At 54.7% G+C, this 57,671-nt stretch carries 49 protein-coding genes and 1 pseudogene (1 of these 50 running past the window's edge); 23 read left to right on the top strand and 27 right to left on the bottom strand.

Annotation, left to right across the window (positions count from 1 at the left end; genetic code table 11):
- Positions 1-133: 133 nt before the first annotated feature.
- Positions 134-1,636, bottom strand: coding sequence for a cryptochrome/photolyase family protein (locus FYC48_RS24015; protein ID WP_149499328.1), 1,503 nt, complete (start codon positions 1,634-1,636; stop codon positions 134-136).
- Between the two features lie 452 nt (positions 1,637-2,088).
- Here FYC48_RS24015 and FYC48_RS28875 point away from each other — a divergent pair.
- From FYC48_RS28875 to FYC48_RS24000, 4 genes and pseudogenes are all read left to right on the top strand, one after another.
- Positions 2,089-2,499 (top strand): annotated as a pseudogene (locus FYC48_RS28875) (PAS domain S-box protein); the annotation flags it as partial.
- Positions 2,497-3,039 (top strand): methyl-accepting chemotaxis protein, encoded by a 543-nt coding sequence (locus FYC48_RS28870; protein WP_390622167.1) that lies wholly within the window; start codon positions 2,497-2,499, stop codon positions 3,037-3,039. The pseudogene FYC48_RS28875 and the gene FYC48_RS28870, both read left to right, overlap by 3 nt.
- A 133-nt stretch (positions 3,040-3,172) precedes the next feature.
- Entirely contained in the window at positions 3,173-3,433 is a 261-nt protein-coding gene (locus tag FYC48_RS24005; RefSeq protein ID WP_149499326.1) for a hypothetical protein, read from the top strand.
- A 339-nt stretch (positions 3,434-3,772) separates the two neighbouring features.
- Positions 3,773-5,482: a Kelch repeat-containing protein gene (locus FYC48_RS24000; protein ID WP_149499325.1), complete on the top strand. Its 1,710-nt coding sequence runs from the start codon at positions 3,773-3,775 to the stop codon at positions 5,480-5,482.
- A 95-nt stretch (positions 5,483-5,577) separates the two neighbouring features.
- Here the strand turns inward: FYC48_RS24000 and FYC48_RS23995 are convergent, their stop codons facing one another.
- Positions 5,578-6,006 (bottom strand): RrF2 family transcriptional regulator, encoded by a 429-nt coding sequence (locus FYC48_RS23995; RefSeq protein ID WP_149499324.1) that lies wholly within the window; start codon positions 6,004-6,006, stop codon positions 5,578-5,580.
- A 184-nt stretch (positions 6,007-6,190) separates the two neighbouring features.
- Here FYC48_RS23995 and hmpA point away from each other — a divergent pair, with 184 nt between their 5' ends.
- Positions 6,191-7,420: an NO-inducible flavohemoprotein gene (gene hmpA, locus FYC48_RS23990; protein ID WP_149499323.1), complete on the top strand. Its 1,230-nt coding sequence runs from the start codon at positions 6,191-6,193 to the stop codon at positions 7,418-7,420.
- 84 nt (positions 7,421-7,504) lie between these two features.
- Here hmpA and FYC48_RS23985 read toward each other — a convergent pair whose 3' ends face one another.
- The 3 genes from FYC48_RS23985 to FYC48_RS23975 all read right to left on the bottom strand — a co-directional run bounded on the left by FYC48_RS23985 (position 7,505) and on the right by FYC48_RS23975 (position 11,574).
- The gene (locus FYC48_RS23985; RefSeq protein ID WP_235034398.1) at positions 7,505-8,260 is read right to left on the bottom strand and encodes a hypothetical protein; all 756 of its coding nucleotides are present in this window, start codon (positions 8,258-8,260) and stop codon (positions 7,505-7,507) included.
- Between the two features lie 12 nt (positions 8,261-8,272).
- Positions 8,273-9,202 carry a GTP cyclohydrolase FolE2 gene (folE2, locus tag FYC48_RS23980; RefSeq protein ID WP_200836691.1) on the bottom strand — a complete coding sequence of 310 codons (930 nt, stop codon included), beginning with the start codon at positions 9,200-9,202 and terminating at the stop codon, positions 8,273-8,275.
- Positions 9,203-9,738: 536 nt separating this feature from the next.
- Positions 9,739-11,574 (bottom strand): tetratricopeptide repeat protein, encoded by a 1,836-nt coding sequence (locus tag FYC48_RS23975; protein WP_149499321.1) that lies wholly within the window; start codon positions 11,572-11,574, stop codon positions 9,739-9,741.
- A 42-nt stretch (positions 11,575-11,616) separates the two neighbouring features.
- On the opposite strand from FYC48_RS23975, the gene FYC48_RS23970 reads away from it, so the two are divergent.
- Positions 11,617-12,336, top strand: a complete 720-nt coding sequence (locus FYC48_RS23970; RefSeq protein ID WP_149499320.1) for a DUF2293 domain-containing protein — start codon at positions 11,617-11,619, stop codon at positions 12,334-12,336.
- Positions 12,337-12,530: 194 nt separating this feature from the next.
- Positions 12,531-14,843, top strand: coding sequence for a S9 family peptidase (locus tag FYC48_RS23965; protein ID WP_160149740.1), 2,313 nt, complete (start codon positions 12,531-12,533; stop codon positions 14,841-14,843).
- A gap of 67 nt (positions 14,844-14,910) precedes the next feature.
- On the opposite strand, the gene mog is transcribed toward FYC48_RS23965, so the two are convergent.
- The 4 genes from mog to FYC48_RS23945 form a co-directional block, all read right to left on the bottom strand.
- Positions 14,911-15,462 carry a molybdopterin adenylyltransferase gene (gene mog / locus FYC48_RS23960; RefSeq protein ID WP_149499318.1) on the bottom strand — a complete coding sequence of 184 codons (552 nt, stop codon included), beginning with the start codon at positions 15,460-15,462 and terminating at the stop codon, positions 14,911-14,913.
- The gene (locus FYC48_RS23955) at positions 15,459-16,790 is read right to left on the bottom strand and encodes a M24 family metallopeptidase (RefSeq protein WP_235034397.1); all 1,332 of its coding nucleotides are present in this window, start codon (positions 16,788-16,790) and stop codon (positions 15,459-15,461) included. The genes mog and FYC48_RS23955 overlap by 4 nt, the downstream gene beginning before the upstream one ends.
- A 96-nt stretch (positions 16,791-16,886) precedes the next feature.
- Complete coding sequence (rsmA, locus tag FYC48_RS23950; RefSeq protein ID WP_235034396.1) at positions 16,887-17,792, bottom strand: 16S rRNA (adenine(1518)-N(6)/adenine(1519)-N(6))-dimethyltransferase RsmA; 906 nt, start codon at positions 17,790-17,792, stop codon at positions 16,887-16,889.
- A gap of 5 nt (positions 17,793-17,797) precedes the next feature.
- Positions 17,798-18,427 carry a riboflavin synthase gene (locus FYC48_RS23945; RefSeq protein ID WP_149499317.1) on the bottom strand — a complete coding sequence of 210 codons (630 nt, stop codon included), beginning with the start codon at positions 18,425-18,427 and terminating at the stop codon, positions 17,798-17,800.
- A 157-nt stretch (positions 18,428-18,584) separates the two neighbouring features.
- Between FYC48_RS23945 and eno the strand changes: the two genes are divergently transcribed.
- On the top strand, positions 18,585-19,868 hold the full coding sequence (gene eno, locus FYC48_RS23940) for a phosphopyruvate hydratase (RefSeq protein ID WP_149499316.1): 1,284 nt from the start codon (positions 18,585-18,587) through the stop codon (positions 19,866-19,868).
- A gap of 355 nt (positions 19,869-20,223) precedes the next feature.
- Here eno and FYC48_RS23935 read toward each other — a convergent pair whose 3' ends face one another.
- Entirely contained in the window at positions 20,224-21,525 is a 1,302-nt protein-coding gene (locus tag FYC48_RS23935; protein WP_149499315.1) for a BaiN/RdsA family NAD(P)/FAD-dependent oxidoreductase, read from the bottom strand.
- A 122-nt stretch (positions 21,526-21,647) separates the two neighbouring features.
- On the opposite strand from FYC48_RS23935, the gene FYC48_RS23930 reads away from it, so the two are divergent.
- From FYC48_RS23930 to FYC48_RS23920, 3 genes are all read left to right on the top strand, one after another.
- A complete protein-coding gene (locus tag FYC48_RS23930; protein ID WP_149499314.1) occupies positions 21,648-22,868 on the top strand; it encodes a fatty acid desaturase family protein in 1,221 nt (406 codons plus the stop codon).
- A 238-nt stretch (positions 22,869-23,106) separates the two neighbouring features.
- Entirely contained in the window at positions 23,107-24,693 is a 1,587-nt protein-coding gene (locus FYC48_RS23925; RefSeq protein WP_149499313.1) for a sulfatase, read from the top strand.
- A 159-nt stretch (positions 24,694-24,852) separates the two neighbouring features.
- Positions 24,853-25,431 (top strand): hypothetical protein, encoded by a 579-nt coding sequence (locus FYC48_RS23920; protein ID WP_230774404.1) that lies wholly within the window; start codon positions 24,853-24,855, stop codon positions 25,429-25,431.
- A 76-nt stretch (positions 25,432-25,507) separates the two neighbouring features.
- Here FYC48_RS23920 and trhA read toward each other — a convergent pair whose 3' ends face one another.
- From trhA to FYC48_RS23865, 11 genes are all read right to left on the bottom strand, one after another.
- Positions 25,508-26,191 (bottom strand): PAQR family membrane homeostasis protein TrhA, encoded by a 684-nt coding sequence (gene trhA, locus FYC48_RS23915; RefSeq protein ID WP_149499312.1) that lies wholly within the window; start codon positions 26,189-26,191, stop codon positions 25,508-25,510.
- A gap of 142 nt (positions 26,192-26,333) precedes the next feature.
- Positions 26,334-26,996: a hypothetical protein gene (locus FYC48_RS23910; RefSeq protein WP_149499311.1), complete on the bottom strand. Its 663-nt coding sequence runs from the start codon at positions 26,994-26,996 to the stop codon at positions 26,334-26,336.
- A 17-nt stretch (positions 26,997-27,013) separates the two neighbouring features.
- Positions 27,014-28,192: a hypothetical protein gene (locus FYC48_RS23905; RefSeq protein ID WP_149499310.1), complete on the bottom strand. Its 1,179-nt coding sequence runs from the start codon at positions 28,190-28,192 to the stop codon at positions 27,014-27,016.
- 220 nt (positions 28,193-28,412) lie between these two features.
- Positions 28,413-29,123, bottom strand: coding sequence for a sigma-70 family RNA polymerase sigma factor (locus FYC48_RS23900; protein WP_149499309.1), 711 nt, complete (start codon positions 29,121-29,123; stop codon positions 28,413-28,415).
- Between the two features lie 2 nt (positions 29,124-29,125).
- Entirely contained in the window at positions 29,126-29,353 is a 228-nt protein-coding gene (locus FYC48_RS23895; RefSeq protein WP_149499308.1) for a hypothetical protein, read from the bottom strand.
- Positions 29,354-29,367: 14 nt separating this feature from the next.
- The gene (gene flhA / locus FYC48_RS23890; protein ID WP_149499307.1) at positions 29,368-31,497 is read right to left on the bottom strand and encodes a flagellar biosynthesis protein FlhA; all 2,130 of its coding nucleotides are present in this window, start codon (positions 31,495-31,497) and stop codon (positions 29,368-29,370) included.
- A gap of 22 nt (positions 31,498-31,519) precedes the next feature.
- A complete protein-coding gene (gene fliP / locus FYC48_RS23885) occupies positions 31,520-32,242 on the bottom strand; it encodes a flagellar type III secretion system pore protein FliP (protein ID WP_200836690.1) in 723 nt (240 codons plus the stop codon).
- A gap of 17 nt (positions 32,243-32,259) precedes the next feature.
- Positions 32,260-33,393 (bottom strand): hypothetical protein, encoded by a 1,134-nt coding sequence (locus tag FYC48_RS23880; RefSeq protein WP_149499306.1) that lies wholly within the window; start codon positions 33,391-33,393, stop codon positions 32,260-32,262.
- 35 nt (positions 33,394-33,428) lie between these two features.
- Positions 33,429-33,815: a FliM/FliN family flagellar motor switch protein gene (locus FYC48_RS23875; protein WP_149499305.1), complete on the bottom strand. Its 387-nt coding sequence runs from the start codon at positions 33,813-33,815 to the stop codon at positions 33,429-33,431.
- Between the two features lie 18 nt (positions 33,816-33,833).
- A complete protein-coding gene (locus FYC48_RS23870; protein WP_149499304.1) occupies positions 33,834-34,706 on the bottom strand; it encodes a FliM/FliN family flagellar motor switch protein in 873 nt (290 codons plus the stop codon).
- Positions 34,703-35,224 (bottom strand): flagellar basal body-associated FliL family protein, encoded by a 522-nt coding sequence (locus FYC48_RS23865; protein ID WP_149499303.1) that lies wholly within the window; start codon positions 35,222-35,224, stop codon positions 34,703-34,705. The genes FYC48_RS23870 and FYC48_RS23865 overlap by 4 nt, the downstream gene beginning before the upstream one ends.
- Before the next feature lie 497 nt (positions 35,225-35,721).
- Between FYC48_RS23865 and FYC48_RS23860 the strand changes: the two genes are divergently transcribed.
- The 11 genes from FYC48_RS23860 (at position 35,722) to FYC48_RS23810 (ending at position 47,073) form a co-directional block, all read left to right on the top strand.
- The gene (locus tag FYC48_RS23860) at positions 35,722-36,438 is read left to right on the top strand and encodes a flagellar hook-basal body protein (protein WP_149499302.1); all 717 of its coding nucleotides are present in this window, start codon (positions 35,722-35,724) and stop codon (positions 36,436-36,438) included.
- Between the two features lie 104 nt (positions 36,439-36,542).
- Complete coding sequence (gene flgG / locus FYC48_RS23855; protein ID WP_149499301.1) at positions 36,543-37,322, top strand: flagellar basal-body rod protein FlgG; 780 nt, start codon at positions 36,543-36,545, stop codon at positions 37,320-37,322.
- A 12-nt stretch (positions 37,323-37,334) separates the two neighbouring features.
- Positions 37,335-38,414, top strand: coding sequence for a flagellar basal body P-ring formation chaperone FlgA (gene flgA, locus FYC48_RS23850; protein WP_149499300.1), 1,080 nt, complete (start codon positions 37,335-37,337; stop codon positions 38,412-38,414).
- Entirely contained in the window at positions 38,411-39,049 is a 639-nt protein-coding gene (locus FYC48_RS23845) for a flagellar basal body L-ring protein FlgH (RefSeq protein ID WP_149499299.1), read from the top strand. Before flgA ends, FYC48_RS23845 begins: the two co-directional genes overlap by 4 nt.
- Positions 39,050-39,102: 53 nt before the next feature.
- Positions 39,103-40,407: a flagellar basal body P-ring protein FlgI gene (locus tag FYC48_RS23840; RefSeq protein ID WP_149499298.1), complete on the top strand. Its 1,305-nt coding sequence runs from the start codon at positions 39,103-39,105 to the stop codon at positions 40,405-40,407.
- 17 nt (positions 40,408-40,424) lie between these two features.
- On the top strand, positions 40,425-40,763 hold the full coding sequence (locus FYC48_RS23835; RefSeq protein ID WP_149499297.1) for a rod-binding protein: 339 nt from the start codon (positions 40,425-40,427) through the stop codon (positions 40,761-40,763).
- Between the two features lie 69 nt (positions 40,764-40,832).
- Entirely contained in the window at positions 40,833-41,360 is a 528-nt protein-coding gene (gene flgN, locus FYC48_RS23830) for a flagellar export chaperone FlgN (protein WP_149499296.1), read from the top strand.
- A 2-nt stretch (positions 41,361-41,362) separates the two neighbouring features.
- Positions 41,363-43,327 (top strand): flagellar hook-associated protein FlgK, encoded by a 1,965-nt coding sequence (flgK, locus tag FYC48_RS23825; RefSeq protein WP_149499295.1) that lies wholly within the window; start codon positions 41,363-41,365, stop codon positions 43,325-43,327.
- Positions 43,328-43,332: 5 nt separating this feature from the next.
- On the top strand, positions 43,333-44,790 hold the full coding sequence (locus FYC48_RS23820) for a flagellin N-terminal helical domain-containing protein (protein ID WP_149499294.1): 1,458 nt from the start codon (positions 43,333-43,335) through the stop codon (positions 44,788-44,790).
- A 343-nt stretch (positions 44,791-45,133) separates the two neighbouring features.
- Positions 45,134-45,850 (top strand): ZIP family metal transporter, encoded by a 717-nt coding sequence (locus FYC48_RS23815; RefSeq protein ID WP_149499293.1) that lies wholly within the window; start codon positions 45,134-45,136, stop codon positions 45,848-45,850.
- A gap of 647 nt (positions 45,851-46,497) precedes the next feature.
- Entirely contained in the window at positions 46,498-47,073 is a 576-nt protein-coding gene (locus tag FYC48_RS23810; RefSeq protein WP_149499292.1) for a hypothetical protein, read from the top strand.
- Positions 47,074-47,162: 89 nt separating this feature from the next.
- Here the strand turns inward: FYC48_RS23810 and FYC48_RS23805 are convergent, their stop codons facing one another.
- The 4 genes from FYC48_RS23805 to FYC48_RS23790 form a co-directional block, all read right to left on the bottom strand.
- The gene (locus FYC48_RS23805; RefSeq protein ID WP_149499291.1) at positions 47,163-48,125 is read right to left on the bottom strand and encodes a nitrilase family protein; all 963 of its coding nucleotides are present in this window, start codon (positions 48,123-48,125) and stop codon (positions 47,163-47,165) included.
- Between the two features lie 225 nt (positions 48,126-48,350).
- A complete protein-coding gene (locus FYC48_RS23800) occupies positions 48,351-49,904 on the bottom strand; it encodes a protein kinase domain-containing protein (protein ID WP_149499290.1) in 1,554 nt (517 codons plus the stop codon).
- Between the two features lie 40 nt (positions 49,905-49,944).
- On the bottom strand, positions 49,945-50,880 hold the full coding sequence (gene larE / locus FYC48_RS23795) for an ATP-dependent sacrificial sulfur transferase LarE (protein WP_149499289.1): 936 nt from the start codon (positions 50,878-50,880) through the stop codon (positions 49,945-49,947).
- Between the two features lie 55 nt (positions 50,881-50,935).
- On the bottom strand, positions 50,936-51,868 hold the full coding sequence (locus FYC48_RS23790) for a class I SAM-dependent methyltransferase (protein WP_149499288.1): 933 nt from the start codon (positions 51,866-51,868) through the stop codon (positions 50,936-50,938).
- Positions 51,869-52,111: 243 nt separating this feature from the next.
- Between FYC48_RS23790 and FYC48_RS23785 the strand changes: the two genes are divergently transcribed.
- A complete protein-coding gene (locus FYC48_RS23785) occupies positions 52,112-53,062 on the top strand; it encodes a ThuA domain-containing protein (protein WP_160149739.1) in 951 nt (316 codons plus the stop codon).
- A 176-nt stretch (positions 53,063-53,238) separates the two neighbouring features.
- Here the strand turns inward: FYC48_RS23785 and FYC48_RS23780 are convergent, their stop codons facing one another.
- Both FYC48_RS23780 and FYC48_RS23775 read right to left on the bottom strand, forming a co-directional pair.
- Positions 53,239-54,720 carry a DUF1501 domain-containing protein gene (locus tag FYC48_RS23780; protein ID WP_149499286.1) on the bottom strand — a complete coding sequence of 494 codons (1,482 nt, stop codon included), beginning with the start codon at positions 54,718-54,720 and terminating at the stop codon, positions 53,239-53,241.
- Positions 54,717-57,671: the 3' portion of a PSD1 and planctomycete cytochrome C domain-containing protein gene (locus FYC48_RS23775; RefSeq protein WP_235034395.1), read on the bottom strand. Its footprint extends 3 nt past the window's final position; 2,955 of the gene's 2,958 nt are visible here — the last part of the coding sequence; its start codon lies beyond the right edge, outside the window — the gene reads right to left on this strand; the stop codon is at positions 54,717-54,719. Before FYC48_RS23775 ends, FYC48_RS23780 begins: the two co-directional genes overlap by 4 nt.

Below are 57,671 nucleotides of genomic sequence, written 5' to 3'. Positions count from 1 at the left end.
ATCGGCCAGTCGCGATTTCAAGTGATGACGAACCACTGGGATCGCATGCGTTAACCACGGCTTCGTTGCAGCAACCGGAGCGAACGCCCATCGGCTAATGACTCGCCCCCGTTTTTTCAAATCGAACAAAGCTTTAGCGATCGAGTTTGCTGAGGAATTCCTCCGCAGTTTCACGGTGACGATTCATTTTGTCGTCGCCCATCTTCTCGGCCATTTTGCACATCATGGCCCAGCGAGGGTTCTTGCCGAGTTCTTCCCGGTGATTCCAAATCCACCGCCAGTACAACCCGTCCCAAATGTCACACCACGGACCGGTTTTATAATGGCTCATCTTTCGAATGTATGACGATCCGGAAAAATAAGGCTTCGTCGTGATCAGGCCTCCGTCTGCGTGCTGGCTCATCGCGTAAACGTTGGGGACCATGACCCAATCGTAGCTGTCAATGAAAAGCTCCATGAACCAAGTGTAAATTTCTTGCGGGTCAAGCTCGCAGAGAAACATAAACCCGCCGAGAACCATCAACCGTTCAATGTGATGGCAGTAACCAGTTTGCAATAGCCGCTTGATCGTATCGTCAACGGGATCGACTGTTGTTGTACCGTCGTAAAAGCACTCTGGCATCGGCCGGTGATGGCCCCAGTGATTATTGGTGCGCATCCGAACGCCGAGGTCTTCATACGTCGCCCGCATGAACTCTCTCCAGCCGATCACCTGCCGAATGAATCCTTCGGTCGAATTCAGCGGCGTCCCCTGCTTTCTTGCGATCGACAATGTTTTTCGGACGATGTCATTGGGCGTCAGCAGGCCGATATTCAACGCCGGTGTTAGCACACTGTGCCACAACCAAGACTGACGTGGTTCGATCGCATCCTCGTAAGGGCCAAAATTATCGAGACGTTCCGTTAGAAACTCGTCCAGCCACCGCTCCGCCTCGGTGTGAGTGGTGGGATAGTAAAGTTGGTCCAGCCGGCCAGGGTTCGACGCAAAGTCATTCTCGATAGACTCGGCCACGTCATTGGCAATCGGGTCGTGATCGACTGTCGACAATTCAGGGATTTGATCGAGCAACGACTTAGGAATCTTCTTTCGATTCTCATCATCAAAACTCCACTGGCCTCCTTCGGGCTCGCCATCGGAGTCGACCAAGATGTCGAGACGCTTCCGCTGCCACTTGTAAAAGTCCGCCATGAACCAACGTGATTTGCCGTCGCGGTATTCTTGATTCTCTTCAGCAGAATTGATGAACCCTGGACTGGGAATTAGCTCTAGCGTCATCTCCAACTTCTCGCATGCTTTTCGGAGCCGTCGTTCAGCGATGAAGTCGACGGGATCAACTGCGACCAGAGTTTCGCCACGGATTGCGTCACTATCGAGTACCGACGTGAGCTGGTCGAGAAGCGACCGCTCCGGCCCCTCGTAGCCGATGTACTCAACCTTGTGGCCTTCTGATTGAAGTCGATTCTCGAAGCGTCGCATCGTCGTGCGATGAAGCCAAAGCTTCTGCTTATGAAACTTGGCCGGGTAACGAGCATCGCCAAAAAACAGGCTGTCTTCGATCAGCAACACACGATTGGGCGACCGCCGCAAACCCGGATGCGGCCAGAACAGTTGATGAGGAAAGATAAGCAGAATCACTGGCGGATGAAGAATTTGGGTTCAATGGGGATAGTCTTGGAACCTATCCAAAACCGATTTGCGACCGACAGTCCCCGCATCTAGCGAATCCTTTGACGGCAGGTTCGAGACTGGGGGGACGTAGGAATCGTGCGTTCGGCGACGGAATCATATTTTCGACGACCAATTTATTTGGAGGCGAATCACTGTAGGCCGGCGGAAACTCGGCGTTGACACGCCCCGCCGAGTTCACAAAACGCGGGGATCGTCCGTTCCCCGCCAATCAGACGAATTGCCCTCGAATGCCACAATTTTCCTCAACGGCGCGCCAACACTTTGAACCGATAGCGGATTTTTCAGCCGGCTGTCGCGGCAACGCCCAACCGCATGTCGGTAACCGGTGATCTGATTTTAAAGAAGACTGAACTTCATTCGAAACGAACAAGCCGGCGTGCTTGGTAACGAGGCCTCACATGTCATGGATCTGGAACTTCGGCTCAAACGCTGCCCGCGAGCGTGAGTTGGCAGAGTTGAGAAAATGCAAGACGCACCTCGACGCGATCAGCGATCACCAGCCGACCCTTGAATTAGATCTTCATGGGACGATCCTGGCAGCCAACCAAGCGTTCTTGGTGAAGTACCGATACGGCCGTGACGAAGTGATCGGAAGGAACCATGCCGAAGTCGTTTCGCCATCTGATACGAATTCGCCGGACTATCAAGAAATCTGGAAAGCGTTGCGACGCGGCGAAAACCGATCCGGCGTCTTCAAACGACAATGCAGCGATGGCAGCACCATCGATGTTCTTGAACACTATTATGCACTTGGCGATACCGACGAACGTCCGGCACGTGTGATCGTTCACTCCAGCGAAATCACGATGCCACAACAGGCCGACAGCTCGATCGGCCAAGTCGGCGAAGCCGTCGCGACAAGCATTGAACAAATGGTTGAAACGATCAATGAGATTTCTTCACACGTCACCCAGACCGCACACCAAGTCACTCAAACAGAATCCGAGATCGCGTCGAATGTCCAATCGGTGACGCGGTTGGAACAAAGCAGCCAGTTGATTGTCGAAGTGGTCGAAACGATCCGTGGACTAGCAGAACAGACGAACTTGCTTGCTCTTAATGCGACGATCGAATCGGCGCGGGCCGGCGAAGCGGGCAAAGGATTCGCAGTTGTCGCCAATGAGGTCAAAGAGTTGGCGAAGCAGACCGCCAGCGCGACGGACAGCATCGGTGAAACAGTCGACGAAATTCGAACATTGATCGCTTCGAATGTCGAATCGTCATCCAGTTTGAACGAACGGATCAGCAGCGTAAACGAAAGCATGCACTCCATCGCCGCCGCGGTCGAACAACAGTCCGCGACGATGGCGAACCTAAACCAAACCGCGACAATGCTACGCGTCGATTGATCGATCGACGAAAACACCCCGCGTTGCGTCGAGAATCGATAAGATGGCAAGATCGCTCGTCTTCAAGCGAATCCGCTGATAGGTCTGTCTGACCACAAGGCGTATCTCAAGCTGCCAACTCGTGTCACAACGTATGAACTCGCCCCTAAGTGCCAATCCCTTCCAAACGCGTCGTCAAGCGATCACATTCATCTGTGTCAGCCTTAGCATCGTGATCGCCTGCGTTGCCTCGCTCGCCGTAGCGGAATGGTACATGCCCGAAAACGAAGCAGGGCGACAAGGAGTGAAAACGTTCTATCGCACGATGACGCCGATGCTCTCGATTTGGTCGGCGATGGGCGTTTGGGCGTTCTGGAAAATGCCTCCTCGCCAGCGTCAAGCTCGCTCTTCGTAAAATCCAAAACAACGATCCCAGCTATGCGTTCCAATTCGATTTTCGGATTAACCGCATGGCGCCAGCCACTGTTTCGGTGCAATAACCGGGGCGAACGCCCGTCGGCTGATGAGCCGAACCCGAACAAATGATCCGCGAATCCCATGGCAAATGCCGTCTGACGCCCCCAAGGAGGACAAGCGACGAAGCCGGCCGATCAGGCCGATCGGTCATTGACAAGCCATTTGCCCAACGCTAGCTTAATGCGAACGGTTCTCATTACCGCAGTCTTTTCCCTGCGTGGTCGAGCCGATTCCCACGAGCTTCTTGATTTAAACACCTTCTACCTACGGAATAACGATGAACGTCCGTTTTCGCCTTCGACGACCAGTCGCTCTGGCGTTTTTGTCAGTGGCGGCGGCTTTGCTGGCCGGTCGCTCGGCTGATGCGCACATGGCTTGGCTCGGATCAACACCTTCCGGTGACGTGATTTTTTGGTTCGGCGAGTCGCCCGCGGAACGCACCTACCACTTGCCCGAGCGGCTGGAGAACATCGACGTTTATCAAAGCGGCACCAAGGAACCGTTGGACATGTCGATGGTCGGTACCGACGACTTAGTCGGTTTGAAAAGCAGTTCGGCGGCCGACGGTAAGGGCGAGTACTACGCGACCGCAACTTACGGTCTCTATCACGGAATGAAGCTCACCTATCACGTCGAGCACTTGCCCCAACAAGACTCTTCACAATGGCCCAGCGAGATTCGAACCGACGCGAAGCTACAGACCGTCCTCCGCAGCCCGACCAAAGATGTCGTCGAAGTCACCGTACTGGTCGACGGCAAGCCACTGGCAGCGTCGGGTGTGAAGTTGCATGGGGCACACGGAGAAATCAAAGCGTCAAAGGAAACCGACGAATCGGGGAAGGTTGTCTTCGAAGCAAAATCCATGACCAACGGGCTGAATGCTGTCGTGGTCGGTGTCAATAAAAAGAATGTCGAAGGTGAACTCGACGGCGAAAAATATGTGAGCACGGCCGATTACCTCACCTCCACGTTTTACTTCGAAGGGACTGATGCGGCGCCTCAAACAGTTCGCAAACCACAACGTCCGACCGAAGAAGAATCTTCGATCAAAGTCACGGTCAAGCCATCCGGCTACCCCGATCTGCCCGAAGAACTGACCAGTTTTGGTGCGGCTTATCTAGACGGAAAAATCTACGTCTACGGTGGCCACACGGGCGCCGCGCACTCTTATTCAATTGATGAACAATCGAATCGCCTGTGGTGCTTGGACCTCAACACCAAGGAAGCCAGCTGGGAAGAACTACCAGGCGGCCCACGGTTGCAAGGCCTGGCACTGGTTCCCTACGGCGATTCGCTCATTCGCATCGGCGGCTTCACCGCAATGAACGAAACCGGTGAGGAACATCAACTGGTTTCTCAAACCAGCGTCAGCAAGTATGACCCCGCCAAGAAAGCGTGGACTGATCTGCCGGAACTGCCGGAACCTCGATCGTCGTTTGACGCCGCCGTTCTCGGCGACAAGGTTTACGTGATCGGAGGCTGGAAATTAGACGGTACCGAAGACGGCCAACAGTGGCATCAAACCGCATACTCACTTGACCTTTCAAATCCCGAAACCGGTTGGCAGGCTCTCAAACAACCTCCGTTCCAACGACGTGCCTTGAGCGTCGCCGCATACGATGGGAAGATTTATGCGGTCGGCGGCATGCGGTCGAAACGTGGACCGACGACCGAGGTCTCGGTTTACGACACCGACGCCGACACTTGGACCGAAGGCCCGTCGCTTCCCGGCGGTGGCATGTCCGGCTTCGGCAGTTCGTCGTTTGCATGCTCGGACCATCTCTTTGTGACATCGATGGACGGCGGGCTACATGTTCTTGCAAACGACGGCAAAAGCTGGGAAACGCTGACGAAAACCGATCCGGCACGCTTCTTTCACCGCATGATCCCTGTTTCGAAAAAAGAAATGTTGATGATCGGGGGTGCAAATATGGAAATCGGCAAGTTCACCGAAGTCCAGACGATTGAAGTGGCTGGCGTAAACTAAGCCTGTGTTCGAATCAGATTCTTAAGTAACGCCTTCAGCACTGGCGACGGCTCTCTAGCGGTAGCCGTCGCCACACGTTTCACGTCGAATCCACCTTAGGATTTCATGCTTTCGCAAAGCGGTATAATTGGGCTCGTCGAGTTGATCAACTCTTTGATTGTCACGCTGGCAAATGCCTTCTCGGTCGCCGCGTAAGCCTTATCAAGTTCCGCGTGCAGCGGGCACAGTTCTGTATGTGTCTTTAGCCCTAGCGGACACTGCTTGATTCGTTCAATCGGATCGACGGTATTGATGACGTCGAGAATCGTTAGCGCTTCGGGCGGTTTGACCAATTCATAGCCCCCGCCCGGCCCGGGACGGGACTGGACCAAACCCGCGGCGCAGAGGTCTTGCAGTACGCGGGTCAAATACCGACGCGGAACCTGTGTCTGCTCGGCGAGTAGATTAGCCGACAGGGGACAGTCGACCTGTCCTCCCATGCATGCGATCGCGCGCAAAGCGTATTCGGCCGTCTTGGAAATCATCAATCAAACCCTCTCAATCGCACCTCCAAAACCTGCACCTTGACGTGCAGATTGGAAATGTGTACCTTTCTGTGCATGTCTTGAGTTTAGCCCGGTCTGGGTCGCGGGGCAATCGTTGTCGCGAAGCCTCCCCACGGGACCTGACCGGGATGTCCCACGGTAATCGTTTGATTTTGAGGTTCCTATGCTCAGTGAAAAGACCATTGAGATTATCAAGCAAATCACCCCCGCTGTCGCCGCGCATGCCGACACGATCACGTGCAAGTTTTATCAACGCATGTTCGCCGGGAACCCGGAAGTCAAAGCGTACTTTAATCAAGCACACCAACAAAGCGGCCAACAGCCGGCCGCTCTTGCCGGTGCCGTTTGCGCGTACTTTGCCAACATCGATAATCTCGCCGCACTCGGTCCCGAAGTCGAACTGATCGCCCAGAAGCACTGCTCATTGGGCGTTCAACCGGAACACTACCCGATCGTTGGAAAGCATCTACTCGACGCGATTAAGGATGTCATGGGCGAAGCCGCGACAGAAGACATCCTTGCCGCTGTCGGAGAAGCTTACGGATTGTTAGCGGACATTTGCATCGGTCGAGAAGGCGAAATTTATGATCACCTAGAATCTCAACCCGGCGGTTGGAACGGACGCCGCACCTTTCTACTTGATCGCAAAGTTCGCGAAAGCGACCTCGTGACTTCGTTCTACTTCAAACCCGCGGATGGGGCCGCACTTCCAAACTATCTGCCCGGACAATACATCACGGTATTTATCGATCATCCGAAGACGCCCACGTCACCGCGTAACTACAGTTTGTCGGATGTCCCAGGAAACGATTACTTTCGCATCAGTGTTAAACGCGAGTCCGCGGCACAGGCCGACACGCCTGATGGGCTGATTTCAACTTACCTTCACGACAATCTTGAAACCGGTGACCGAATCGACCTAGGGCCGCCCTGCGGGGAATTTACGATCGACCCAACGGCACCGCCTTCACGGCCGATCGTCTTCGTCGCCGGCGGGATCGGCGTGACGCCTTTGTTGTCGATGGCGAAATCATTGGTCGCGGCGAACGCTTCCGTACCAATCACTTTCATTCAAGCCGCAAAAAACGGCAACGTTCACGCAATGGGAGATGAACTTCGCGCGCTCGGTAACGACACCGATTCGATCACCACACGAATCATCTTTGACGAACCCTGCTCAGACGACGTGGATTCCGGCAAGTGCGACGATGTGGGATTGGTCGACAAGGTTTACCTCGCCCAACACACTTCTGCCTTGGAAGCCGACTATTACTTCTGCGGTCCTAAGCCATTCATGATCGCGGTTGAATCGGCATTAACGGAATTGGGCGTCGAAGCATCACGACGGCACTGCGAATTCTTTGGCCCTAAGCAGCCGGTCGTCGCCCCGTAATTGAACGCCGCTTGCAGGAGCAAGATTGTATCGCCGACAAGTCGTTCGTCGATCTTCAAACCGTTGAAAAAAAGGAAGCAGGTGTCACGCTTGCTCGTCCTTTGGAGGTGCTTGGACGTCTTCTGACGCATCCGGGAACTGGCTGAGCAGCATGATTTTCTGCCAAATTTTTCGCGAAAGCCCTGTCGTCAACTGTTCGATCTCACCGACAGCGGCGACGGCCACAGGATCGTCGAACCGTTGAACATACAAGGCTGCAATCTTGCCAATCAGTGACAACATTTCGCTGCAGTAATCGAGGTATCGATTGAGCTCAAACGAGGTCATCTTCTCGGCCGGCGAGTGCGCCGCGTGCTGATAATCGACGAGCGTTCGTTCGGGGTCTTTGGTCAATTGGTGCATGTCAATCACATGCGCTAAAGCCCGTAGTTGATGAAGTGCTCTGATCGCTCGCCGCCGCTTGATCCGCACTTCCAAACTGAGCAGAAAATAGACCGTCGCGGCAAACACCAAAAGCGCATTGGTTCCGGCATCGAGCATGCCAAGCAAATCGGGCCATCCGATCGATTCGTCTTTAAACCGAACCGAATGGGTCACCGACCAAATCATGATGGCGACCACCAATACAACGGCGACCGCAGTTGCGTAACCGACGAAGCGAATCCACCCGACCGATTCGTTGATGCCGGCGGCTGTCTTGGCGGACTGTTGCGCGACGTCACGGAGTTGGTTACAAAGTTTCGAGATGCCTCGGCCTGCGAACCGATCTTCGATTCGTCGATCGAGTGCGACCACCGTTTTGATGATCGCGTCTTCGCGAAGATGCAAGTCTGAGTACACCGTCAGGTTTCGCTACTGCTCGCGCTTGTCACGCTCGATGAACGCGAACGCATTATGGTTGTGAATCGATTCATAATTTTCGCTACTGCACTGGTACCAAACGATTCGGTCATCGTTGTTGAGCACCACGGCCAAGTCGCGAACGATGTCTTCGACGAACTTTGGATTCTCGTACGCTTTTTCGGTCACCCACTTTTCGTCCGGACGCTTCAAAACACTGAAAACCTGAGTCGACGCACATTGTTCGATCATCGAAAACAGTTCTTCGATCCAAAGATGCACGCCGTCAGCCATCCGTACTTTGACAGTCATATCACAACGTTGATTGTGGGCGCCATATTCTGAAATTTCTTTCGAACATGGACACAAGCTTGTCGCGGGTACTTTTAAAGTCATCACGAAATCATCACTGCCGTTGCTCGCCAATTCGAACGCGACATCGAAATCAAGCTTTCCGGTCTGGCCCGTCACAGGCGCTTTTTTGTTGACAAAGTATGGAAACGAAAGTTCCAAATAGGCGTCGTCAGAACCGAGCTTTTCTTTCATTCGATTGGTGACGAGTGAAAGCGTGTCGCTGCAAAGTTCCTCGTGAAATTCATTGAGAACTTCCAAGAAACGCGACATGTGCGTGCCTTTAACATCATGGGGCAGCGACACAAACATGTTGATCGTTGCAACGGTGTGCAAGAACTCATTGCCTTTGCCGGACCCCGGTGTGCGCAACGAAATCGGATAGCGGACATTCGTCACGCCGACTTTGTTGATCGCGACCTGACGTCGGTCACCGGTTGATTGGATGTCGGGAAGGGGAGTATTGGTGATCGAAGGATTGGTCATGATTTCACGGATCTCGTTCGTCGGGACTTCATTGTCGTAACGCCGTCGACGTGCCGTTGCCTGACGCGTCGCGGACTCCAAGATTCCACCGTACAAACGGATCACGCGCAACTTCGATGACGTCTTCGGACGCGATGAAGTTACAACCGTCTTCGGGTGCGAAGCTGGTCTGGCGTCGCCAACACATCCGGTGCAGCAGCGGCATCGCAAGAAACAGCGTGATTGCCCTCTCGCTGACGCTCGACACGGATCAAATACAACGGCTCTTCAACAGTAAAGCTTCTCAAAGGCGGCAGCCGCGGGCGAGCCCTTTAGAAGCGGAGGTGAATTCATCGATCACCAACCGATCGAAATAATCACGAAACCGCGTCCGTGACAATCACATTAGTTTGACACGCCGGCAACCCCTTCACAATGGGGAGGAAAACTTCAGCCAAAGATCGCCCTGACATTGTGGTACACGCATTTAAATGCCTGTCGTCATCGGGATCCTGAAATCGATCCGATCTCATGCCCCAACCGACCAATATTGTCCTCGCGAACGTTAGCCGCAGCAGCCGATGGGCGTTCGCACCGAATACTGCGCCGGAACCGTGGCAAACGCCAGTCGGCTGATCCAAATTTCGGAGATTGACGAAACACTAACGGATCTTGGCAGCCTCGGCAAAACACTCCTCCGCCAACTCTTGCTCGCCTAATTGTTCGTGCACCCATCCGAGGGAGTTTAAGGCCGCTTTCTGACGGGCCCCCTCACCGACCAAAGCCGCTTCTAACAGAAATGCTTTTGCCTCGTCGTACCTCCCTTGGGCAGCCAACAGTTCACCGTACGGAAGTGCCGCTCGCGGAAAGCCGCCGGAACGAAAAAGTTGCTCGAACATTTCGACGGCCGCGTCCAATTGCCCCTCCTTTGCCAAACAGTCCGCCAAGACGTAGCGACTTTCCACGTCTCCGTCGATCAATCGAAGGGCATCGAGTGCGTGCCGCTGCGCGTCATCAAATTTGCCCGCCCAGTGCGTCAACTTTGCCAAGTTGCGAAAGGCGATGCCTTGCTCGTGACGCCCGACACGACTGTGAATCACCGATGCGGTTTGATCGAAGATTTCATCATCGACAGAGCCGGCGACGATCCCATGATCGTACAAACGATCAATGATTAATCGAGCAAGTTCTCCGTGGCCATCAATGGTCGGATGCACGTGATCGAGAAACCACTCGCTACCTAAACAACGATGCCCGGCGTTGACCTCAGATTGATTGACGGCGACCGATCGATAGTCAATGTCGATGACGTTTGCTTGATTGACAAAACGGCGAATCGATTGAATGACGTCGGTGGTCGCCCGCAACGGACAGATATCTTCATCGATCGCACGCAGGAAGCAAGCTTCAGCCAATTCGGTTTGCCCCTCTGCAAAGTACGCGCGTCCGAGCCAATATTGCGCGTGTGCGTGACGTGGATCGACTTCAACGATATGTTTTAAAATTTGTACGGCATCGGCAGTCGCTTCAACGGCGAGCAGATCTTTTGCGGTAGCGATCCCTTGACGAAGACGATCGGAGTCGTCTTCGGACACCGATCGACTGAACTCTGATTTGAATGGTTCACACTCGCGAAGGTTGCTGACCGGCGTAACAACAGCCAACTCCGCACCGGCGCGTCGCGACAGTTGTCGCATGCGATTTAAGTTGAAGCGGAAGTGCTCCAACACGTCCTGCTGCCACTTGTCGTCACGTTGGTAACTGGAAGGCCCGACGGTGTGGTTAAGCATCTCGTCAACGTCGGCGGAAAGCTGATGACTCTCATCCAACGGCTCGGATCGTGACCGATCAACCAAATGCTTAGTGAATTGGCCGAGCCGACTTTTTTCGGCAACCATTTGCAGTTCGGAAACTAGCCCCGGATTGCGAAGCGTATCGCCGTAGGTTCTCCATTCCAAAAACTCATTTTGTCCGGTGTAAAGGATGAATAGATCAACCTCATACGCCGCGAATTGCCGCATGACTTCGGCAATGCGATAGCTCGCGTAGCTTATCCCGCCGGCATTGATAACCTGCCAGTGTTTTGAATCGTCGACCGCCGGTAGCAGTTCTCTCAGCCAGCCGCAAAATGAGGTCGAATCATCAAAGGGGCGACCATAGGTGGTCGAACCGCCCAGACAGACGATCCGGTAGGTCCCCTCGGGTTTGACCGCCTCGAAGGATTGCGGGTTGAACCATGTCCATTTCGCCGAATTGATCTCAATCACCGGCTTGCCGGTCGCCGTTGCTGCCGAGTCTGACTCGACCAGCAATGGCACAGCCGCCGAAAAACCGACGAACGGATCCGTGGGGGCCGGAGGCGTCCAGGTCAATCGCAGTAGCAACTCCCCCGTCCCGAGCAGGGTCAGGCAAACGATGAGTGAAAACGCAATCCGCTTCGTTTTGCTGAGGCGATGGGGCTGGCGATTCTGCCGCGGTGGTGGTATGGATTTCTGCAATGAACGCCAACTCTCTTATGACTTTTTTCGACACATTCTGTGATGGCAAAGAAACGCTCGCAATCAACAGACGCCTTGATTGTCTCCCCCGGCCCCTCCCCAAATCAAGTCATCGACGCGGACGGAAACGTCATGCAGGTGCCGGATGACTGGGCGTTGCTTCCGCCCGGCGATGCGGGACTAACCAGGCGGGTCAAGGCCGCCGGTCCGACCTGGACGGTCAAGGAGCGACGCGGGCGGCGGGTATTTTCCAAAGGCGTATGGGCAAACCAAGCACAGATCGAAGCTGCCAGCGAAAAACTCGAACAAGAGCGATCGACAGAAGCGTACGCGAAACGCCGCGTCCGTGACGCCGAGCGGCGGGAGAAGAAGCAGCAAGTTTACGTCGAAGACTTTGAAACCGCAGTGATCGAATTCCTGAACTTTGCGGCTCGCTACGCGTCGCTCGCCAAAGATCTGGCCCAGCGTGTCACCACGCACGCAACTCCGGTCGGAAGCGGCACCGTCGCCAGAACGCAACGAATTCCGATCGAGCGAAGAGCAGAATCCGCGGTGATCGCTTGGATGCGTCACCAAACGACGGCCTATGACGATATGGTCATCCCCCGCGTGAAAGGGAAACGACGTGAAGTGCGGCGAATGTTGGCCGAGCGATCCCGTAAGCTGTTGAACCAATATCGCCAAGGCGGCGACATCGATCGCGATTCATGCCCCCTCGCTCGTGCCCTTGAAGATCCTACGGGTGATGCCGAAACACTCTAAGCCCCCCATGCGAAATTCAGTTTAACGTGAGATCTTCAACGTGGGATCTACGTTCAACGCCGTTGGCTCGCATGGTCGCTTGCCCGACCGCTGTCCAGAGAAAAGTGGTTAGCTTGGTCGGTCATGGCATTGGACGAAATTTGGTTGGCTATGATGAAGCAATCGAATTGATTTCGCCTACCTTAGAGATTCGCATGACCGAGAGATGTTTGCCGGGGATGCTTGCCCTATTCGTTTCAGTCGCTTATTCGATCGCTTTCATCGACCATCTCTGTGTTCCAGCGTATGCGCAACCATCGAACACTGATTCGGCGAACGAGACGACTTCGCTCACGTTGTTGACACTCGACCGGATTTATCAATCCTCGGAATTTAATGAACGCTCGTTTAACGGTCGATGGTTGTCACAAACGGGCGATGAAGCCCCGAGCTACACTCGCGTCGAATCATCGTCGATCATCAAATACGACGTAAGTCCAAAGCGTCGAACCGTGATGGCATCCGCAGACGACTTGACACCTCCGGGGGCGACAAAACCATTGTCGATCGACGACTATGTGTTCTCGAATGACTTGGCTCGCGTATTGATCTACACGAATTCGGTCAGAGTTTGGCGGGCGAAAACGCGTGGGGACTACTGGGTGCTCGATCGAGGCACGCGTCAATTGACAAAAATCGCCGCTGACCTCGATCCATCGATGCTGATGTACGCCAAGTTTTCTCCCGACGGAAACTCTGTCGCGTTTGTCTACAAGGGTTCACTGTATGTGCAAAACCTGCTTACCCAAGTGATGCTTCAGATCGCCAAGGGTCGAGACAAGTTACTCGCGGGGATGAGTGACTGGGTTTACGAAGAAGAGTTCAAACTACGTGATGCGTTTTGGTGGAGCCCCGATGGAAAATCGGTCGCGTACCTGACCTTTGATACAAGTCCGGTCAAGGAATTTTCTCTGATCAATAACACCGATTCGTTGTATCCGGCGGTGAAGCAATTCCCCTATGCCAAAGCGGGGACCCCGAATTCAATCGTCAAGTTGCATGTCGCCCAATTGGATCCGTTCTACATCTGGAAGGTCGAACCAAAGGAGGACACGATTCCGACCGATTATCTGCCACGCGTGCAGTGGATCGAAGGCACGGGACAGTTGATCTCGCGTCGGATGAATCGTCTGCAAAACCACGAAGTCATCGCGATCGAGGACTATAAACAAGGAACACGAACGGTTGTTCTTGAGAACTTCGATGACGCTTGGATCGATTTGCAAGACGAACTGGTCTTCTCGGACGATGGCAAAACGTTTTTATATCTAGCTGAAAGTGACCAGTGGCGACATCTGTACCGAGTTGACGTGAGTACGAAAACGCGAACGCTGCTGACGCCCGGATCCTACGATGTGATCGAACTCGTTGCGGTCGATCAATCCTCCGGCGATTGCCTGTATTTCATCGCTTCACCCGATGCCGCACAGAATCGTTTTCTGTACCGATATTCCTTTGGCGATAAACAAACCCAGCGCATCACACCGGACAATCTCGATGGCACCCACGCTTATGAAATCTCGCCGGATGGGAAATTCGCTTTTCATCGCCATAGCTCAACCGAGCAACCGACGGTTACCAATCTGATCACGCTTCCCGATCATGCGGTCGTCGAAACCCTCGAATCAAACGAAAAGCTTGCCGAAGTCGTCAAGCAACTTGAAACCAAACCATTCGAATTCGTACAAATTGACATCGGCGAAACGAAGCTTGATGCTTGGGTTTTACCGCCAGTTCCGGCCAGCTCGGATCAATCTCATCCGCTGCTCGTTCATGTCTACGGAGAACCGGCTGGTTCAACCGTTGTTAATCGTTGGGGCGGAAAAACTGCGCTCTGGCACCGTCTGCTCGCCCAGCAGGGCTACATGGTCGCCAGTATCGACAATCGAGGAACCAAGGCCCCACGCGGTCGCGAGTTTCGCAAGTCCGTTTATCGACAAGTCGGGACACTTGGTCCGAACGACCAAGCGGCCGCGGTCAAGAAACTGATCGAACAGCGTCCGACCATTGATCCCAGCAACGTGGGCATTTGGGGATGGAGCGGCGGTGGCACATCGACGCTGCACGCCCTTTTTCGCCATTCAGACACCTTTCGGACAGGTATCTCAGTCGCTCCGGTCGCCAACTTGGCGTACTACGACACCATTTACGAAGAACGTTACATGGGCTTACCGACCGACAATGTCGAAGGCTATCGAGCCGGTTCGGCAATTAACTTTGTCAAAGACTTTCAAGGCAACTTGCTATTGGTCCACGGCACAGCCGATGACAACGTTCACTTTCAAGCGAGCGAGTTACTGATCAACGAGTTAGTCAAACACAATAAACAGTTTGACTTGTTCGTCTATCCCGGGCGTTCGCATTCGATCAGCGAGGGCAAAAACACTCGTCGCCACTTAATGACGATGGTGACCGACTACCTAAAAGAGCATCTTCCGGTGGACGCGGCGGCAGACGATCATCGATGACGGCAAGGCTTCGAGCGATAGCCCGAGGTTCACAAGACGCCCCATCAGCCGCAGGGCGATAGCCCTTTCAAATCGATGATTTCTTCTTGGGGCGAAAGGCTTCGATCCGCTTAGGATCTGTTTCGAGCCGCGGGCCGTCCATCAAGTCAATGCAGTAAGGGATCGCGGGAAAGACGGCGTCCAAACACTCGGCGATCGCTTTCGGTTTGCCTGGCAGGTTGACAATTAAACTGTTTCCAAGCAAGCCGGCGGTTTGTCGCGAAAGAATTGCCGTCGGTACTTTTTCGAGCGAAACTTTACGCATCAATTCGCCGAACCCTGGCATTAATCGATCGCATACCGCCTCTGTTGCTTCCGGGGTGACGTCACGGGCGGACGGCCCCGTCCCACCGGTGGTGACTACCAAACAGCAACCTTCTTTAACGCAAAGCTCGCGAAACGTTTCTTCGATCAAACGGCGATCATCGGGGATCACACAGGCGATCTCTTCAAATGCAGACGTAAGAACTTCGTTCAAATAACTCGCGATCGCGGGTCCGCCCAAGTCTTCGTATTCACCCCGGCTAGCTCGATCGCTGACGGTGACAATTCCAATTTTGGCTGCGTCGCTTCTGCTCATGCCCAATCCAATCCTTCGTGAAGTTTGTTGAGGCTCTCGGCACCGCCATCGCGGACTACCAGCATGTCTTCGACTCGGACGCCGCCAACGCTTTTTCCATACAGTCCCGGCTCGATCGTAAAGACTTCGTTGACCAGAATTTCGCCGCCACCAAAGTCCAACAAGATCGGCTCGTGAACGTCCAACCCGATGCCGTGGCCGGTTCCATGTTGCATGGACGGGGTATCGGTCAGCGTTCCCCGCGAAGGCGCATAGCCGGCTGCCATCAGAGCTTCGTCGGAAGCTCTATGAACCGCATCGCCGGTGCTGCCCGGTTTCAGCATCGCGGCCGAAGCTGATTTCGCGTCGACAACGGCTTGGTGCATTTTTTTGACGGTGTCGGTGGGCGGGCCGTTGACGACTGTTCGTGTGCAATCGCCCCAGTAGCGTGTGGCATTGTCCATCGGGAACAGGTCGACGATCACCGGAACTTCCGTTTTCAACGGCCCTTCGCCGGAATGGTGGCAGTCGGCGACGTGTGGTGCCGTAGCGACGATCGCACCATGGGACATCGAAAATTCGCGATTCATGAACTCGGTCGCCGCGAAAGCTTTAACCCGCTCGCTCGTCAACGTTTCCCCTTGCCAAACCAGCGTTCCGTCGGCGGCGACGCCCGCGTTGGCGATCGTTTCGCAAAGGATTTTCATGACCTCTTCGGTCACCTGTTGTGCTTTGGCGAGGAACTCAAGTTCCTGCTCACTCTTTTGCCGACGATCGATCACGCCAAGATCTTGGTCGTACTTCGTATCGACTCCCGCTTGCTGAAGATGCCACGCAAAGATGTAGGGGAACGTCCGATCGACCGTAACTGATTTTAGATTTTCACGAATACAGAATTCGGCCAACGCTTGTGCAGTTGCGGTTTCCCGATCGGCGTCCAGTCCGGCAGCCGGGGCAAAGTCCGCGGGACAGCAGACCCGGTCGGCTTCACTTTTCTGCCGGACGCGATCCATTTCAAGATCACGTACGATCGCCGTACTTCCCTGTGCCGATTCGACGTAAGCGGCGGGGTCTCCGAGGGCGACACGAAGGCGACGAAAAAGAGTCGGATTCTTATCAGCAATTCCGGCAAACAGCTTGGCGTTTTCAACCACGTTGACGTTCTCGGTTTTGATCTTGGAGTGAATGAGTGTGTCGTAAATTGGATTCCTGAGTTTGGAATCGGTCGCATGAGGTGAGTGATACCTCAATGCTTCACAGCGCAAGCAAACGCGATTACCAATGTCGCCGTCACCTATCGGTGCTTTGTCAAACTCTGAAATCAGGGTTAGCCGTTTAGCGTTAGCCACGGTATCGATGCAACAACCGGGGCAGGCGTCCGTCGGCTGATTAGTCGTACTCGAATATTTGGTGAAGACGCCGCGATAGTCGGCGAGCAAGCTCCGTTACTTGCCTTCGGCGATCCGCAGACTTTCGACCAACGTCTTAATTTCATCAACCGACAACTGTTCCGCTCGCGAGTCTTCGTCGTGTCCCAATTGATGCAACACCTCGTCGACCTGGGCTTTCTCCAGCCGCCCTTTCATCGCACTGACCACGTTACTTCGAAGAAACTTTCGACGATGGAAGAACAGGGCGCGGACCGTTTCGTGAAAGTATCTCAAGTCGGGAATCGAGTCTCGCTTGCTTTGGTTAAGGTCCATCTTCAAGACGGCGGAGTCAACTTTCGGTCGCGGCCAAAACACTTTCGGTCCCAGGACACGAACGATTTGAGCATCACACACCGATTGAATCCAAATGCTCAGTGCACTGTAGTCCTTCGTCGAAGGCACCGCGCAAATTCGATCGGCTAATTCCTTTTGAATCGTGACCACCATTGAATCCGGCGGTGGGGTTTGGTGAAGCAGATTCGAAATGATCGGCGTTGCCACATTGTAAGGTAGATTGGCGACCAGCAGAAACCGAGCTTCGTCACCGATTCGCTGCATCGCTTCACCGATCAACTCCATCAAATCATCTCGCAACGAATTTTTATTGCGAAGCGCATCGCCCTGAATCAGTTTAACGTTGGGCCGTCCGGCGAGTTCTTCGCTGGCCAACTGATGAAGGTTCTGGTCGATTTCGACTGACAAGACCGCCCCCGCCTTGTCGGCGATTTGGCTCGTCAATGATCCGACGCCGGTGCCGACCTCCAAGACCACATCGTTGGCGCGGAGTTCGGCCGAATCGGCGATCAAGTTGACCAGGTTAAGGTCAATCAGAAAGTTTTGCCCGTACTTGGAAACCGGGCGCAGACCGGCGGCGGTGAGTCGTTTGGAAAGGTAGGTGGCTGTCTGACGTGGCTGATTCAAAACGTTTACTGCCCTGTTTCTTTCAATGTTTGAAGTTGATCGTCGTCCAGCAGTCCGAGCGAACGCTGGACATATTTTGCCAGAAGATCGGTTTCCAAGTTCACTTGGTCGCCAACTTTGCGTTGCCCGAGTGTGGTCACGGCCAACGTGTGAGGAATCAGCGCGACCGAAAAACTTGACTGATCCGCATCGACCACCGTCAGGCTGATCCCGTCGATCGCGATGCTGCCTTTCGCGGCGACCTGCGAAGCGTACTTGGTAGGGAGTCGAAATCGAAGGGTCGCCCACGGGGGATCTTCGACCCTTTCGATCAATTCACCGAGCGTATCGACGTGGCCGCTGACGTAATGGCCACCCATTCGAGCCCCGACGGCGAGCGAACGTTCCAAATTTACGTTACCACCGGCGCCTAGTTGCCCCAGATTCGTCCGTGAGAGTGTTTCCTCGCCGGCTTCGAAATCCAACACGGTGCCGTCGATCGCGACGACCGTCAGGCAGCATCCGTTGATGCAAATACTGTCGCCTAAACTCGCGTCCGCGGCGATCAGTTCCGAATCAACTCGAAGTCGTTTTCCAGGCGGATCGTCGATCAATTCGACGATCGAGCCCATCGTTTCGACGAGACCAGTAAACATTGTGGACAAACCAATGGCGTAAATTGTCGCAAAAGCGGTCGGCGGGTAGTCACCTCAGCCTGCATTGGACAGAATGCCGCCCGAACCGACAAGCGATGGCTTTAGGCAAACCTCCTTTAACACACCCCCAACCGAACATTTTGCAAGAGGAATTCCGATGTCCCTGATCCAAGCGATCCACGCACGCCAGATTCTCGACAGCCGCGGAAACCCCACGATCGAATGCGAGGTCCTGTTGGAGGACGGTGCTCACGGTCGTGCGGCAGTCCCCAGCGGTGCCAGCACCGGGGCCCACGAAGCGTGGGAACTGCGTGACGGTGACAAGTCCGTTTTCATGGGAAAAGGCGTCACCACTGCTGTCAACAACGTCAACGAAAAGATCGCCAGCGAACTCCAGGGCATGGACGCACTCGATCAAGCCGAGATTGACGCGGCGATGATCAAGTTGGACGGAACGGACAACAAGAGCAACCTCGGCGCCAACGCGATCTTGGGCGTTTCCTTGGCCACCGCCCATGCCGCCGCCGCTTCCACCGGTCAGCCCTTGTTCCGCTACCTCGGTGGCGTCGGGGCACGCTTGCTGCCCGCGCCGATGATGAACATCATCAACGGTGGCGAACATGCCGACAACTCCGTCGACATCCAAGAATTCATGGTCATGCCCCTCGGTTTCGAACGCTTCAGCGACGCACTTCGCTGCGGTACCGAAATCTTCCACAACTTGAAAAAAGTTCTCAGCGGCAAGGGCTACAACACCGCCGTCGGTGACGAAGGCGGATTCGCACCCGACCTGAAAAGCAACCAGGAAGCTCTCGACGTCATCATGCAAGCGATTGACCAAGCAGGCTACAAGGCCGGCGAACAGGTCTGGATCGCACTCGATGCCGCTTCGACCGAGTTTTACGACCGCGACAAAAAGAAGTACGCCATCGACGGCAAGGAGTTGTCGGGGGACGAGATGGTCGACTTCTTGGCCGACTGGTGTGACAAATACCCAATCTGCAGCATCGAAGACGGCTGCGACGAAGACGATTGGGACACTTGGAAGAAACTGACCGAGCGCGTTGGCGACAAAGTTCAACTCGTCGGCGATGACTTGTTCGTGACCAACGTCAACCGACTGCAAAAGGGCATCGACGAAGGGATCGGCAATAGCATCCTGATCAAGGTGAACCAAATCGGTTCACTGACCGAAACGATCGATGCGATCCAATTGGCCGCTCGCCATGGTTACACCGCCGTCACCAGCCACCGAAGTGGTGAAACCGAGGACAGCACGATCGCCGACTTGGCAGTCGCACTTTGCACCGGCCAAATCAAAACCGGTTCGGCGAGCCGAAGCGACCGAATGGCCAAGTACAATCAACTGCTTCGCATCGAAGAGATGCTAGGTGAAGCCGCACTGTACGGCGGCCCCCACTTCGCCGCAAAGCTGAAGTAATCAACGTGCCGGCAGGCGTAAGCAAACGCTTCTGCTAAACATCCTGGTGTCATCGAAAACCGATTGGCCTTGGCCCCGGTTTTCCCATTACAATCACGACTGACGCCATCCACGAAAGTCAGATACAAGCTGATTCACCGCGTAAGCAACCGTGTGCTTGGTCACACGGTTGTTTTTTTATGGGGTCGGACATTGGAAGCAGATGCATACGTGAATCGTCCGATGCAATGAGAATCTAACTTCAGGGGAACGACTCGGATGCCTGTCCGACACAAAGTTGTCTGTCCGACACAAAGCGTCCCTCAGGAGCCTCCGGAAGCAGGCTGATCTTTAAAACATGTCTCAACGAGACAGTTCACGCATCGCTTCGTGACGCAGCGATGCCGGCCGCTCGACCGGTACTAAACGCGGCTTGAAAGTTGTAGCCCCCGATCCAACCATCGACGTCCAGGACTTCGCCGGCGATGAACAGCCCGGGACGCAGACGGCTTTCCATCGTTCGTGGATCAACTTCTTTGACCGCGACGCCGCCGGCGGTCACCTCGGCTTTGTCAAATCCGCGGGTCCCGTTGACCGGCATGGCACAACACTTCACGGCCCGCACTATCTGTTGAAGCTTCTCTTTTGAAAGCTGCGCCAAGGTCACATCGGATTGGTATTCCAACGAAAGACTTTCGGCCACCCTCGTCGGCAACCAGGTCGCCAAAACATTGGCAACAGTTCGACGGCTCGATGCACCATCACGACGCTGAAACTCGGCTGTCAATTCAGCCTCCGAAATCGACGGCACGAGGTCTGCGACGAGCACGCGGTCATCAAACGAGTCTGCTTGAGTGATGATCCCACTGACATCCATCGCCGCCGGACCTGAAAAACCGAAGTGCGTGAATAACCAACCGCTACGGCGTTGGAGAAGCGGCTTCAGTTTTTTACCAGACTTAGTTTTCCAGTCGCTTTGCTCATAGACCGAAGCCACAACGTCGGGCAAGGTGACACCGGAGAGATCGCGCATCCAACGTGTCCCACCGACCAGTGGGACAAGTGCGGGTCGGGTACGGACGATCCGATGCCCCAGTTGATGGAGCCACGAATAGGCATCCCCGGTGGTGCCACAACGAGGCCAACTCTTCCCCCCGGAAGTCACGATCACGCGATCGCATTCGATGGCTTCCGTTTCAGTTTGGACTCGCCAACGTCCGTCTGCACAGGTTTCGATTGCGGTGACGGCGACGGAACGATGCAGGTGAACTCCCGCGTCGAGTGCTTGCCGCTGCAACGCATCACGAACCTGGATCGCTCGATTCGATTGTGGGAATACCTTGCCCGTCGATTCGACTTTGGTCGCGACGCCGAGATCATGAAACATCCTGACGACGTCCGCCGGAGGAAAGGCACCGACTGACTTCTGTAGGAATCGCCCTGACGGACCGAACGCTTGAACAATTCCCTTGGCGTCGGTGTCCTGCGTGAGATTGCAGCGAGTCCCACCGCTCATCAAGATTTTCGTACCTGTTTTGCGATTCTTCTCCAACAAATCAACGTGTGCACCTCGGCGTGCCGCTTCGTTTGCGGCAACCAAACCAGCCGCCCCGGCGCCGATCACAACGATGTGCTGGGACGATTTCGCACACTGGTCCTGATGTAAAGATTTTCCCATTAGGCGGGATTTTCCGTGCAAGGCTATTTAAACTGTAAGGTTTGTTCGGTGGTCCAATCATCATCACCGGACCGACGCGACGATGAAAACAACGAAGATACACTCCAGCGAATGAAAGAACGATGTCTGTTGATCCAGCCGCTCACGAAACCGTTCACAACACGCCCAAACTAGGATCGATTCGCGGGACCGCCGGGGGGGAAGCCTCGACGCAACGACGTGGCAGGTCCCAGGGCACCACACCACAACCCACGTCCGGTGGGGGGCAGTTTTCATTTGCCGAGGCTCGCAGCCTGATCGGCGACCTGACGCAGCCAAACGCGAAGATTTACTGGACCGACTTTTTGGCTTCGATCATCGTCGGGTTTGTTGCGTTTCATGTGATGCTGTTCGTCCCCCAAGTTTACGGATTTGAACCGTGGGTGATCGGCACTGTCGCAGTGTCCTATGTGGTCACGATTACCTTGTTCATGCGTTCGGTGATGTTCATTCACGAACTCGTTCACTTGCCCAAGCAAGGATTCAAAGCATTTCGAATTGTTTGGAATGCGTTGTGTGGTATTCCTCTGTTTGTGCCTTCGTTCTTGTATTATCCACACGTCGACCACCATCGTCGTAAGCATTACGGCACCGACCATGACGGTGAGTATTTGGCGCTCAGCCATCACAGCCGATGGTGGATCGTTGGTTTCATCCTGCAATCCGCAGTGATTCCTGTCCTCGGTTTGTTTCGCTTTGTGGTGCTCAGCCCCTTATGCTGGTTGATTCCTGGGCTGCGTCCGATCGTACATCGTCATGCCTCGACGATGGTCGTCGATCCATTCTATGAACGCGAAGATGCGTCGAAGAATGTGTTGCGAGTCGTTGTCATGCAGGAATTCTTTTGCTTCCTGGTCGGAGCCTGGATCATCTGTGGTCACAAAATCGTTTTCGGCACTTGGTTCAATCCGCTGTGGATCGTTGCCTATGCGGTCGCGATTGGTTTGCTGACCCTGAACGAGATCCGAACCCTCGGCGCACATCGCTGGACCGGCGATGGAAGTGAAATGACGTTCGAGGAGCAACTGCTTGACTCGGTCAACTACCCCCACCATCCGTGGCTCAGCGAACTGTGGGGGCCGGTGGGGACGAGATATCATGCGTTGCATCACCTGTTCCCACGATTGCCGTATCATAACCTCGGAAAAGCCCATCGCCGATTGATGGAAGGGTTGCCCGCCGATTCGCCTTATCGGCAAACCGTCGCGCCGAATCTCTTTAGCGAAATCGTGGCGTTGTGGAAACGTGCCGGTGACCGCAACAGCGTACGTCAAGAAGAAACGACACAACGCGCCGCCGCCTAGATACTCGCAGGTTGCATTCAACCTTGCCGGATCGAAGACATCGCATGACCGACTGTTGTACGGCGCGGTGGATTCAATGGGTGAAGTTGAAATTCACAATCACGAACGGCGAATCAACAGGCCAATGAATTGCCTTATTGGTCTGCGAAGCTAACTTCGGTCATCCCACCTGACCGGCACGTTGGACTAAACTGGGGCTCGTTTAATCTACGACGATTCCCCGTTTTTTCAGTCCAATATGAGTTCACCGGATCCCTTTCGCGTCTGCGCTGCCACTGTCGCAGTCTGCCTGCTAAGTGTCGCCTGTTCCTGCCCGGCATCTGCAGCCGAGACCAAGCCAAACGTTGTCTTAATTTTGATGGACGACATGGGCGCACATGATTTGTCCGGCGAAGGCAGTCAATTCTATCAATCACCAAACATCGATAGCATCGCCGCGCAAGGCATTCGATTTTCTAATGGTTACGCGACCTGTTGCGTTTGTAGTCCTTCCCGGGCAAGCATTCAGTTGGGAACGTTCCCCGCGCGACATGGGATCACTGATTGGATTGGGGCCAAATCTGGGCTGGCTTGGAAGCGTCCCAATCGCGTTCTTCCGGCCGAATACCTCCATGAGTTACCAACCGATCAAACCACGATCGCCGAAGCGTTTCGTGAAGCCGGCTATGGAACGTTCTTTGCCGGAAAGTGGCATCTAGGCGGCGAAGGCTCTTGGCCGACTGACCATGGTTACGATGAAAACCAAGGCGGCCATGATCGTGGTAGCCCTCCCGGAGGTTTCTTCTCACCGTATAAGAATCCTGTTCTTACCGATGGACCGGATGGCGAATCGCTGCCCATTCGACTCGCCCAGGAAACGGCCGATTACATTCGACGCAACAGCGACGAACCGTTCTTTGCGATGCTGTCGTTCTACAGTGTTCATGCGCCCGTTCAAACGAGTAAGGAACTGTGGGAAAAGTATCGAGACCGTGCGCCGGAATTGAAACCAGGACAGACGCGTTTCTTGGTCGATCGTACGTTGCCGGTACGCCAAGTCCAGGATCACCCTGTTTACGCCGGAATGGTAGAAACGGTCGACAATGCGGTCGGCGTCGTCCTGCACGCCCTCGATGAACTGGGGCTGGAAGAAAACACGATCGTTGTCTTCACCAGCGACAACGGAGGGGTCTCCTCGGGAGATGCATACGCGACGAGCAATCTTCCTCTTCGTGGCGGCAAAGGACGACAATGGGAGGGCGGAATTCGTGAACCGCTCTATATTCGCTACCCTGCGGGCGTCCGTCCCGGAATCGAGAGCTCAACGCCGGTGACGGGCGCCGACTTGTACCCGACGCTACTTGACCTTTGCGGGATCCCCCTGAAGCCGGAACAACACGTCGACGGGGTTAGCCTGAAACCGATCCTCAAAGGAGGGACGATCGAAAGCCGCGCCCTTTATTGGCACTATCCGCACTACGGCAATCAGGGAGGTGAACCGAATGCGATCATCCAAAAAAACCGCTGGAAGCTGATCCATTATTTCGAAGACGGGCGCAACGAACTGTATGACTTGGAAAACGATCCTGGCGAGCAAAGCGATTTGTCGCTAACCAACCCGGCTCGGACCGCTGAGCTTTTTCAGCAGCTCGATAAGTGGCTTGATGAAGTCGATGCGAAACGTCCCAAAGCCGATCCACGATACGATCCTGCGAAAACAGAGGAATTTTATCGACGGATTCAAACAGCGAACTTGCAACGGCTTGAGGAATTCCACCAGCGTATTTTGGAGGCAACTTGGCAACCAAACGAAGATTGGTGGGGTAGTTTCCGAACGGACGACTGATCTTTAATTATGATGCAGTTGGTCTTGACAGCTACGAATCAGAATCGCTAGCTGTCGTTGGACAACAAAGTGATTGTCGACTGATGCAGCCGCGAAATGTGTTTTTATGGCGTCCTCGCATCCTCGACAGCTCCATTGTTCTTCGTGAGGGCTTAGCCAATGACGTCTACCGGTGACGCGCATTCTGATAATGGCGAACGGGATGAAAACGCCCGTCGCGGTTCGTCGACCATCGAACGTTTTTTTCGAGGTGTCAGCGAATTTATCTTTCACACCAAACTCGGTGTTGCCGACGTTCAACTCGTCGATTACGTCAGCGATCTGATGCTGAGATTCGTGCGGTCGGACGCTCTGTATTCGCTGCGACAAAATGATGGGATGCGCACTAAGCACCTCATCCAAATGATCACCGAAGCAGACCGGCGAATCGGTCTCGCCAAACGCGAAGTCTATCGACACGTCGGTGATTTCACCTTGTTTTGGTCGGGCATGTACCCCGAAAGTCTGCAGGCGGCGAAGAACGGCGATGACGTCCGTGACAAGTTTCTCGATTATTGTCGCCAAGGCAAACGGGCGTACGCGATCGCAGCTCAAATCGAAGGCGGTGAAAACCGTCCACCGTGCGAACTTATCCATCGCATGAGTGAGCATTTCGAGATGTGCGCCTACGGCCTTCGTGAAGTCCGCCGGCACTGGGAAGAAGACGATAACGGCGGATCTGAGTTACTGACTTGGTAGCCTGAATCCGCCCCAGTGTTCGCCAAGTTCAAAACACTCACGATGACAACTGGGTTTCATCGCTCACAGACGTCGTTTAGCCGACGACGTACCACCGAATGGTCAAAAAGTGAGTCAACGCAGCACTCATCACCAATAGATGCCAAACGGCGTGTAGGTACGGAAGGCGATGGTCTTGCAATAGCACGACGACTCCCAAACTGTATAGCACGCCACCGAGCATCATCCCGTAGCCGACTTCTGTCGGGACTTGGCGGTACAGTGGGATCGCCGGTAGCCAACCGAGCAACAAATATCCCGCGGTCGTGATGTTGTTCACGCGATGCCGAGCGAGCAGTTTCGTTCCGATCCCTAAAAACGCCGCCACCCAAATCGCGACCAACAGTGGCCCACAAATCCAAGATGGGCCATGCCGATATATGATCGGCGTATAAGTCCCGGAAATCATCGCGTAGATCATCGCTTGGTCCCAAGCTCGCATCGTATCGAGCAATGGCTGTCGCAAAATCACGTGTGAAAGCGTTGAGAACGAAAACGTGCCAACGACGGATGCCGTGTAGGCGGCGCAGGCGAGCACCATGTTGAACCCCACAAAACTAGCTTCGCGGCATAGCAAGACACCAAGAATCGCAGCACCGACCGCGGCCAAACCGTGCGTCGCCGCATTTGCCCATTCCTCTCCGTGACGCACCGGTGCGTCGCCATGCGGCCGATCGTTTTCGATCAATCCAATCACCTGATCATTTATTAAGCAGACCATTGTGGCGATCCCATGAAAGACATGACATCACCGCACACCTTCACTAAGTGCCAATGGTCGACAAACTGGTCAGGTGTAAAGATAACACTCCGGTGAATGAATAGAAGACGCCCGCTCGATACAAATCGCCGCAGCAGCGGCTTTATAGCCGCAGCAGCTCGGCGGCAAGCTGCTGAGCCGAGTAGTCAATCAATCGCGAAGGCGACCGCAACAGTGTCTCGCCGGAATGTTCATAGGGATCGAATGTTCCCAAAAACTGCTTGCGGGTCGCCGGATGTCCGAGATCGTGATTTCTTGATGCCGACGCGAGCGCGATCGCCTGGTGAGTGCTGACCATCAGAAAACGGAGTTCCATCTTCATCGGTCGATACGAATCGATGTTTGCGACTTCGCAATAGATGATCGTGTCCGCCGAATACCGCTTTCCAAGGTCGATCAATTGGTGCTCGCTGAAACGCCCCGTCTGAATGGGGAAATGATGTAGGCATGACCGATGCGGACACTCGATGACTTCGATCGCCGATTGATTACGCAAATGATTCGCAAGCGATCGCATCAACTCCGATTGCTCGTGTAATCGGTCTTGGCGGTCTTGGCATGTGACGATCAGTATGCGATTAGGACGCAATTGCTGAAGCAACGATGAACGCCGCATCGGAGTAGGCAGCGCGTTTCTTCCGGTCTTGGCTTGGCATTGTCCGGTACACTTTTTGGGTGTTCCGCAGCGTTCACAAGCCATCGCGGCCTGAAACGTAAACAGCACCAAGAACATCATGCCGAAAACGGAAAAGATACGTCGTTCCATGACCTGCCTTTTTACGTTTACTTGTTTCCGGATGACAATTCACGCACAAGCACTTCGTCAAGTTCTTCGCGAATCGATTCCAGCATTCGATCCGTCTCACGAAGGTATCGGTTGTACTTTGCTTCTGAATCTGAGAGTTGACGTTGTAGTTGACGATTGTCTTGGGTCAATTGATCCATTTCATCCTGGGCTTCAGTAACGGCCTCATTGGATGCATTGAGCAAGTATTCCGTCGACGCGAGTTTTTCGCGAAGACGGTCAACCTCGGCAAGACTGGTCGCAAGCTTAGCCTTCAAGTCGCCGTTTTCTTCGATCAATCGCAAAGCATGCTGAGTCGCCGTCATCGGATCTCCGCCAAGGATCGCTCCTCGCGCCGAGGGGACCTGCTGGGAACGCATCGACGGTGGCCCTAGAGGCGGATTAACACCGAAAGAGTCCATTGCGGGTGGTTGCCGAACGGGTGGCTGAATTCCCATGGGAGTGTTCGCCGCGGGCATTCCTGTTCCGGTTGCGTACGGTCCGACCACGGCGCGATCACCACCGTAGGAACCTGGAGTCTCATACTCTTGTTCGTATTGAACCGGTTGTGTCGGGCTTTGACGCAACAACTGCTCCATCGACGCAGTGTTTTCGACTGAACTGCCGACGGATTCGTTGGCACGCGCACTTGCGACTTGTTCCGGCGGCTGATCTTGATTGCTGCGCCGATGACTGATCGCTCGGCTTAAACCGCCTGGTTCTGGTTTCGAGTATCGCGAGTACGCTTCAGGCGACTCCTGATAACGCGGCTGTTGATAGGTAGGCGGCGGTACAAGATTAGAGTTCGCGGACTGATCAATCGGCACCGTAGCCTCTGACCACGTCGCATCGGCATCAACCCCGGAAACGGTCTGTGCAACTGATTCGTGCGGCCCCTGCCGATCTAAGCGAGGCTGCTTTTCGGATTCATTACCACCGAACGTAGCACGAATTCGATCTTTGACACTTTGCTGAAATCGGTCGAGTTTCGCCAGTGTCGAGGAACGGCTTCGTGGTGCGTACTCTCGATCCTGAGCGGAAGCGTCCGAAACCATCCCCAAAAGAATGATCAGCATCAACAAGAACGCGACGAGTTGGCGCGTACCGAGGCGGCGACCATCCATCGCTTGAAGCGACGGAGTCAACGTGAAACGATCATCGTAGGCGTTGGTATTCACGATCACTCTGGTTGGTCGTATCCACAAATCACCGTGATCTCTTCGCCGCATGCACAGGAGATTACGATTGACTCGATTCGATTCCCTTGTTTGTTCACTCGAACTTCAGGTTCGCCGCGACACATGTCGCTATTGGAGTTATTGGGAGGCATGCTCCTGAGCTGTCCGATCCTAGCGCGTGGTCCTACCGGACGAATGCGGCGTGGTTCAGGTCCAACGGTCAGCTTGTTTTCCATCTGATTGCCTCGCGTAGTTTAAATCTTGCCGAAGCGAGCAAGCGGGAGACACGCGATTCCGAAAGCCCCATTGCCGCTCCGATTTCGGCCAAGTTCAGTTCTTCATGATGATAGAGGGTCAGCACCAAACGTTCCTTGTCAGGTAGCTGTTCAATCAATTCCGCAATGAGCTCGGCTAGTTCTTCCTTTTCGGCCAGATCTTCCGCAGAATCGATTTTGGTCCGCCAAGTTTTGTGAACTACGTCAGACAGATCCTCCCAGTTATCTGGCTTGACGAAACGCATTGCTTCTAAGCATTCCACCACTTCACTGACCGTTAACCCTGATCGTTTCGAAATCGCTTCAGGACTGATCGGCGGCTCCATCGATTCGCAGATTCGCTTGACTACGCCGACCATCCTCATGACTCGAGGTGAGAGCGGTGAGAGCTTTCGCATTTCATCGACGATTGCCCCACGAATACGTGGATAAGCAAACGTACGAAAAGGAACACCTTGCGACGCATCGAATCCGTTGGCCGCTTGGACCAACCCCAGCACACCTGCGGAGTGCAAGTTTTCACGTTGATCACGATCGGCCAGACGGAACGTCATTGTGCTAAGGATACGCCCGACATAGTCGATGTTCTCAAGCACTAATTGATCACGCGTCGACTGGGACGAGCGTTTGTAGGTGGATTCCAGAGCTGCTTTCATCACTATCCACGATCAACTTTGTAACCGGAGTCGGCCAATCGGATGATACCAACGCCGATTGAAACGACCGTTCCAAGGATCAATGAAGAAACGGTAGCACGCGTCAGGATGGTAAACGCCTCCAATCGCAAGAAGACACCGATCAACGTGACGGCAATTGCCGTCAGCAGCCCCGCAAACATCCCAAATGGAAATGCCTGTTTGCGTCGCATCTCTTTTCGTCGTGACATTCGGCCACTACTCATCATTCACCCTCCTTCCCGGAATCGGTGGATTGCATACCAAGGATCTGGGGTTCCGGTGCTCCGCGAGCGCCGATGATGTCTTCGTAGCGGATCATCCCTTCTGATTCGATACGAAGATCTTGAGGGATTTCGCTATAGGCGATGATGCTCACCTCAGCGAGCGATCGAAAGATTGTGCGGTGTAACGGAAACCGAATGGATGAATCGACAAGTACCGCCGCCGTTTGATTCTTCAGACGTGATGCTTCCCACTTGGACTGAATGTCCATGATCAATCGCTCGAGTTGATCGGGACGAAGCATGATCGAATCAGGACTCGCACTCTCGCGGAAGTGATGCTCCAGTCGCGGTTCCAAGATGATCACACGAACGTTTCCGTTCGCGTCACGAAAACGATCACAGATCAGATGTCCGATGTTCCCGCGAATTTTCTCGGTCAACTGCACGGGATCTTTGATTTGTGGACCGTACTGTACCGCGGATTCGACGATTCGCTCGAGCGCGGTGATCGAGATTCGTTCGCGAAGCAAGTTTACAAGCACTTGATGAAGCGTCGACGGTCTCACCGTATCCGGTTTGATCTCTTCGACGGTGGTCGGTGCGATTTCCTTTAGCTTCTCTAGCATGGAATGCAGGTCTTGGCGACTCAAAAGCTCATGCGCATGTTTTCGGAGACATTCGCTGAGGTGAGTGATCAGCACCGTGGGTGCATCGACGACCGTAAACCCTAGAACTTCGGCGCGCCGCCGCGAGTTCTCCGAGATCCACTTGGCGGGAAGGTCGAAGGCTGGATCTCGGATCGGTTCCCCTTCTAATTCTGCATTAATGTTTCCAGGGTTGATCGCGAGGAAATCGTTGACGTGCAACATGCCCCGCGCGATCTCGCGACCGCAGATCAGAAACCGATACTCGTTGACGCCAATCTGAAGGTTGTCCCTAATTCGTGCCGCCGGGACCCAGAACCCATGTTCCATCGCGACGTCTTCACGCAAGGTCGAAATACGTTCGGCAATTCCCTTGCCATTTTTAGGCTCGGCCAATGAGATCAGTCCCGCGCCAATTTCGATGATCACTCGCTCGGGCTGAACAAATTTCTGTAATCCGCGTTCTTCCGGAGGCGCCGCCGGTTCGGTCGGGGCACTTGGTTCGGTCGGCGCTGATTCCGCCTGCTCAGCCTTTTGCTTTGCCAGATAGACGAACACAAAGATGGCGATAGCTAAAAAGAAGAACGGTAGTTTCGGAAACCCAGGCGTCAGGGCAATGCAAAACAAGATTACCGGACCGAGATAGAGTGACCGATAGGCACTCGATACCTGTTGATTTATTTCGTCACCTAGGCTCGACTCTGACGCGCTTTTGGTGACCAAAATACCCGCACTCGTCGCGATGATTAGCGCTGGAATCTGAGAAACCAAGCCATCACCAATGGTGAGGATCGAGTACACCTGCAACGCATCGCCAATCGCTTGGCCATTGCTGACCCCAAGGATCACGCCGCCGATAATGTTGACGACCATGATGATCAAGCCGGCAATGGCATCGCCGCGAACGTACTTACTCGCACCATCCATCGCTCCATAAAATTCCGCTTCTTGGGTCAAGCCCTTGCGGCGGGTTCGCGCTTCGTTCTCGTCGATCGCACCGCTGTTCAGCTCGGCATCGATCGCCATCTGCTTCCCTGGCATCGCATCGAGCGTAAACCGGGCGTTGACTTCCGAGATTCGAGTCGCCCCCTTGGTGATCACGATAAATTGAATCGTAACCAAGATCAAAAAGATCACGATCCCAACGACCAAGTTGCCACCGACAACAAAATCGCCAAACGTCAAAACGATTTTCCCGGCATTTCCGTCGAGCAAAATCAGTCGGGTCGTCGCGACATTCAATGACAAACGCAGCAACGTCAGCAACAACAATAACGATGGAAACGATGCAAGATCGAGCGGACGTTTCGCGCCCAACGTTACCAGCAACAACAACACCGCAGAGGCGATATTGCAAGCCAGAAACATATCCAACAGAAATGTCGGCAATGGGATGATCAATACGACCAGCATCAGCAAGAACGAGGCGGAAAGCCACAGTTCGCTGCGCTGTAAGAATCCGAAATTGGAGTCCGTATCTTTCATCAATTCTTGTCTACTAGGATCGTTAGGCAAAACTTGCCACTAACGCTTTCGAAATCAGTTGCCAACCATCGACCAGGACGAACAGCAACAACTTGCACGGAGTCGAAACAACCACGGGAGGCATCATCATCATCCCCAATGCCATCAAGATCGTAGAGATCACCAAGTCGATCAAAAGGAACGGAATGTAGATGCAAAACCCCATGATGAACGCCGTCTTCAATTCGCTGATAATGAAAGCCGGCACCGCGACCTTCATCGGCGTATCGATTCGCTGCGACGGCGGCGGCGTTTCCGACAGTTCAAAGAACAACTCGAGATCACTCGTTCGAGTGTTCGCCATCATGAATGTCTTCAGTTCTTCGGAGGCGATCTTCCATCCGTCGAGATAGCCAAATTCCAATTTCTCGCCCTCTTCTTGATTCGCCTGGGCCTCCATCAATGGGATGACCGCGTTTTTATGAATCTTGTCAAACGTAGGCGCCATCACGAAGAGGGTTAAAAATAGACTGAGCCCAAGCATCACTTGGTTTGGCGGAATCTCCTGAGTCGACAACGCTCGCCGAACAAACGAAAGCACGATGATGATACGTGTGAACGCGGTCACGCTAACCAGCATCGCCACGGCGAAGCTGAGCGCACCGAGCATGATCGCCACTTGAAGCGGCGGGGCAAGGTCCGAAAACATCTCCGGCGTACCGGCCGTGACTTCGGAAGCGGCTTGAGACAGTAACAGGAAGTCCATTTCCCTACCCAGCGCGATCAAGCGGCTTTGTTTCCCTTGGCCAAAAGCATCCGGATCAGATTTTCATCGATCTCTTTCGTCGAGGTCTGATCGACAGTGCTCGTCTGCTTTTGCTTGCGTCGTTCGGCACGACTCAGCTTAATCGTGGGCGGCTCATCAGGTTCCGCCAACGCTTCTGCGACCGACTGCTCGGCGGCAAACGTATGCAAGTCAACGTCGGCGTCATCCAAGGCGTCTTCGAACCGCCCCGGCAGAACGTTCACTGATTTGATACCGGTCGGATCAACGGCGACAAGCACACGACTACTCATGCCGTCAACGAGGTATAGATTCACGCCGCGAGAGACTTCGAGCACTTGATGAATTTTCAGTTTACTCTGCTCTGAGGGACGCACCCTGGACGCCGAATACTTCCCGTTTTGAATCATTCGATAAGCGAGCAATCCGGCAACGGCCAGTGCCAAAACGAAGCAAAGATTGATCGCGATCTTGGTGACCATGTCACTCACCTTCGCATTGCTTTTCGACGGTTCGCTTTCCGCGTTTTCACGATCAATAAACGACTCATAGTGCGACTGGGCATTCCGCGCATTTAGATTTTGCCGTGATTGTACCGCTGTGCTGCCAATCGAATCGCTGCTCACGTCCTCGTAGCTCGCACGACGAACGGTCATCGGCTGCGGTCGCAAAGTAACGGCCGACTCATGATCGGAAGCAAACAGGCCACCCGAATCCCGCTGCGATCGTCGCGGCGATTCTGAATCGACGACACGTCCACCAAGCGGACGCAGTTCGTTGACTGCGTACCCGTCACCGTGCGCGCGGTATGCCGATTCACTTCGATTCTCGCTTGCACCCTGCAAAGACGCAGGCTGACTTGCGGCTCGCTGCCTAGATGCGTGCTGCCCAGATGCGTGCTGAACGGGGCTAAACGAGCGACCGTAGTCTTCATGCCGAACTTGACGAGTTGCTGAATTCGATTCGTTCGACAACTGATCGATAATGCCTTCGAAGCGTCGAGTTTGTGAAGACACCGGATAACGCTGTTGTGCGATCGCCGGAAATGCCATCACGTTGGCAAGCAAAGCGACACCACACAACAACCATGCGTTAAACACGCACTCGTTCCGTCGTCTTATTGTTGTTGGCATCTTTTCATCCATGAGTCTGCCGCAAGCTGCTTGTATTACGTCGAGTAGATCTGCTTGATACGGATCGCGAATTGGTCATCAATCACGACAACTTCGCCGTTCCCCATCGGCACTCCTTGAGCCACGATTTCGACCGGCGCACTGATAGCCCGGTTTAGTTCAACGACGGACCCTTCCGCCAGTCCGATTAACTCTTCAATTGTCAATTGTGTCCGTCCGAGTTCAGCCGTCAGCGTGACATGAACACCACCGAACCTTGCCAAGTCCAAATCACCACCGGACTTTGGCGGATTCGGATTCAGTTGCTCAAATTCCGGAATGTCATCACCGGTGGATTCATCCGTTTCTGCTGTGGGCTCTTCGACCGCGGTTTGCGCGTCTTCGGCTGCTTCTGCTTCGTTGGGTTTCTCTTCGTCGCTCATCAAAGTCTCCTTACGCTATTACTTCTTATTGGTCCGCGATACCTGGATTGCTTGATTATTACCAAGCCGCCCGGGCCAACACTCAAACGAAGAGGCTCCATCGACGGTCGCTGTCATCGGCGCGTCGATTCGCTGGTCGAGCACGATCAGCTGCCCCGGCTTAAGGTCTTTGAGGTCTTTCATAGACACCTTTGCCGAACCCAAAATCGTGACAAGGTCAACCGGCATCTGGATGATCATCTCCTTCGATGGGGACGCCGCCGGAGCTTTTTGGCGATTGTCGACCGTATCTTCGAAGAGTTTTGAGACCTTTTGCTTCGGCAGAAGCCAATGGATTTCAGATGTCGCAGATTTACACTCAACCTTCAGTGTGACACGTGTCATCAGGTCTTTGGCTCGATACAGGCGAAGCTTCCTGGGATCTTTCTCCATCTTGCCCGTCTGGATGGCCATCTCGTCAGTTCCCATCCACCCCTGACTCAGGCAAGCGGCGAAGGTATCGAGCACCCACTGCACCAGATCTGCCTCGATCGCCCCCAATTCAATGTCTTCTTGCGGCTCGGAGGTCTCTTCATCGGACTCTTCCGGCGGATCGAACCCAATTAAGTCGCCAACGACTTTTCGAAAGTTAGCACCGCTGGAATACCAGAGCGTCGGCAGGTCCTCACGAAGGTAGGCGACACAACACCAATCCGTCCTTGGCGTCGCATCCAAAATCGACTCAAAACTGTCGGTCGAGACAGGTCCGAGCACGAGCTTTGCCCCAAAGCCCGTCGCCTGGACCCACTCGTCCGAAAAGAATGAAGTCGACTTGGAAAGCCAAGTTCGGATCGCGGTTGCTGTGTCATCCAGTCCCGCGATTTCGCGAAAATCGAAAGCGCGGAGGGTCATTGCACCTTGAAGTCTTGAAAGAGGACGTCTTGAATCCGTTCAATCCCGTCGGTGAACAACATCTCGTTGAATTTGTCGTGAATCTCTCGGCGCAGCAGGTTGTGCCCCAGCTTGCCACGCACGTCTTCCAACTTCTTGTCGCGCAGGTGCGCAATCAACCAGTTCTTGAGCACGACGTTGTTATCGTCGACCAGTTTCTGCACCGCTTCTTTTTGCGTCCCCGAAACCTGCAACGAAAACGTGCAGGTGAGATAGCGCGAATAGCGGCTGTCATTCAAATTCACAACGACTTCATCGAAGTCCACGAATCCCAATGTCTCGTCGGGTTCGGGGATGTCCATCCGGTTCTCGTCGGGGGCCGGCTGGCTTGCGTCGGTGCTGTTGGAAGGCAAGACGAACAAAGGAACTGCGACACCGGTTCCGGCGCCCATCACAAAGACAAGGCCCCACACAATGAGCTTGCCCAGCTTTCCGCCCTTTTTCTTGTCGTCTGAACCTGATTCGTTTTCGTCTGCCATGGATCAATGTTTGGATTGGGAGGTCGATCGGCATGTTGCCTGAAAAGTATTGGTCGCGGAGAGGCCGCGTGCAGGTCAACGCGACCGACTTATCTTTCCAGATCGTTAAAAGTTATCGACACCGCACAACGTTCAATCCAACACGGAACGATCAAACGCAAGCCATTGAGGGCGAACCCTTAGCGGCATGGAACTCAGTTATCAGAGGCAGACGACGAACTGCAATGCGTTAAACACACACGCGCCTCCCTGCGGCGGGATTCCCACCAGACTTGAGCGGTTGCCGGGGCGACGATTTACGGCGAAAGATGGCCTGAGGCGTGAAGCGACGGCCAACCACCACGGCTCTCGGTGTCCGTTAACCCTCCGCCGTTCTTGCTCAACCGGACCCGATAAGCTCACCGTTGGAAGCGGAATATTCGACACAGCTTATACAGCGATCGAATGCTTGATACCTACCGGTACAAGTCAATTGCAACGTCTACCACGGAAGGTCCATGATCAACGGTCTCTACAGCGGTGCCGCAGCGATGCAAACGCTGGCTCAGCACCAAGAGCTGATCAGCAATAACCTAATGCACGTCAACAGTAGCGGGCATCGCCGTGTTCAACCGGCAGTGCGTCAGCGATTCAACGAGAACACTCCCGAATCATCCTACGACCTTGGTCCCCAGGTCGAGCAGGTGACGACAGACTTTCGCCCCGGCCGCTTGGTCGATACGAACCGGCCCCTCGATGTCGCGATTTCCGGTGACGGGTTCTTCGCCTTTCAAAATGGCGATCAAGAGATTCTCACCCGCAACGGGCGTCTTTTTCGTGACGCCAATAGCGGTGAACTCGTTAACGAAGACGGCTATCCGATCATCGGCGAAAACGGGGCAATCGTGATCGATCCCGAGATCCCTGAACAGAGTATCGGAATCGCAAGCGACGGCACCGTTTCGGCGAACGGAGACGAGATCGGGAAGATCCAAGCCGTGTCTTTTGAAAACAACGAGTCACTCGTTCCGCTAGGTGCGATCGCGTTTACCCGAGGTGCGGAGACAGTCGAGAGCGAAACGCCTGCCAAGATCATCCAGAACAAGCACGAGCTTTCCAACGTGCAGCCGGTCTTTGAATTGATCGCATTGATCGTCAACACGAGACAACACGAGGCGGTCCAAAAGGCGACCAGTTCGCTCGCCGATTCGCTTCAAGAATACATTCGCTCCTAGCAACGATTCACCCCCACGGTAGCGCGGCGTTCATTCATCGGCGCCACCGATTCGAATACCTCCCGTCATACCGACTTCATCATTTTCTCTAACGACCCAGGCCAATGCTAAAAGCTTTCTACTCCAGCGCGACAGGAATGCGTGCCCAAGAGGTGATGATTGACAACACGGCCAACAACTTGGCGAACGTCAACACCACCGGGTTCAAAAGAAAACACGTTAACTTTGCAGACTTGATCTACGATACGAACAGCCCTCCCGGCGCGGCCGGGGCCAATGGGATCATCAAACCGATCGGATTGCAAATCGGTAGCGGCGTTCGTACCGTCGGAACGACGACCCTGTTTTCTCAGGGAACGCCGACAGAAACCGGTATCGATACCCATATGGCGATCGAAGGAGAAGGTTTCTTCAAAGTCACGCAAGGCGCCAACATTGCCTACACCCGCGATGGGTCGTTCGTCCGCGATGACCAAGGGCAGATCGTCACCGCCGACGGCTATATCTTGGATCCCGCGATCACGATTCCTCCGGAAGCGACGAACCTTTCGATCTCTGCCGGCGGTGTGGTCAGCTATCAGGTCAACGGCATCGCCACGACCGGTCCCACCATTCAACTCGCGCGTTTCCCCAACCCCGCCGGTCTACAAAACCTAGGCAGCAACCTTTACGCAGAAACTCCCGCAAGCGGCGCCGAAGTCTTAGGGATTCCTGGTGAAAACGGAAATGGCTTGGTTCGCCAAAATTACATCGAAGGATCGAACGTTGAAGTCGTCTCCGAACTTGTGTCGTTGATCACCGCCCAACGCGCTTACGAAATTAATTCACGGGCGATCCGCGCCGGCGATGAGATGCTTTCCTCGGCTAGCGACCTCGTCCGATAAGGTGGCATCGAGATGAATGCAGTGCAAACCTGTCGATTGAAAGCGAAGCTTACCGGCGCTATCAGCCTCCCTTGGGTCTACCTTCTCGGTCTGATCGCGATGGGCTTCGCTCTCTCAGCGCCAGCGGCGGCGGAACAAGTCGTCGTCCGCATCAATTCAGCACAATCGGCGATCACCGAGAACCCCGTTCGCGTGGGTGATGTCGCGAGCGTGGAGGGCGGAACGGCGACCGACCGACGGCTGATCTCGCGACTCGATTTAGATTCGGTCGAGGATGGTAAGCCCTGCCTCGTCTCTCAACGACAGATTAATACCCGTTTGTTACTCGCTGGTTTTTCGCGTTCCGAATTCCAAATCCTCGGCCCAACCGTAACGTCCGTCGTTTCAACCTCGCCGGATGCTCAATCCCACCAGTTGGCTGCAATCTTGGAAGCACAGCTCGGTCGGCAATTCGGGATCGATCCGAAACGCATCGACATTCGCCTGGACAACACTACCCAAGTCGAATCGTTTCTCAACCAGTTCATGCTATCAGCAGAAACGATCGGACTCTCACCAAAAAACGAACTTCCGATCGGACGAACACGACTGCAGTTGGAATGTATCGCCAAAGGATCAACGCAAACGCGGGTGCCGCATCAAGTTTGGCTTGACGCCACCGTCGGTCTTTCGATGCGCGTCGCCGTTGCATCGACGCCGATCACCCGAGGAGCCGCGATTTCTCCTGGCATGGTGCAAATGGTCGACCGGACCGTGACGACACGCGCCGACTACGTAGATGCCGAAACGGTGACAGGCAAGACGACCAGTCGATACATCGCGCAGGGCACCATTTTGCTCGCCAGTCACCTGATCGCAACCCGCCGCGGACAGGATCAACCGATCGTCAAACGCAATGATTTGATCGATGTGGTCATTCGTGCCGGGACGGGAGAAATTCGCCTTAAAAACGCCCGGGCGATGGAGCCCGGCCGAGCCGGCGAAACCATTGAAGTACTTAACCCGAAATCCGGAAAACGGTTTAACGCCGAAGTGGTCAGCGAAAACGTGGCCACCGTCGCCCCGACCTGGCAAAGGAGACTTGTTCGATGACCCAATACCGCACCACAACGATTTGGATCGGCATCACTTCAATGTTGATGATATTCGTTTCGGCGGACACCGCTACGGCTCAGAGTCTATTTGAACGACGCAGCGCCAACCAAATCGATCAGTACCGCGATTATGTCGCTCGCAACCGCGGCGACACGTTGACGGTTACGGTTGCCGAAAGCACTGACGTCGAAAACCGCGACGAACGGACGATGGAGAAAGAGGGCGGAAGCAGTTCCGCACAAGGTTTCGACTACGCGTTCGGAGGAGACATCGGAAGTAGCACGGGCGATGCGTATTTCGGAACGACCGCCAGCAACGATCGTGACTTTAGCGGTGACGCCGAATTCCGCAGCGCACGTGCGATCAATGACCGCTTTAGTGTCACCGTCGTGGATGTGCTTCCCAACGGCAATCTGGTGATCGAGGGTTTCCGATCGATCAGCGTTCAAAATGATATTCGCCGTCTGCGTCTAACCGGAGTGGTGCGTCAGTATGACATCCTTCCGGGCAACATGGTCCCTTCCAATATGGTCGCCGATTTACGGTTGACACTTGATGCCGAAGGAGCCGAACAAGCCTTCACCAATCAAGGCTGGCTGAGTTCGCGATTCAATCGCTGGTGGCCTTTCTAAACAACGACAAGTCGACGGTGCACAACCAATCTCGTTTGGTAAAAAGAGTTCACGTGAGCAAACGCCTGAATCGCAGATCGATCTTTGGAATCATCGCAGCCATGCTTGTGATGAGCACGGTTGGATTGACGACCGGCGCTAGCGCCCAAGGCTTGCCTGCCTTGCCGCCTGGGGGCGCGCAGCAGCCGGGGATCGGACAAGCCCAGCCCGCCGCGCCCTTGCCTGCGGCACCGCTACAGACTCCGGCAGTCGCCAATCCGCTCAATCCGCTGGCGGGGATCGGTGCAGAACCGAACGCAGGATTGCCTACGCTTCCGTCCGTTCAGTCACGATTCGATCCGACGGTCAGGATCAAAGACATCACTTTCATGGAAGGCGATCGCGTTAACCACGTCTCCGGTGAAGGGCTGGTGCTGGGACTAAGCGGTACCGGTGGGAAGTCCCTGCAAACGCGTCAAATGGCGACGAACTTCTACCTGCGGAAAGGGATGCGTGTTAGCAAAGTTGACACGCAAAACATGTCGGCGGTCTTGGTTTCGGGAAAGATTCCTGCGTTTGCGCGCAAGGGCGAAACGATCCTCGTCACCGTCTCGGTCGCCGATGATGCGTCCAGTTTGCGTGGAGGAACGCTAAACCAAACGGCACTTCGTGGTATCGATGATGAAATCTACGCGATCGCCCAAGGGCCAATCATTGGAGGCGGGATCAGCGCGCAGGGAAATGCGGCCTCCGTTCAGGTGAACCATCCAACCGTCGGTGTTTGCGAGGCGATTGTCGAACGTGAAATCCCTTGCACCAATATCGTCAACCAAGGTCGACTAAGGATCGTCCTGCGAAACAAGTCGTATTCAACGGCGACCGAAATTACCAATGTGTTGAACCGCACATTTCCCGGATACGCGCGTGCGACCGACAGCGGTACCGTTGACGTTTATATTCCTCCGGCATTTCGTGACTCAGTCACCCAGTTTGTTTCGATCATTGGAAACCTGCGTGTCACCCCCGACACCCCGGCACGTGTCGTCATCAATCAAAAGACCGGTTCGGTTGTCTTTGGTCATCACGTCAAGATTGCACCGGTCTTGTTCGCGAGCGAGAACATCGTGATCGCGACCAACGAGACGCCCGTCGTCTCTCAGCCCAATCCGCTCGCCGGTGGTGACACCACGGTCCTTCCTCGGACGGGAATCGAACTATTTGAAAGTGGCGGACGGTACAACGTCCTGCCTGCCGGGATGACGGTCGGTGATTTGGCGACCGCCCTAAACACACTCGCCGTATCTCCGACGACGTTGATCAACATCATGACTTCGCTACGAAATCATGGTGCGTTGAAAGCCGAACTAGTCATTGAATAACTCTGCAGGAAAAAGCAATGGATGCGATTTCATCTAGCATGCCGATGACAGCCCCGACCGGAATGTCAGCGCTCGGGAACGGCGTCGGTGCTTCGGCAGAAAACATGGAACAACTTGGGACCGAATTCGAATCGGTGTTTGTATCCATGCTGCTCAAGGAAATGCGTAATTCTCTTGACGAAGGATTTTTCGGTAGCGAATCGAGTGACTCCTTTGGCGGTCTCTTTGACATGTTTGTCGGTAAACATCTCGCAGAATCCGACGCTTTGGGCGTAGGAAAGATGTTAGCCGGACAATACGAAAGCCAATCTGGCGGCAAACCCTCAGTTGGGGAAAGCCTTTCGCAAGTTTCCTAGTTGCCCAACCGTTAACTAACTGACGGAGCGGGTTGTGATTGATTCACCCCACAAATTGATGGAGTCACCATGAGACTGCAAACCGATCAATACGATGAAATGCTCGAAGGACACCTCGCGCTCGAAGAACGCTTGGCCGAAACGCTCGAAGAGTTAAATCAGGCGATGACCACCATGCTGAACAAGCAAGGTGTCAGGGGGCCGACCCCGGAAGTCCTTGATCAGGTCACGCCGTTAATCGATCGGCTACGTGAGCGTTCTGAACAGAGCCGGCAATCACGTGAGAGATTGCTCGAACAACTTCCCGAATCAGAAGACTCTGCCAAACCACAGTCTCAAGGTCTACGCCAATTGATCCGCCAAGCGTCGGACCATCAGGTCGAATCGTTGGATCAACGGCGGATTGCGGTACGAGACCGAATTGAGCAAGCACGGCATACGCTGACAGCGAATCAAGCCGTCATCTTCTATTCGATGGATTTCCATCGACGATACTTGATGGGCGTCTTGCAGTGCACCGACGACCGCCAAGGTTACCAAGCAGACGGGCAATCGACGAAATTGCCGGCCGAGAAAATCTTCGGAAGGAATTGCTAAGCATGACCAGTTTTAATATCGGCTTGACCGCGCTCCGTACCGCTCAAGTGGCCCTCGATGTTGTCTCCAACAACGTGGCCAATGCGAATACTCCCGGATATCACCGCCGCCGCGTCGAACTCGCCAATTTGAATCCCAACGTGGTCGCCGGACATCGCATCGGCAACGGCGTTGAGGTCAATTACATTCGTCGACTTCATGATCAAGTCACCGAATCGACCCTGACCAGCGTGATCTCCGATGTCAGCTACGTTGAAGCTTCGCTGAACATCGAAAATAAAATCGAATCGACGTTGTTAGCCGGTGACAACGTCATCGGCGATACCCTCAATCAGCTTCTATCAGAGTTTACCAATCTTTCGTCCGGCCCCAACGAAGCGACCCAGCGTCAAGCAGTTCTGGAGTCCGGTCAACAATTTGCCGAAGCGATCCGAAACACCGTCTCGCAGCTGCAGGATCTGAAAAAGACAATTCGCTTGCAAGTCGACAACGAAGTCGAGAACGTTAATGACGAGTTAGCTCAATTGAGCGATCTGAGCGTGCAGATCTCGCGATTCGAAGCCCGCGACCTCGAGCACAATAACGAACTCGATGAACGCGACGCGCTACTCAATCGCCTTGCCGAAATGGTCGGCTTGGTTCGTAGTGAACGACAAGACGGCACGCTAAGTTTGATGATCGGGCGGCACTCCGTTCAACAGGGCGTCAACGAAAACTCGATCCGAGTGGGTGGTTCGCCGGAACAGCTCGAAATCTATATGGACGAACGGCAAACCCCGCTGACCCTGGACAACGGACGAATCGGGGCATTGCTGACCGCCTACAACGAAACGATCCCCGCCTTTGAAGAAAAGCTGAATGAGCTTGCCAATGGCTTGATCAACACGATGAACCAAGTGCACGGAACTGGCGTCGGGCCGGACGGTGGTTTTCAGAACTTAATCGGGAACATCGTTTCTGACTCGTCGACAGATCCGCTTTCCACGGTGATCGAACATGCCGATCTCCAAGCCGGCGAATTTACCATCGGCGTGACCGATGCGAATGGCGTTCGCCAGCTTCATACGATCACCATCGATCCGGACGTCGAGAGTCTCGACGACGTCGCGGCGCAAATCTCCGGGTTATCGGGTTTATCGGCTTCGGTCAGCGCGGCGACCAATCAACTTCAAATCTCTGCCTTGCCCGGCTTGTCGTTCGACTTTGCCGGCGGAGTCGATACCGAACCGGACTTGTCGTCCGTTACCGGCACCAGCGTCGCGCAACTTGGCGGCACCTATGATGGCGACAGCAACGAGACCTACACCTTCCGGGTCGACGGATCGGGAACGATCGGGCGTGGTACCGGGTTGATCGTCAATGTGTTTGACTCGGTCGGCGAACCGGTCGCGCAGCTGAATGTCGGAGAGGGCTACGAAGCAGGTTCTCCGATCGAACTGCCCAACGGAACGACAGTTGCATTCAGTGCCGGAACGCTCAATCATGCCGATGAGTTTTCGTCGACCTTCGTCGGCGACCCTGACCAAGTCGGATTGACGTCAGGCTTACAGCTCAATTCATTCTTTTCCGGAGTGGACGCGAGCACCATCGAAGTGGATTCGAAACTTCTCGATAATCCGACACGCTTGGCGGCGGGAAAAACAGGCGACCTCTCAGATACATCCAACCTGCCAGCATTCATCGCCATCCGCGATGCGACTGTGATGCCGGGGGACCGAACGTTTTCGGAATACCTCGATGAGATTGCAACGGAGATCGGATTCCAAGTGCAATCGAACACTCGTCTCAACGAAAGCTTGACCACGTATAAGCTTCGTTTGGAGGAGGAACGTGATGCGACATCGGCGGTCGATCTAAACGAGGAAATCGTTTATCTGCAGCAGTATCAAAAATCATACGAAGCCGCCGTGCGGATCATCCAAACGACGGACAACATGCTCAACGAGCTATTCTCGATCATCAGGTAACGTTCATGACAACTCGCGTCACCACCGCCGGCTTTACCAGAAACGCGATCCGATTTTCCAACTTGCACAACGCAACGCTGTTCCAAGCACAAAAGGAAATCTCTTCGGGCGTGAAATTTCACGCCGCGTCAGAATCGCCTCTCGAGTTTCGTCAGGTCCGCTCCCTAAAAACGGAATATGTGAAGCTACAGGCCGACAAACAATCGATCCAGATCGCGACGTCGACCTTAAACACAAGCGTCTCCCACCTGCAAGATGCGTCCGATTTGGTCACATACGCGAAAACCTTGGTGCAAAAAGGCATCCAGTCACTCGATCCCGATGAAAGTGAATCGTTGGCGACCGAAATCGAAGCGTTATTGGAACAAGCCAAGTCGATTAGCACGACCAAATTCAACGGGAACTATTTGTTCGGTGGCACCCGATCCGATCAACCGCCCTACGAATTTTCATCACCGACGTTTGAAGACGGTCTACCGATCTCGACCTACATCGGTTCAAGTCAGCGCAGCCAAACTCATATCGGTGAATCGATTTCGATCGATACGTTGTACTCGGGAAAAGAAATCTTTGGTGCTTCGGGGCGTCAATCAACCATTCTTGTTGGCTACAGCGGTGCGAAGCACGGCGGCGGTACTGATACACTGATCGGTCGATCAACGCTTCAGGTACGCCACACGGCGACAAGCTATCTTGGGGCTTCCGGCGTCGCGACCGGCGTAAGTTCCCCCGGTGGTGACACCGTGATCGGAAACCTGGGCGCCCACGAATTGACGATCGAAGACACGAGCGGTACCGGTGCGTTCGGAACGGTGTCGCTTAACGGCGGCGATCCGGTTTCATTCACCAGTGCCGATACCGATCTTCGCGTCGAAGGTCCCGGCGGCCAAGCCGTCTATGTGAACACCACCAGCATTTCTGCCGGGTTTTCCGGGCAAGTCAACTTACAAGCTTCGGGAACGCTCAGTGTCGACAATGGCGCGACGACGGTACCGATCAGCTTTACCGGACAACAGGTGATCACCGACTCGACTACCGGTCGTTACACCACCATCGATACGACCAACATCCAATACGCCGGTGATGACCACTTGGAATTCCCAGGGACATCGGACCTCTTTCAAATCCTTAGCGCGACCGCAGACGATCTCAGAAACCAACGCGACATTTCGGCGTCAGAAGCATCCGAGGCATTGAACCGGCGTTGGACCGAACTGGATCTTGCGGCAAGTCAGATTTTTGAAGCGATGGGGCAACAAAGCACATCGCTAAGCACCATGCAGTCGATTGAGATACGTGTCGAAGACTTGATGCTATCGACCGAAACATCGATTTCCGAAGTGCAAGGGACCGACTTTCCCGATGCCGTTATCCGCATGCAAAACTCGCAGGCGCTACTTCAGTACACGTACGCCGTGACCGCCAACATCTCCTCACTTGGTTTACTAGAGTTCCTTCGCTAGTAGTTCTCGCAAGGTGAAGAAGTAGCGAGTTAGTTGATGTGCTTCCGTAGGCAGACGCGTTGACGCACAGTTGCATCCACGGACTGTCGCCTTATGCCCCCACGGCTTCGCCTAGCTTCACTCCATTTAGCTTCAATGTGGGGTTCGGCATGTTGGCCGACGAGTGTTCACCCGGCTATTGCTTCGCAACCGTGGCAAACGTCATTCGGCTAATCCTAAATTCTGATGATGATTCATCGCTCGACGACGCCCTAGCTTTTCGAATGACTAAGATGACGTACGACCGACGCTTGCTCGTTCGAACCAAAGATTTCGCTAATGACTTTTCAGCCTACGACCGTCGATGCTTTCTGAACCCATCGTGCAGTTGATACTACTGACCGCCATCGCCGGAGGTGCGATTCCGGTTGGCGGTTGGATCGCATCGGTGGAATCGATCCGACCTCAATGGTTAGAAGAAGAACTGCGTCACACGGTGATTGCTTTCGGCGGCGGTGCACTCATTTCGGCGGTCGCCTTGGTATTGGTTCCCGAAGGCATCAAGACAATCGCGACTTGGGAATCGACCATCGCATTTGCGTCCGGTGGTCTCGTTTTTTGGGGCCTGCAAGTTTGGCTCGATCGCAGCGAGTCATCCTCATCGCAGCTCGTCGCAATGTTGACGGATTTTATCCCGGAAGTAATCGCGCTCGGGGCCGTCATTGCGACGGGCGAATCAGGGGCCTTGCTCTTGGCGGCGATCATTGCCCTCCAGAATCTCCCCGAAGGATTTAACTCTTACCGCGAACTTCTCAGTGGCGGTTTGATGCGGGGAAAGATCCTTTTCTGGTTTACCGCTGCGGCAATGCTGGGTCCGTTGATGGGAGCGATTGGATACTTTTTCTTTGCCGAACAACCTCGCGTCCTCGGCTGGATGCAAGTGTTTGCGGCCTCAGGCATTCTGTACTTGGTTTTCGAAGACATCGCCCCGCAAGCAAGGTTGAAAAACAGCAGTCTCCCCCCCTTGGGCGCCGTCCTTGGTTTTCTTCTGGGATTGATCGGCAAAATGCTCGAGGGCTGAAACCTGGTTTTCAGTAACGAGGGTAGTCGAGGCGTTCCGCCCGACACGTCGTCATCCTTGATACCGTACGACGTAAGGAAACTGGAAATGGATTCGATCGCGATCGGACCGATGGCGAAGGGTCTGATAGACCGCACGAAGCCGTCGCACAGTTTTGTCGCGAGGAATCGGCGTTTTTTTCTAGGCGAATCTCGACCAGCTGAAGGTTTCCATCCTAGGTTTCAGCGTTGACCCTCCGACGTCACATCAAATGTTCGAGACAGGTTGTCCTTCGTTGCAATCCAGAATCCGGATGTCATCGAGTTGGCGATGGGCGTTCGTCTCAGTTATTGCCCCCCCCAAACCGATGTCATTTTGCCAACTCCCAAAAAATTTGGTGAGTGACCCGTGCGGGGTATTCGTTGATGCGGCATTCAACGTCAAGAAACGATCGAAGTGTGACGGCCGATGCGTCGAGTCGCACTGATGGAATTTGCCTTCGTCGTCACTTGATTCGTATCCGCGTCAGGTCTCCGAATCACTGATCGCCGACGATCGACGTGAAAGTCAATTTCCCCAAGCACTTCGCGGTGATGACCTACCCAAAAAGTACTTCGGAACATTCGTCGAACTCTGTCGAAACCTCCCTTTCACTGTGGAACTAGCTGATGGCACAAAATCGTGTTGCGTTCATTCCCTGGAACGAAAACCAAGCCGGAAACTTCAAGACGGAATACGAGCAGAACAACGCTCAAAAAGGCGCGAGCCACCACAAACGAACGTGGACGATGGTTTATTTGGATAGCCCGGGGACGCCCCTGGCCGCATTGGGATGTGGCTTTGGAACGCGGATACATATCGCCGGACATGGCGACATCGGGGACCCAGAAATTGCGGCCGATCACGGAACCGGAGGTGCAGACAGAAGCTACACCGAAGTGGTCGACATGATGATTGCCAAAGGGCTTAAGAAGCGATATTTGGGCACGATCGCTTGTGACGTTTGCTACAGCGCCTTGGGGAATCCATCGTTCGCCAAGCTAATGGCACGTGAACTATTTAGCCGAGGCTTAAAGGCGAGCTGTGTCCTCGGTTACAAAGGCAGTCTCTACGCGACCTATGACTCATTCTACGCCGACGGATCGAACATGGGTGGAAAGTACAGTCATCGAATGGTCGAACTGGACGACGGCACAGAGGTCAAATCCAAGAAAGCGCAAGAGCGTTTCTTCGGCTGGACCTAAAAAGGGGTCAGGACTCTTAACTGGCGTTTGGAAACGTCACTGACCGCCGCCGGTCGGTGAATCGATACCAATGGCTACACTGGGATCGCTCAGTTTTCTTTGCGGAAGCGAATGGTGCGTGTGTCTTCTTCGTGCCCCGTTGCGATGGTCAATGGGCGATATAAGTCTGGTCGTCTTGACTTGAGCCAACGACGACCAGTGCTGGTCGGTTGAAGCGTGGGATCCAGATCGGCAACGACCATCATGTCGTCGGCTTTCCATGTTTCAGCCAACGTTTCGCCGTATGGGCCGAGAATCATCGCATTGCCGGTGCGGACCTCATCATCATCGATTCCGACGCCGTTACTGAACAAGAGAAACAACCCATTGTCATGAGCCCGTGCCGGCAACCAGCGGTGCAACCACTGGCGGCCCTTGGGGCCTTGAAATTCAGCCTCGATCGCATCGGGATCGGCGTGCCGGTTCTCCCACAATTCTGTATCGATGACTCCCATACAGTGTGGGCTGGGCGAGTCGCATCCGCCGGTTTGATGCGGGGAGAGCAAAATCTCCGCGCCCATCAGTGCATTGATCCGAGCATTTTCAACGATGTTATTGTCGTAGCAGATCAGCACGCCGACGCGAGCACCTTGAGGAATATCGAAAACTGTGAATTCGGTTCCCGATGATAAATGCTCGCTGATGAAGCAGTGCAGTTTTCGATGTACGGCGACTTCACCGTCGGGCATCGCAACGACATAACTATTGAACATCCGACCGTCGTCGGCGAGTTCGATCAAGCCGGCCCCGATCGTCATGTCAAATTCAACGGCCATTTTCTTCAGTGCCGTCGTCGATGTGCCCCCTTCGATCGGTTCGGCAAGCACTCGGCATTCCCCTTCGGACAGGTTGCGAACATGCCAATATCCGGTCAGACACATCTCTGGAAATGTAATCAAATGAACATTTTGTTGACGAGCTTCTTGAACGAAGTGCCGAACGCGTCCGAGGTTGTAGTCTTTGTCGCCGGGACGATGATTGAACTGAACGGCGGCCGCTTTGATCGGATTCATGACGTCGCAATGGTGGGAGTGAGCAGTCGAACGTAATCGCGTTTCCCTTCTCCGTCACGCTTGCGGGAAAGTGAATGCATGTGGTTGTGACAAGCGAAACCCATTTGCTTCGTCGCTTGTCGCACAACCAAAAAACGCAACTTCAGAAGGCGGAAGGTTCCCCGCCGATGATGCGTTGATTATCAGGCGTGGCAGGGAGCACCAATGTACGCCAGATCGACGTCGTTATGTATCCCGGCTCATTCCCAGAATCGCTTGTTCGCGATAGCTAAAAAGTCGATCGACCATTTCTATTGCGTCGGAATTACTGGCCATCAATTCGGCATAAAGCGATTCGAATTGCAACTTCGCTTCGTCGAGTAATTTGGCGTCCGGCATTTGGTTCGCCACCAGGACGCGACGGGCCCACGCGATCAATTGATATTTCCGGTCGACGTTGGGATCGCTGGTCAATTGGCCGAGTACTTGGTCAGCCGTTCGCAACTGGTCATGCTCGACATACCAACGGGCAAGTTGCAGTTGCGCCTTTGCCGAGTAGGCCCGATTAATCGAGCTTTCGCTTGGGGGGAAGAATTTTGCGATCGCTTCCCAATACGCGACCTTATCTTTTGAAACCGCTTCGAGAAACTGTTCTTCGACGGTGTCCAACTGGGTGACACCATCGGGCGCCAAGTATTCGGACAAACCTGGTTGGCGAATTTGTGATGCGACGAGGACACCGAGTCCACAGAAGACGAGCGGCATCGCGGCAATTGCGATCATTTTACGGCGTGCTTGTTGCGATTGCCGTCGTTGTTCGTCGGCGACCCGCTGCAGCCGCGCGGTGGCATTCGCGGCGCCAATTAAGCGTCGGGCATGACCGGGGCGATCGACATCATCACCGGAGATCGCTTCGAGAAGTTCGGCGGCTGATTGAAAGCGGTCGGCAGGATCTTTGCGAAGCAGTTTTAAGATGATCGCGATCAACCATTCGGGAACATCCTTGTCGCCACGGACGCGATCGATCGGTTTGGGAGTTTCGTTGACATGGGCAAACGCTAGCGCGAGCGGATCATCGGCATCAAACGGCGGAGAACCGGCGAGCAGGTGATACATCATCACGCCGAGCGAGTACAAATCGCTGCGCGGGTCGACTGGCCGACCTTGGACCTGCTCGGGACTCATGTACCGTGGCGTCCCCATCGTCAAACCAGCTTGCGTCAGGTCGGCGCGACTGCCGTCGTTGTCATTTCCAAGGCGTGCCAACCCGAAATCAGCGACCTTGACGGCACCACTTTTTGACCACATCACATTCTCGGGCTTGATGTCGCGATGCGTGATGCCTTCGATCGCCGCGGCGTCGAGTGCCGAGGCGACTCCGTAGAGCACTTCGATCGCTTGCTCGGGAGTGAGCGGACCGTGGCGAACCAAGTACTCTTTCAGATTCTGGCCTTGAACGAGTTCTTGAGCGATGTAGTGCCGCGAGTCGATTTCACCGACGTCGTAGATTTGAACAATGTTGGTGTGATTGAGTTTGGCGGCCGCCTTTGCCTCGCGGCGAAAGCGCGCGATGTAGTCGCGATCTTTGGAGAGCTCCGGACGGAGAACTTTGACGGCGACGTCGCGATCGAGATTCAAATCGCGTGCGGCGTAGACTTCGGCCATCCCGCCACGTCCGAGACGACTAAGGATCAAGTAGGTGGCCAAGTGCGAACCGACCAAACTTCCGCCTATCGACGTCGGCAACGCCATCGTTGGCGTTTCCCCAGATTGGTTCGATGACGACTCTGATTCATTCATGCTGGTTTGGCAGCGTCTTTCGCAAATGAAATGAATATCTTTACCGTAGCGACGGTTCAATCCCTTTGACTTGATGTCGCTGTGGTGAACGATCGCTGTCCCCGATCGAAACCAGGGGGCGATTCAGGCTTCCGCTTTGGAAACCTTCCAGATCCAACGTCACGTATTGGAATCCGAATTCTCTGAACTGTTTCGTAATGGAGCCCCACAACCTTGGTTCGCAAAATCGGTGTATTGCATCCGCCGGTACTTCGATCCTGGCTAGTTCGCCTTCGTGCAATCGAACACGACAGATGGTAAAGCCATGCTGATGGAGCAGGGTTTCTGCCGACTCAACGCGTTTTAAGCGGTCCACCGTCACTTCGACACCGTACGCAATTCTACTGGCCAAACAGGGTGACGCGGGTAGGTCAGCATTGGAAAGTCCCAATTCCTTTGCCAATTGACGCACTTGCGATTTTCCGAACTGCAATTCAGCTAGGGGTTTACGGATCCCAGCGGCGTCGCCGGCGGCGATCCCGGGCCGGTAATCACCCAAGTCATCGGCGTTGGTCCCCGACACGATGAGCCAATTGCGTTTTGTCGCCGAATCCGTCGCGTTGGCGGATTGAACCGCGTTTTTTTTCTCCGCTTCGATCCGGTCAAAGACGGTCGCGTAAAGCGTTGACTTGCAATGAAAGCATCGGTCACGGTCGTTGGCTTGGTAGGCGGGCAGATCCGTCTCCCCGGTTGGGATCAAGCGATGGGGAACACCGAGCTCCTCGGCAACCCGTTTGGCGATTTCGACTTGCCACTGGGCGACGCTGGGCGAAACCGCCGTGACCGCGGTGACCGAAGCAGATGAGTTCCGCAAAGCCGCCGCCAAGACGACGCTGCTATCCACCCCCCCGGAAAACGCCACGACAACGTCCAGGTTCGCAAACCAATCGACCAGTCGCTGCAATTGGTCGCTCGTCTGGGGGAGCTTGCCGATCATCAAATTCGGTGTCCTCGGTTAATAAGTGGATACGGATTCATTTGCCGTTCTTAGGTCAACGATCTTGATCGATCGCCAAACGAACAAAAAAACCGAAGTCGAGTCGCCGCCCTCCGGGTGTCGCAATCGTCAGCCGGTCGAACTGAATCGCCCGTGCAAGTTTACCGCGTCCGACCCCAACTTGTGATGGCAAATTTGACCGCAAGTAATCGACAACGTCACCGGCATCGACCTGAGGTGAATGGCCAGTGATCAACAATCGAAATGCGCATCGATCGAGCAATTCGATGGAATGATCGAGCAATGGCCAGAGGTCTCGTTCCAGCCGCCAAGTTTTTCCGCGCGGCGAGTGCCCGTAGGCGGGTGGGTCCATCACAATCGTTTGGTAACGTCGCCCCCGACGAACTTCGCGGGCGACAAACTTTGCAGCGTCGTCGACCAGGTAGCGTATCGGATGGTTATTCAATTGATTTGCTTCTGCGGCGATCTTGGCGGAAGCAACATTCGGCTTGGCGGCGTCGACATGGGCGACGGCTAATCCGCTGACCGCCATCGCAATCGTACTTGCACCGGTGTAGGCAAACAGGTTCAAGCCTTGTGGATACGGATCAGAATTCGAGTCACTCCCGGGCGTTCGGGCCGCGTCGATGCTTGATAGCGAGTTTTGCCTCAGCCAGGCCCAGTTGGGCGATTGTTCCGGGAACACGCCGACATGCCCAAACGGCGTAGGACTGATCGGCATGACAAAGCCGTCGCAATCCAGTCGGAACGCGGCGTCCCAGGCTCGGCGATGATGCCACCGCTTGGCAGATTTATCGAACACGGAATCAGCGTCCCGCCAAAGCGATCGATCGGCGCGCCGCAACCCTTCCGCGGCAGGTGAAGGTCGGTCTAAAACGCGCATCCCAAAGCGTTCCAACTTTCGCCCATCGCCAAAGTCGAGCAATTGGTAGTGGTTTGATTCCGAATCAGGCAAATTCCTAGGCATTTTATGAGCGTGAACTTTTGCGTCTGATCTGTAAAGGAGACTAGAATGGGCGATGCCCGCCGTTTGAGTTTGGAATCGAGCTATCGATGGCCGCTCAGCACACCCCCTTCAGCCCGCCCATTGGCAGTCCGCACGCTTGCGTTACTGGTTTGGTGTCGAGCCAATACCAATGCCAGCCGGGTTCGGTTCCGACTAACCCCACCAAACATTCGCCCACCTTTCCCTCTCCCGCCAGGTTTTGCAATGACCCTCGGTCGCTCACGGTTTGTTCTTGCGTTATTCGCATCCCTTGCGATTTCTGCGTTGATTCCCGACGCGTCGTTCGCCCAGAACGATTCCTGGGAAACCAAAAAAGCACAGCGTTTCAAACCGCTTTCGGAGGCCCAGAAGAACGCGATCCGAGACGCCATCCCAGCCCCCGTGGTGGCCCCAAAACAAGCTCGACGCGTGCTGGTGTTTTACCGTTGTGACGGCTTTATCCACACGTCGATCCCACATGCAAATGAATCGGTGCGGGAAATGGCGGACAAGACCGGTGCGTTTGAGGCGGACTTTGCGGACACGTACGACGTGTTCTCCGAAGAAAACCTTGCCAAATACGATGCGATCCTACTGAACAACACGACCAAGATGCAGTTCCCGACGGGGGCTGCCCGAGATGCGTTCATGGATTTCGTCTTAGCGGGCAAGGGACTGATCGGTTTTCACGCGGCGAGCGATAATTTCAATCGCCACCCGGACTGCTTAGCACTGATCGGCGGCACGTTTGCCGGACACCCCTGGGGCGCTGGTGGGAAATGGGCGTTCAAGTTGGATGATCCCGAGCACGTGCTCAACGCCGCATTCGACGGCAAGGGCTTTTGGCATTCCGACGAGATCTACCAATACAAGCCCGAGTCATATGTGGGCCCGAACGTGCTGCGGATTCTGGTCAGTTTAGACATGACACAGGATGCCGTCTCGAGCCGGATCGACGACGGGCCTCGCGAAGTCCCCGTTTCCTGGGTTCGCAAAGCTGGCGAAGGTCGTGTGTTCTACACGAACTTTGGCCATCGTGAAGACACCTTTGCCAGTCCGGTGATCGTCAAACACATGCTCGACGGGATCCAGTTCGCCCTCGGTGACTTGGACGCAGACATGATTCCCACGGCGGAGATCGAATCACCCAAGGTCGCACTCGCCCCGAAACGATGATTAATATCAGGTCGATTGGCGAACCGGAACTCACGAAGCGTTTCGGTAGGCGGCCACGAAAGGCCGAAAGCCTCGGCGGCTTCCGCTACGGCCTGAGTTTGTGCGCAGGAACCGCACGCTATCGCGTTGCGGCTGATTAATTCAACAAGGCGTTCAACGGCCGAAAGCCTCGGCGATTAAGCGAGCAACTCTTCGATAACGCGTGCCGGTTTGACGCCGACCAGCTTTTGATCGAGGCCTTGGAACGGGTACACCAGTTTGTTGTGATCGATGCCAAGCAAATGTTGCATCGTCGCGTGAAAATCTCGCAATTGCACCGGCGAGTGCGCGACCTGGTACCCCAGTTCGTCGGTCTCACCATACGTCGTCCCGACATTGACGCCTGCCCCTGCCATCCAGAACGTGAACGCGTTGGGATTGTGATCGCGACCTTTAAAAGGAGCTTTCACCCCGCCACGGTTCTCGGCCATTGACGTCCGTCCGAATTCACCACCCCAAACAACGAGTGTGTCTTCGAGCATCCCTCGACGTTCCAAATCATTGAGCAGTGCGGTCATCGGCCGGTCGACCTGGCGGCACTTATTGACGAAGCCTTTTTCTAATGCTTCGCTCGCGTTACTGCCGTGGGTATCCCAACCCCAATCATAAAGCTGGATGTAGCGGACGCCGCGTTCGGCCAGACGCCGTGCGAGTAAACAATTATTGGCGAACGATTCTTTGCCCGGTTCGACGCCGTACTCTTCATGGATCGCCGCGGATTCTTGCGATAGATCCATCGCGTCTGGGACCGCAACTTGCATACGAAACGCCAGCTCGTACTGCTTCATCCGTGTCAACGTTTCTGGATCACCAAAGGCTTGATGGTTGATCGCATTCAGACGATCGAGAGCCTTCAATGTCGCTTCCCGCTCGTCACGGCTGACGCCATCAGGATTGGAAACGTTGAGCACCGGGTCGCCTTTCGATCGGCACTGCACGCCTTGATAAACCGAGGGCAAGAAACCGCTACCCCACAAAGCTTTCCCGACACGCGGTTGACGCCCTCCGGAGAGCAACACGATGAAACCGGGCAAGTCTTCGTTTTCACTGCCCAATCCCCAAGTCACCCAGGAACCGATCGATGGGTAACCAATGCGGGCTTGTCCGCACTGGACCATCAATTGGGCGGGGCCGTGATTGAACTGGTCGGTTTGCATCGTTTTGACAAAGCAAACTTTATCGACGACCTTTTGGAAGTGCGGTAATTGTTCGGAGACCCAGGCACCGCTTTCGCCGTACTGTTTAAAGTCGTAGATCGGTCCGAGCAGCTTCGGGGTCCCCTGGATGAACGCGAATTGACCGTTTTCGAGAAACTCTTGCGGGCAATCCTGACCGTCGAAACGCTGTAACTCTGGTTTGTAGTCAAACAGTTCGAGCTGGCTGGGCGCACCAATCATGTGCAAGAAGATGACTCGCTTGGCTCTCGCTGTCGGTAGATGAAACCCGCCTCCCTGACCTGACGCCAAGGCTTGCTGCTGGGACAGCTGCTGTTGGGCCATCCAGGTGGCGCCCAGGCCGGTCGCGCAGGAACGCAAGAACTGACGCCGGGTATCGAGCTGCAATTGTTCGGCCGTCGCTTCGGATTGGAGCGACTGACGGCGACTGGAAAGAAAACTCATTTACAAAGTACCTCGTCCATATTCAGTAAGACGGTGGCGACCGACTGAAGGGCTTGTGGGTCTTTCTCCGAAGCGATCTCGTGGCTGAGTGTTGTCAACGCTTCGAGTTCTTCGGCCGAAGGTTCCCTGCAGGTGGCCAATCGGAAGCCATGTCGAATTTGTTCGGCCAACGCCCCCTCGTGTCGACGCATTCGCTCGGCCAGGGCGGCCGATGCTTCGACGAAGGTGGCGTCGTTTAATGTCATCAGTGCTTGCGTGGGTGTGTTTGAAGCAACACGACGGACGGTACAGAACTCGCGCGACGGGGCGTCAAACGAGGCCATGATCGGATACGGAATCGTTCGTTTGATGTAGGTATACACGGTTCGACGATAACGATTCGGGTCTGATTGCTCCGGCGTTCGCCATTTGTCCCCGGCATTGAACGGATTCCAGATCCCATTTGGGATCGGCGGGTGCACCGGTGGCCCGTACATGGTTTGGCTCAGCAACCCCGAAATCGCCAACGCTTGATCGCGAATCGTTTCGGCGGGCAATCGAGTTCGCGGTCCGCGTGCGAGCCATTGATTGGAAACATCTGCGGCAAGCTTTTCTTCGCTAGCTGCGGAGGATTGGCGGTACGTTGCACTGGTCAAGATTTCCCGCAGCAGTCGCTTCACGCTCCAATTCATTTCCGTTTGAAAACGGTAAGCGAGGTCGTCAAGCAACTCGGGATGCGAGGGGCGTTCACCGGCGATGCCAAAATCTTCTTCGGTTATCACTAGGCCCATCCCAAAGACGCGTGACCAAATCCGGTTGACCGCAACGCGCGCGGTCAGCGGATTCTTCTGGTCCACAACCCATCTCGCCAAGTCCAATCGACTCGGTTCATCGTTACCAAGCTCGGGCAAGAACGCCGGCGTTGCCGGAGTGACCTCGTCGGTCTTGGTCAATTGGTTGCCACGATCAAAAATAAACGAAGGCCGCGCCCACTGGTTCGAACGCTCCGCCATGACTGGGGTGTTGGTCGATCGGATGCGCCGACGCTGACCGCGAAGCTCCGACGCTTCGCCACGCAACTGATCGGTTCGCTCAAGCCAACCTCGCCAAACTTCGTCGCCGCTTAGCCTCACATAACCACGATGGGCAACAAGCGGAAACGCGCCCGTTTCGACTCCGTTAAACGAAAGATGAATCTCGAGTTTTTTTCCCTCATCGATCTGCAACGGTTCCGCGAGAACAAAGGTCGTGCTTCGAGGGTAGTGGATCCGTGAATATGGGCCGGCACCGTTACGTGTCTTTGGGTTTAGACTGTCATTAGGACTAATGATCGGATTGGGTTCGTCGGAGACTACTTGGGCGATCTTGATTGACTGTTTCTCGTCGCCATCGCCGAGCACATTGACTTCAAAGTGGCTGATCAGGTATCCCCATTCGGAATGTGCCTTGGCACGCTCGACGTTCTTGGGCAGACCGGTGAACTGGATCGCGGTGATCGTTTGATTCGCCGGCGACTGACCGGTCAGCGTTACTTTGGTGCTCCGAGCGACCGTGCCTACGGTGGCGTAACCGTCATGCCCGTCGATCGTCTTGTTTTCGACTTTGGTCGAGTTGTTCGTTGTCGAAGACTCGACGCTCCACGATTGCCATTGGCCGGCTTTGGAAAGCGCCTTCTCAGATTCGTGCCAAATTTCGTTGTTAACCGCTTCGATTTGACGATCCAGTTTCATCGCCCGGTCAAAGTCGTCGATATCGTTCGGAAAGGCATACGTCGGTGCGTCGCTACCGAGATCGCTATCGACGGTGTTGTTAAAGAACGCGAGGAACTTGTAGTACTCGTCGTGTTCGATTGGATCATAGGGATGCGAATGGCATTGAACGCAGCCAAACGACAATCCCATCCACGTCTGCCACGTGGTGCTGACACGGTCCATGACCGCTTCGGTTCGGAACGTTTCGTCATCGGTTCCGCCTTCTTCGTTTGTTTGCGTCGTTCGGTGACAGGCCGTCGCGAGCAGGTCATCGAGCGAAGGTTCGTCCAATAAGTCGCCCGCGAGTTGCTGAATCGTGAAGACGTCGTAGGGCACGTCTGAATTGAACGCCCGGATCACCCAGTCGCGATACTGCCAAATGTTTCGGCGACTATCGAGGCCCAGTCCCCTGGAATCGGCGTAACGAATGATGTCCAGCCAGATACTTGCCCAGCGTTGGCCATAGCCCGGAGAGGACAACAGGCGATCGACCGCTTCGGCGTACGCCCGATCCCCGTTCTGGTCGACACGGATCTGAAACGCGTCGGCCTCTTCTGGTGTCGGAGGCAACCCCGTCAGTTCCAACGACACCCGTCGCAGCCAACGAACCGGGTCGGCTTCTGGATTGGGCGAAAGATCTGCATCGCGCATCTTCTCGAGTACGAATCGGTCCAGACGAACACGACTGAATTCGTCCGCGTCGAGTTTCGGCAACCGTTGGCGAATAAGCTCTTCGAATGACCAATGCTTGCCCCATTTTGCGCCCGCGTCGATCCAAGCACGTAGCGTCGCGATCTCTTGTTCGTTGAGCCCGCGACCATGCTCCGGAGGCGGCATTCGAGAGTCATCATCGTCGTCAAGCAGGACACGCTCGATCATCGCCGAGGATTCGCTGTCGCCGGGTTCGACCACCCAGGAGACGCTTTCTTCGTAGACAAAGCTGACGTCACCGGCTTGTTTGACGCCGCCGTGACAGGCCACACAGTGCTCGTTCAAAATCGGTCGAACATCACGGTTGAAATCAACCGTCTCGGTCGTGACTGTCGCAGGCGTCTCTGCGGAATGAGCCTGATCCGGCATCCACCAGACTACCGTGACAGAGGCGATCACGAGCGACGTCAATCCAATGGGTGGGGTACGCTTTAACTGCATCTTGATTAAGAAGGGGGCGTCCAAAAGCAAATGAAAGACAACGATATTCAATAAATTGGCGAGTTTTCT

This window comes from Roseiconus lacunae, assembly GCF_008312935.1.
Classification (GTDB): Bacteria; Planctomycetota; Planctomycetia; order Pirellulales; family Pirellulaceae; genus Stieleria; species Stieleria lacunae.
Note: the sequence above shows the minus strand (reverse complement) of the source record. Positions and strands in the feature narration are given on the sequence as shown.

Bases quoted from the DNA above. Each gene is read 5' to 3' on its own strand.
- flgK (WP_149499295.1), top strand. From the start codon at position 41,363: ATGACCAGTTTTAATATCGGCTTGACCGCGCTCCGTACCGCTCAAGTG.
- flhA (WP_149499307.1), bottom strand. From the start codon at position 31,497: ATGAAAGATACGGACTCCAATTTCGGATTCTTACAGCGCAGCGAACTG.
- hmpA (WP_149499323.1), top strand. From the start codon at position 6,191: ATGCTCAGTGAAAAGACCATTGAGATTATCAAGCAAATCACCCCCGCT.
- eno (WP_149499316.1), top strand. From the start codon at position 18,585: ATGTCCCTGATCCAAGCGATCCACGCACGCCAGATTCTCGACAGCCGC.
- FYC48_RS24005 (WP_149499326.1), top strand. From the start codon at position 3,173: ATGAACTCGCCCCTAAGTGCCAATCCCTTCCAAACGCGTCGTCAAGCG.
- FYC48_RS23835 (WP_149499297.1), top strand. From the start codon at position 40,425: ATGGATGCGATTTCATCTAGCATGCCGATGACAGCCCCGACCGGAATG.
- FYC48_RS23790 (WP_149499288.1), bottom strand. From the start codon at position 51,868: ATGCCTAGGAATTTGCCTGATTCGGAATCAAACCACTACCAATTGCTC.
- FYC48_RS23800 (WP_149499290.1), bottom strand. From the start codon at position 49,904: ATGAATGAATCAGAGTCGTCATCGAACCAATCTGGGGAAACGCCAACG.
- FYC48_RS23895 (WP_149499308.1), bottom strand. From the start codon at position 29,353: ATGTCACGACGAAAAGAGATGCGACGCAAACAGGCATTTCCATTTGGG.
- fliP (WP_200836690.1), bottom strand. From the start codon at position 32,242: ATGGACTTCCTGTTACTGTCTCAAGCCGCTTCCGAAGTCACGGCCGGT.
- FYC48_RS23780 (WP_149499286.1), bottom strand. From the start codon at position 54,720: ATGAGTTTTCTTTCCAGTCGCCGTCAGTCGCTCCAATCCGAAGCGACG.
- mog (WP_149499318.1), bottom strand. From the start codon at position 15,462: ATGAGCAGAAGCGACGCAGCCAAAATTGGAATTGTCACCGTCAGCGAT.
- FYC48_RS23965 (WP_160149740.1), top strand. From the start codon at position 12,531: ATGACCGAGAGATGTTTGCCGGGGATGCTTGCCCTATTCGTTTCAGTC.
- FYC48_RS28870 (WP_390622167.1), top strand. From the start codon at position 2,497: ATGCCACAACAGGCCGACAGCTCGATCGGCCAAGTCGGCGAAGCCGTC.
- flgN (WP_149499296.1), top strand. From the start codon at position 40,833: ATGAGACTGCAAACCGATCAATACGATGAAATGCTCGAAGGACACCTC.
- FYC48_RS23995 (WP_149499324.1), bottom strand. From the start codon at position 6,006: ATGATTTCCAAGACGGCCGAATACGCTTTGCGCGCGATCGCATGCATG.
- FYC48_RS23865 (WP_149499303.1), bottom strand. From the start codon at position 35,224: ATGGCAGACGAAAACGAATCAGGTTCAGACGACAAGAAAAAGGGCGGA.
- FYC48_RS23970 (WP_149499320.1), top strand. From the start codon at position 11,617: ATGGCAAAGAAACGCTCGCAATCAACAGACGCCTTGATTGTCTCCCCC.
- FYC48_RS23900 (WP_149499309.1), bottom strand. From the start codon at position 29,123: ATGAAAGCAGCTCTGGAATCCACCTACAAACGCTCGTCCCAGTCGACG.
- FYC48_RS23925 (WP_149499313.1), top strand. From the start codon at position 23,107: ATGAGTTCACCGGATCCCTTTCGCGTCTGCGCTGCCACTGTCGCAGTC.
- FYC48_RS23910 (WP_149499311.1), bottom strand. From the start codon at position 26,996: ATGGAACGACGTATCTTTTCCGTTTTCGGCATGATGTTCTTGGTGCTG.
- trhA (WP_149499312.1), bottom strand. From the start codon at position 26,191: ATGGTCTGCTTAATAAATGATCAGGTGATTGGATTGATCGAAAACGAT.
- FYC48_RS23920 (WP_230774404.1), top strand. From the start codon at position 24,853: ATGACGTCTACCGGTGACGCGCATTCTGATAATGGCGAACGGGATGAA.
- flgG (WP_149499301.1), top strand. From the start codon at position 36,543: ATGCTAAAAGCTTTCTACTCCAGCGCGACAGGAATGCGTGCCCAAGAG.
- FYC48_RS23935 (WP_149499315.1), bottom strand. From the start codon at position 21,525: ATGGGAAAATCTTTACATCAGGACCAGTGTGCGAAATCGTCCCAGCAC.
- FYC48_RS24000 (WP_149499325.1), top strand. From the start codon at position 3,773: ATGAACGTCCGTTTTCGCCTTCGACGACCAGTCGCTCTGGCGTTTTTG.
- FYC48_RS23930 (WP_149499314.1), top strand. From the start codon at position 21,648: ATGTCTGTTGATCCAGCCGCTCACGAAACCGTTCACAACACGCCCAAA.
- larE (WP_149499289.1), bottom strand. From the start codon at position 50,880: ATGATCGGCAAGCTCCCCCAGACGAGCGACCAATTGCAGCGACTGGTC.
- FYC48_RS23875 (WP_149499305.1), bottom strand. From the start codon at position 33,815: ATGAGCGACGAAGAGAAACCCAACGAAGCAGAAGCAGCCGAAGACGCG.
- flgA (WP_149499300.1), top strand. From the start codon at position 37,335: ATGAATGCAGTGCAAACCTGTCGATTGAAAGCGAAGCTTACCGGCGCT.
- FYC48_RS23870 (WP_149499304.1), bottom strand. From the start codon at position 34,706: ATGACCCTCCGCGCTTTCGATTTTCGCGAAATCGCGGGACTGGATGAC.
- FYC48_RS23820 (WP_149499294.1), top strand. From the start codon at position 43,333: ATGACAACTCGCGTCACCACCGCCGGCTTTACCAGAAACGCGATCCGA.
- FYC48_RS23845 (WP_149499299.1), top strand. From the start codon at position 38,411: ATGACCCAATACCGCACCACAACGATTTGGATCGGCATCACTTCAATG.
- FYC48_RS23810 (WP_149499292.1), top strand. From the start codon at position 46,498: ATGGCACAAAATCGTGTTGCGTTCATTCCCTGGAACGAAAACCAAGCC.
- FYC48_RS23805 (WP_149499291.1), bottom strand. From the start codon at position 48,125: ATGAATCCGATCAAAGCGGCCGCCGTTCAGTTCAATCATCGTCCCGGC.
- FYC48_RS23785 (WP_160149739.1), top strand. From the start codon at position 52,112: ATGACCCTCGGTCGCTCACGGTTTGTTCTTGCGTTATTCGCATCCCTT.
- FYC48_RS23860 (WP_149499302.1), top strand. From the start codon at position 35,722: ATGATCAACGGTCTCTACAGCGGTGCCGCAGCGATGCAAACGCTGGCT.
- FYC48_RS23815 (WP_149499293.1), top strand. From the start codon at position 45,134: ATGCTTTCTGAACCCATCGTGCAGTTGATACTACTGACCGCCATCGCC.
- FYC48_RS23945 (WP_149499317.1), bottom strand. From the start codon at position 18,427: ATGTTTACTGGTCTCGTCGAAACGATGGGCTCGATCGTCGAATTGATC.
- FYC48_RS23880 (WP_149499306.1), bottom strand. From the start codon at position 33,393: ATGCCAACAACAATAAGACGACGGAACGAGTGCGTGTTTAACGCATGG.